Consider the following 55,441-nt stretch of genomic DNA (forward strand, 5'->3'; position numbering starts at 1 on the left):
GAACGGCCACTGGGGCGCGCTGATGCAGCACGTGCCCAACGACCGTCCGGCGGAGGTGCTGAGCTTCGTGCGCCAGGACGCGCAGGCGAAGGTGTTCGCGGTGTTCAACCTGTCGGCGAAGCCGCAGACGGTACGCTTCGAGCAGACGCTGTTCCATGGCGTTTACACCGAGCATTTCAGCGGCGGATCGGCGACACTCGATGCCTCGACCTCGCTGGAGCTGGCGCCATGGGCCTATCGCGTCTACGTGCAACGCACCGCTTCGTCCGCCGCGGCGTCGCACTGATTGCCATTGCGGCGCTGATGACGCTCGCAGGCTGCGCCACGGTGCCCTCGACGACCGACGCAAGCGGCAAATTCGTCGAGCGCAGCGTGCACGTCGACGGTGCGGACCGCCGTTACCAGGTGTTCGTGCCCGCTGCGCGCTTCCGCCACGGCCGCGTGCCGGTGCTGATGTTCCTGCACGGCACCGGCGAGCGCGGCAGCGACGGCGACAAGCCCACGCGCGTGGGCTTGGGCCCGTACCTGCGCGCGCATGCGGACGAGTTTCCCGCGGTGGTGGTGTTCCCGCAGGCGCCCGACGACAACGACTGGAAAGGTATGGCCGCGGACATCGCCTTCGCCGCGCTCGACGCGTCGATGCGTGAATTCCACGGCGATCCGAAGCGCACCTATCTCACCGGCATGTCGATGGGTGGCTACGGCACGTGGGAACTCGCGCTGATGCAGCCGCATCGCTTCGCCGCGCTGGTGCCCGTCTGCGGCGCGCTGACCGCACCGCGCGACGAGCGCGACCTGTACGTCACGCCGCTGCGCGACGAGCCCGATCCCGCCGCCGCGCTCGCACAGCGCCTCAAGCACGTGCCGGCGTGGATCTTCCACGGCGCGAAGGACGACCTGGTCCCGCCGCGCGAGGATCGCCTGATCGAAGCCGCGTTCAAGGCCGTCGGTGGCGACGTGCGCTACACCGAATTCCCCGACGCCAACCACAACAGCTGGGATCCGGCGTATTCGGGCACGCCGGAACTGTGGCCGTGGTTGTTCGCGCAGAAGCGGAAGTAGACGCTCGCGCCGTTCAGGGAAGGCCGCTGCTCAGCCCTTCGGCTTCGCCGCCTTCCTGCCTTCGGACGCCATGCTGCGGGAGATCGCGCCGGATCCGGAGATGATCATCCGCACCATCGTGCTGATCTGATCGACGAGTTCGGGGTCGCGTTCGCGCGGCAGGTCCATCGCGGTCGCGCCCATCGCGAACACCAGCCGGGTGATCGCCTTCGACACCAGCGCCGGTTCGTACAGCACCTTGCCGTCGAGCGCGGCCAGTCGCACGAGGTCGTGGCGCAGTTCTTCCTCGAAGAACGTCAGTTCGCGATCCACCGCCTGCTTGAACGCGTCCGAGCCGACCATGCCCTCGCGCAGCAGCACGTGCAGCAGCTTGTCGTCGGCGCGCAGCTGCTGCATGAAGGTTTCGATCGAGGTGCGCACGATGCCGCGCTGCGTGGTCACGCGATGCCGCGCCGAACCGATGATCGTGCGCAGCGAGCGGCCGGAGAGGTCGATCAGCGCCACCGTCAGTTCGTCCATGTCGCGGAACTGGCGGTAGAAGCTGTTCGGGGCGATGCCGGCCTCGCGGGCGACCTCGCGCAGGCTCAGGCTGGAGACGCTGCGGTGGGGGCCGATCAGGCGCAGGGCCGCCGCGAGGAGGTCATCGCGCGAAATGGAGGCCTTGCGCCCGGACGGCGCGCCGGAATCGATGGGCTCGGCAGAGGACGGAGAGGTCACGGGGGGAAGCCGGGCGGACGGCTTCGCATCATAGCCCCGTTCCTGAATGCACAAATGTATAGACAACTGTATTCGTGTCTGTATATTGGTCGTCCATGGCCGCCGTCCCTTCCTTCGTCGTTCCGTTCCGTCCGCCCCTGCTCAAGCGGCTGGCGGAGGTCCTGCTGGCCCCCGAGGCCTTCGATTTCTGGGCCTCGCGCCTGCATCCGGGCTGGTCGTGGGCGCGCCCGCTGGCGCGGATCGTCGAACGTCGGTCCGAGTCGCGCGACGCCTGCACCCTCGTGCTCCAGCCGAACCGCCACTGGCGCGGGTTCGTGCCGGGACAGCACCTGAACGTCTCGGCCGAGATCGACGGGACCCGCGTCACCCGCAGCTACAGCCTCAGCGACGCGCCGCGTGCCGACGGCCGCATCGCGATCACGGTGAAGGCGATTCCCGACGGCAAGCTCGGCCGGCACCTGTGCGAGACGGCGCGCGTCGGCGACGTGCTCGACCTCGGGCCAGCGTTCGGCGACATGACGCTGCCGGCGAAGCCCGACGGTGCCTGGCTGTTCCTCGCCGCGGGCAGCGGCATCACCCCGTTCATGGCAATGCTGCGCGCACAGGCCGCCGCCGGCATGCCGATGCCGATCACGCTGGCCTACTGGGCCCGCAGCCGCGGCGAGCAGTGTTTCGTCGACGAACTGCGCGCGCTGGCCGCGCGCCATCCGAACTTCACTTTCGCGCCGGTGCTCACCCGCGACGCCGCGACCGACGACGTGCGCCACGCGCGCATCGACACCGCGCTGCTCGACGCGATCTGCCCCGATCTCGCGACGCGCCGGGTGTTCGCCTGCGGTCCCGACGGTTTCGTGGCCGCGGCGCGCGCACTGGCCGGTACGCGGGCGAAGACGTTCCATGCCGAAGCCTTCACGCCGCCGGCGCGCATCGCCGCTGAGGCCGAGGACGTCGGTCAGGTCACGCTGACGCTCGCGCGCAGCGGGCGCACGCTCGACGTGCCGCGTGGCGTGTCGTTGCTGTCCGCGCTGGAAGACGCCGGCCTGAAGCCCGCCTCGGGCTGCCGCATGGGCATCTGCAACACCTGCGCCTGCGGCAAGCAGGCAGGCGTCACCCGTCACCTGCACACCGGCGACGTCGAACACGAACCGGTTTCCGCGCTGCGTCTGTGCACGAACAGCGCGCGCACGGACCTCATCCTCGATCTGTGATCCTCTCATGACCGTCTCCAATCGCTCCCTCGGTGCCGAGGAACTCGAACGCTTCGGCCAGGAACTCGACGCCCTCCGCGCGCGCACCGTCGCGACGCTGGGCCAGCGCGACGCCGACTACATCCGCCGCATCTACGCCGCGGTGCGCTGGACCGGCCTGCTCGGGCGCCTGTCGCTGTGGGGCGGCGCGATCGCCGGCGGCCTGCTCGGCGGTTACACGCTGGCCGGCCCGCTGGCGGCCTGCATCGTCGGCACGCTGCTGCTGGGGCTGTCGAAGATCCTCGAGAACATGGAGCTGGGCCACAACGTCATCCACGGCCAGTACGACTGGATGCGCGATCCCAACCTCGACGGCAAGACCTACGAATGGGACATCGCCGGCACCGGCGACAACTGGCGCAAGACCCACAACTACCGCCATCACGCGTGGACGAATGTCCGCGGCATGGACGACGACATCGGCTACGGCCTGCTGCGCATCTTCCCCGAGCAGCGCTGGAAGCCGTTCCACCTCGCGCAGCCGGTGGTCGCGATCATCTTCGCGCTGCTGTTCGAGTGGGGCGTGGCGATCCAGGACCTGCGCGTCGGCCGCTGGTTCGCCGGCAAGACGTCATGGGCGAAGATGCGTGCGCAGTTCCGTCCGGTCGGCCGCAAGATGGCGCGGCAGATCCTCAAGGATTACGTGTTCTATCCGCTGCTCGCCGGCCCGTGCTTCCTGCCGGTGCTGCTGGGCAACGTCGTCGCCAACATCATCCGCAACGTGTGGACGTACGTGATCATCTTCTGCGGCCACTTCACCGCGGACGTGGAGACGTTCTCGAAGCAGTCGGTGATCAACGAAACGCGCGGCCACTGGTACCTGCGCCAGCTGCGCGGCTCGTCGAACCTCACCGGTGGGCGCTGGATGGACCTGATGTCGGGCAACCTCAGCCATCAGGTCGAGCACCATTTCTATCCCGACGTGCCGGCCAACCGCTACGCGGCGATGGCGGTCGAGGTGCGCGAGATCTGCGCGCGCTACGGCCAGCACTACAACACCGGCTCGCTGCCGAAGCAGTTCGGGCAGGTGATCTGGCGCATCGTGCGCCACTCGTTGCCGAGCCGGCCGGCGGTGCGCGTCGCGCACCGGCTGCAGGGATCGCCGGGCTAGGTTTAAACAGCCAGGGCGATCACGCGGGCGGCATCGAAAGGACGGCGATCAGTCCGCTTCGGGCTTCGGCTTGAACAGCAGCGATTCCAGCACCGCCATGCGCACGGCGACGCCGTTCGCGACCTGCTTCAGGATCAGCGACTGCGGGCCGTCGGCGACGACGTCGTCGATCTCCACGCCGCGGTTGATCGGGCCCGGATGCATCACCACGGCATCGGCGGCGGCGCGGTGCAGGCGGGCCGCGGTCAGGCCGTAGTCGCGGTGGTAGTCCTCGAGCGAGGCGACGAGGCCCTGCTCCATGCGCTCGCGCTGCAGCCGCAGCATCATCAGCACGTCGACGCCCTCGACCGCTTCGTCGAAGTCCTCGGTCACGGTGCAGCCGTGCAGCATGCCGCCGCTGTCGTCCACCGGCGGCAGCAGCGCCGCCGGGCCGCAGATGCGGATCTCGCCCGCGCCCAGCGTGCGCAGCGCGTGCAGGTCAGAGCGCGCGACGCGCGAGTGCAGCACGTCGCCGACGATCGCCACCTTCAGCCGCGAGAAGTCGTTCCCGAAGCGCTGGCGCAGGGTCAGCATGTCGAGCAGGCCCTGGGTGGGATGCGCGCTGCGGCCGTCGCCGGCGTTGATCAGGCGCGTTTCCGGAGCGATGTGACGCGCGAGTTCGTTCAGCACGCCGTCCTCGTGGTGGCGGATCACGAAGCCGCGCACGCCCATCGCCTCGATGTTCTTCAGCGTGTCGCGCGCGGTCTCGCCCTTCGTGGTGGACGAGGTGGCGGCGTCGAAATTCAGCACGTCCGCGCCCAGCTTCTGCGCGGCGCGCTGGAAGCTCAGCCGGGTGCGCGTGGACGGCTCGAAGAACAGCGTGCACACCGCGATGCCGCGCAGCGCGTCGGGTGCGGCCTGGCCGTTGGCGAATTCCTGCGCGCGGTCGAGCAGGCGCAGCATCGTCGCGCGGCTCATGCCGTCGAGCGTGAGCAGGTGGTGCAGCACGCCTTCGGCGTCGGTCTGGAGTTCGGATTTGTAGCCGAGCGTGTTCGGGAACATGTGGCTTGAGGGCGGGCTGTTCGGGGTCATGGGCGTCACTCCTCGATCGGGATGGCGTCGTGCGGCGAGGCCAGCCAGCGTTCGACGATCACCGCCGCGGCCACCGCGTCGAGGAGATCGGCGTCGCGGCGCCTGCGCCTGCCGTCGGCGCGCTCGGCGGCGAAGCGCCGGGCGGCCTCCTGGGAACTGTTGCGTTCGTCCATCATCGCGACCGGCAGCGCGAAGCGCGTGCGCAGTTCGCGGGCGAAGGCGTGGGCGCGCTGGCGGATCGGCTGGTCGCCGCCGTCCAGCGTCATCGGGTCGCCGACGATGAAGCCGCCCGGGCGCCATTCGCGATGCAGCTTCTCGACCGCTTTCCAGTCGATCTGGTCGTCGTGCACGTCGACCACGGCCAGCGCACGTGCGCCGAGGCCGAACCCGCTGCTCACCGCCACGCCGATCCGGCGGGCGCCGACGTCGAAGCCGAGGATGGTGGTGTCGGCGCGCAACGGCTCAGGCATGGCCGCTGTAGTCGGTCATCCGGCGGATGTCGACGCCGATGTGGCCGGCGGCGGCTTCCCAGCGCGCGTCCAGCGGCAGCGAGAACAGCAGCGACGGGTCGTAGTCGGCGGTGATCCAGCTGTTGTCGGCGAGTTCCTGTTCGAGCTGGCCCGCGCCCCAGCCGGCGCAGCCCAGCACCAGCGTGGCGCGCTGCGGGCCTTCGCCGCGGGCGATGGCGGTCAGCACGTCGCGCGAGGTGGTCATGTGCAGGTCGTCGGCGATCTGCAGGCACGAGTCCCAGCGCGGCGCGCCGTCGTGCAGCACGAAGCCCAGTTCGGTGTGGACCGGACCGCCGGCCAGCACGCGCTCGCCGCGCCGCTGCGGGTTGTCGCAGTCGATGCCCATCTGTGACAGCACGTCGCCGAGGACGAGTTCGGAAGGGCGGTTCAGCACCAAGCCCATGGCGCCCTCGGCGTTGTGCCGGCAGACCAGCGTCACGGTGCGCGAAAAGGTCGGATCGGCCAGTGAAGGCACGGCGATCAGCAGCTGATTGGCGAGGAAGGTCGACTCGGGCAGCATGCCGCCATTGTACGGGACGCCGCCGCCCCGCCGCCTTGATCCGACGCCGGGGTCCGACCCCGGAAACGACGGAAGCCGGCGCAGGGCCGGCTTCCGGGGAACACCTGCGGACGGGCCGGTCAGGCCGCGAACGGCACGCCGGTCTTTTCCTTCAGTTCGTCGATGCTGATGCCCGGGGCCGCTTCCAGCAGCTTCAGGCCGTCGGCGGTGACGTCGAACACGGCGAGGTCGGTGATGATCCGGTCGACCACGCCGACGCCGGTCAGCGGCAGCGTGCACTGCGGCAGGATCTTGTGCTCGCCGTTCTTCGCGGTGTGCTCCATCAGCACCACCACGCGGCGCACGCCGGCGACGAGATCCATCGCGCCGCCCATGCCCTTGACCATCTTGCCGGGCACCATCCAGTTGGCGAGGTCGCCCTGGTGGGTGACCTGCATCGCGCCGAGGATGGCGAGGTCGATGTGGCCGCCGCGGATCATCGCGAACGAGTCGTGGCTGCCGAAGTAGCTGGCACCGGGACGGGCGGTGACGGTCTGCTTGCCGGCGTTGATGAGGTCGGCGTCGACCTCGTCCTCGGTCGGGAACGGGCCGATGCCGAGCAGGCCGTTCTCGCTCTGCAGCCACACGTCCATGCCGTCGGGGATGTGGTTCGCCACCAGCGTCGGCAGGCCGATGCCGAGGTTCACGTAGGCGCCGTCGGTGAGTTCCTGCGCGGCGCGCTGCGCCATTTCATCGCGGGTCCAGGCCATCACTTCTCTCCCTGGCGCACGGTGCGCTGTTCGATGCGTTTCTCGGGGGTCGGATTGACCACGATGCGGTCGACGTAGATGCCCGGCAGGTGCACGTGGTCCGGATCGATGTCGCCGATCTCGACCAGTTCCTCGACCTCGGCCACGCAGACCTTGCCGGCCATCGCGCAGGCCGGGTTGAAGTTGCGCGCGGTCTTGCGGAAGACCAGGTTGCCGGCCTTGTCGGCCTTCCACGCCTTCACCAGCGAGACGTCGGCCTTCAGCGCGGTCTCCAGCACGTACCAGTGGCCGTCGGGGAACTGGCGGGTCTCCTTGCCCTCGGCGACCACGGTGCCGTAGCCGGTGCGGGTGAAGAACGCCGGGATGCCGGCACCGCCGGCGCGCAGGCGCTCGGCCAGCGTGCCCTGCGGGTTGAATTCCAGTTCGAGTTCGCCGGACAGGAACTGGCGCTCGAATTCCTTGTTTTCGCCGACGTACGACGAAATCATCCTCTTGATCTGCCGGGTCGTCAGCAGCTGGCCCAGGCCGAAGCCGTCGACGCCGGCGTTGTTGGAGATCGCGGTCAGCCCGGTCACGCCGGAATCGCGCAGGGCGGCGATCAGCGCTTCGGGGATGCCGCAGAGGCCGAAACCGCCGACCGCGAGGGTCTGGCCGTCGGCGACGAGGCCGTCGAGCGCGGCGGCGGCGCTCGGGAAGACTTTCCGGTTGCTCATGCCGGCACCTTGCGGCACGGCGCGTGTTGCGGGCGGGTCATCGTCGCTCCTGGGTGGCGGATCGGGTGGGGGTGATCCGTGGGCCGTGCAGTGTAGCGCCGGGGTCCGGACGGACGACACCGTACTTTTGGGCAGGTGGGCGACCACCCGGAACGCGGCCGGTCCGCCGCGCCCGCTAGAATCGGCCCATGCCCCGGATCGCCCTCGTCACTGCCATCGTCTCCGCCGCCACCGACGACGACATGGCGCCCCTGCTCGACGCCTGCGCCCGCGCCGGGCTCGTGGCCGAAGTCCGCGCCTGGGACGATTTCACCGTCTCCTGGGCCCGCTACGACGCCGTGGTGCTGCGCTCGCCGTGGGACTACCACCTGCATCGCGACGCTTTCCTGCACTGGTGCGCGCAGGTCGCCTGCACGACCCGGCTGTTCAATCCGCTGGAGGTCGTGCGCTGGAACACCGACAAGCGCTACCTCGCCGATCTCGAGGCCGCTGGCGTGCCGGTGGTGCCGACGCGGTTCGTCGCGCCGGAGGCCGAGCCCATGCCGGCGCTGGAGGCGTTCCTGGCCGCGTTTCCCGACGCCGCGGAAGTGGTGGTGAAGCCGACCGTCAGCGCCGGCTCGCGCGACACCCAGCGCTACCGCCGCGACCAGGCGCTGGCCGCCGCCAACCACGTCGGCACGCTGCTCGATGCCGGCCGCGACGCGATGCTGCAGCCGTACCTCGATGCCGTCGACGTGCGCGGCGAAACCGCGCTGCTGTATTTCGACGGCGTCTTCAGCCATGCCATCCGCAAGGCCGCGCTGCTGCGTCCGGACGCGGCGGGGCTCGACCACACCGCCGTGCCCGAGGCGATCGCCGCGCGCACGCCCGACGCCGACGAGCTGCGCACGGGCGAGGCCGTGCTCGCCGCGCTGCATGCGCGCACCGGCGCGCCGCTCCCGTACGCGCGCATCGACCTGATCCGCGACGCCGGTGGCGCGCCGCGGCTGCTGGAACTCGAACTCGTCGAGCCGTCGCTGTTCTTCGCGCAGGCACCGGAGGCGGCCGATCGTTTCGTCGCCGCGCTGCGCGAACGGTTGACGGCACCTGAACCGGCGCCCTGAGCGTGCTGCCGGGACCGGCGATGCGATCGGGTACCATGCCGGCCTCGCTGTCCCGCCCGGGCCACGCTTCGATGTCCCTCCCGCCATGAACGTCGCCATCGAGCGCCACGACCACGCCACGCGCGTCGATTTCGTGGTCGAACTCGCCGGCCGCCTGCACGCCTACGGCACCACCGCGCACCGTCTCGAAGGTGCGGTGATGGCGGTCGCGTCGCGGCTGGGGCTGGAATGCGGCGTGTGGTCGAATCCCACCGGCATGATCCTGTCCTTCGGCGAAGCCGGCCGTGGCCGGCGCGACACCGTGCGCGTGGTGCGCCTGCCGCCGGGCGAGACCGACCTTTACAAGCTGTGCGAGGCCGACCGCATCGCCGAAGCAGTGATGGCGGGCGAACTCGATCTCGAAGCCGGACACGCCGCGCTGCGCGCGCTGGATCGCCCGTCCGGCTGGCGCGGACAGATGATCGCGGTGTCCGCGTTCGGGCTGTCGGCCGCCGCGGTGGCGGGGCTGTGGCGGTTGCCGTGGCTGGACATCGCCGTCGCCGGCCTGACCGGCCTGCTGATCGGCGTGCTGGAGTGGGCCACGCAGGACCGGCCGCGGCTGAAGGAAGCCAGCGACGCCATCGCCGCGATGGTCGCCGGCACGGTGGCGGTGCTGGTGGCCTCGTTCGTCGGCCCGCTCAACCTCAACACCGTCATCATCTCGTCGCTGATCGTGCTGATGCCCGGCATGTCGCTGACCAACGCCGTCAACGAACTGACCAACCAGAACCTCGTCTCCGGCACCGCGCGTTTCGCCGGTGCGATGACCACCATCCTCAAGCTCGCGATCGGCATGATGGTCGCGCTCACCGCTGCCGAGATGGTCGGCCTCGCCCCCGAGGTGCGGGCGCTGCGGCCGCAGCCCGACTGGGTGGAGGGTTTGGCGCTGGTGCTCGGCACGTACGCGTTCGCGGTGCTGTTCCGCACCCGTCGTCGTGATTATCCGGTGGTGATGCTGGCCGCCGCGATCGGTTATCTCCTCTCGCGTTTCGTCGGCGGCGCGTGGGGCACCACGGTCGGCGTGTTCATCGCGGCGCTGGCGATGACCGCCGCCGGCAATGCGTTCTCGCGGCTCACCAACCGGCCCGGTGCGCTGGTGCGTTTGCCCGGCATCATCATGTTGGTGCCCGGCAGCGCCAGCCTGCGCGGCCTGCTGGCGCTGGTGCAGGGCGAAAGCCTGGAAGCGGGGCAGGCTGCGGTGCTGGCCGCGCTCAACATCCTGCTGGCGCTGGTCGCGGGATTGCTGTTCGGCAATATCCTGATTCCGACGCGGCGCAATCTCTGAGTCGCGCGGCGCACGCCCGATTCCGATTCACGATCCCGCCAGCGAAAAACATCCGCCAACGAAAAACGCCGGCATGGCGCCGGCGTTTTCGGAATGCGGTCGCGACGGGGCCGTGACTCACTTCTTGATCAGGAATTCCTCGACCTTCTTGCCCTTCTTGACCTGTTCGGCCAGCCAGCGCGGCTGCTTGCCGCGACCGGTCCAGGTTTCCTTCGGATTCGCCGGATTGCGGTACTTCGGCGCGACCTTCTTGCCCGCGGTCTTCGAAGCCTTCGTCGCCTTGCCGCCCGCGGACGCCTTCGCTCCGCCGAACAGCTCGTCGATGGAATAGCCCTCGGCCTTGGCCAGCGCGACGAGCTTCTTGCGGACGCCGGCGATGGGCTTGCGCTTGGTGAGCGCGGTCTTCTGCTTCTGGGCCTGGTTGATCAGCGAATCCAGATCCTTCTGCGAGAACCCTTTGAGATCGAATGCCATTTTGACTCCGGATGACGGTGGGAATCTCCGGGCGGAGAAACCGCTGGGAGGAACGTCGATCATAATCCATTCGCGACGCCTATCAAAACCGGTCGATCCATGAAAACCGGCGTCGTGTCTCGGAATAATCTTCGCGGTGTTCGCGAATTCTCGCGCCCGGCGCTCCGCGAATCAACCGCGGGCCGGCAGCAATCGTTCGAGCAGTGCCTCGCGGCCGAGCGATTCGGCTTCGCTCGCACGGCGCGCGCGATATTCGAACGTGCCGGCGGCGAGGCCGCGTTCGGACACCACCACGCGGTGCGGAATGCCGATCAGCTCGATGTCCGCGAACATCGGCCCCGGACGCAGGCCGCGATCGTCGAGCAGCGTTTCCACGCCGGCGGCATTCAGCTCGTCGTACAGCGCCTGTGCGGCGGCGGCGACGGCCGGATCGTTCTTCGGATTGATCATGCACACCGCGACCTGCCACGGCGCCATCGGCTCGGGCCAGACGATGCCCGCGGCGTCGTGGCTCTGCTCGATCGCCGCGGCGACGATGCGGCTCACGCCGATGCCGTAGCAGCCCATCGCGGGAATCGCGGCCTTGCCGTTGGCATCGAGCACGGTCATGCCCATCGCTTCGGAATACCGGCGGCCCAGCGCGAACACATGGCCGACCTCGATGCCGCGCGCGATGGCCAGCGTGCCCTTGCCGTCGGGCGAGGGATCGCCGACGACGATGTTGCGGATGTCGGCGACGTGGTCGGGTTCCGGCACGTCGCGGCCCCAGTTCACGCCGGCGATGTGATAACCGGCTTCGTTCGCGCCGACGACGAAATCGTGCATCGCGGCGACCGTGCGGTCGGCGACCACGCGAATCGATTTCTTCGGCGCGATCGGGCCGAGGAAACCGGGTTCGCTGCCGAGGTGTTCGAGGATTTCCGCTTCGGTCGCGAGGCGGTATTCGCCGAGGCCGGGCAGTTTCGCCAGTTTGATTTCGTTGACGACGTGGTCGCCGCGCACCAGCGCGAGCACGAACTGCGGTGCGCCGTCGGCGTCGCTGCCCATGATCGCCACCGATTTCACCGTGCGCTGCAGCGGAATGCCGAGCAGCGCGGCGACGTCCTCGCAGGTTTTCTGCGTCGGGGTGTCGACCTTGCGCAGCGTTTCGGTGGCGGCGCCGCGTTCGCCCGGTGCCACCGCTTCGGCCAGTTCGATGTTGGCGGCGTAATCGGAGCCGTCCGAGAAGGCGATCGCGTCCTCGCCGGATTCGGCCAGCACCTGGAATTCGTGCGACGCGCTGCCGCCGATCGCGCCGGTGTCGGCGAAGACCGCGCGGAACTTCAGTCCCAGCCGCGTGAAGATGCGGCCGTAGGTGTCGTACATGTTGCGGTATTCGGCGTGCAGCGATTCCTCGTCGATGTGGAACGAGTACGCGTCCTTCATCAGGAATTCGCGTGCGCGCATCACGCCGAAACGCGGGCGGATCTCGTCGCGGAACTTGGTCTGGATGTTGTAGAAGTTCACCGGCAGCTGCTTGTAGCTGCTCAGCTCCTGGCGCGCGAAATCGGTGATCACTTCCTCGGCGGTGGGGCCGTAGCAGTATTCGGCCTCCTTGCGGTCCTTGATCTTCAGCAACTGGCCGCCGAATTTCTGCCAGCGCCCGGTTTCCTCCCACAGCTCGCGCGGCTGGATGGTCGGCATCAGCAGCTCGATCGCGCCGGCGCGGTCCATTTCCTCGCGCACCACGGCCTCGACCTTGCGCAGCACGCGCAGGCCCAGCGGGCTCCAGGTGTAGAGGCCGGCGGCCAGCTTGCGCAGCATGCCCGCGCGAAGCATCAGCTGGTGGCTGACGACTTCGGCGTCGGCGGGAGTTTCCTTTTCGGTGCGGAGATGGAACTGCGACAGGCGCATCGGACGGGCTCGCGGGGGGTCGAATTCCCCATTTTGCCCGATGTCGCCGGCCCGCGCTGCCGGCGGGCCCGGTGCCGGGATGCCCGGGGCGCGCCTGCCGGCCGCGGCGTTCCGCGATCCGGCGGGGTGGCCGTCAGCGTTCGCCGGGCGAGCAGTTGGCGCGGGCGACGGTCTGGGCGATGTCGAGCTGCTTCTGGCGCTCGTCGTCGCTGAGGTCGTGGTCGGCCTGACCGTCGCCGTTGCTGTCCATCTGCAGCCGGCTGCCGCCCTGCAGCAGTTCGATGTTGCGGCGGGCGGTGACGCACTGCGGGGATTCCTGCGTCGCGGCGGGCGCGGCCTGCGTCGCGCCGGTGCCCTCGCGATGGCTGATCGTCCGCATCTGGTACTTGCCCTGCGTCGGCGGGGTCTGCGAGTAGTGGGTCACGCCGTTCGCGTCCTTCCACTGGTAGACATCGCCGGCGAAGGCGGCCGGGGCGGCCAGGGCGGAGGCGGCGAGGAGGATGGAGCCGAGCGCGCGGATCATGACGTTACCTGTGGCGGTGGTGGGCGGAATCCCCCTGCAACGGCGCGATTGCAACACCCCGGCGCGACCGGCGCAAGCGCGGGCGGCGCGGGTGCCGGTTCGTGATTCGGCCCCGGTTCGGGCGCCGTGCGCTCCGGTTACACTGCGCCCATGAGCTCCGTCGACGCCCCCCCGCCCCGCCGCAGCCGCGGGATCTATCTGCTGCCGAACCTGTTCACCACCGGCGCGCTGTTCTCGGGGTTCTTCGCGATCATCGCCGCCTCGCAGGGCCGCTTCGGGGCCGCCTGCGTGGCGATCTTCGTCTCCGCCGTGCTGGACGGCCTGGACGGCCGCGTGGCGCGGATGACCAACACCCAGACCGAGTTCGGGGTGCAGTACGACTCGCTGGCCGACCTGATCAGCTTCGGCATGGCGCCGTCGCTGGTGATGTACCACTGGGCACTGGAGTCGATGAAGCTCGACGGCGCCACCGCCGGCAAGATCGGCTGGCTGGGTGCGTTCCTCTACGCCGCCTGCGCCGCGCTGCGGCTGGCGCGCTTCAACAGCCAGGTCGGCACGGTCGACAAGCGCTGGTTCATCGGTCTGCCGTCGCCGTCGGCCGCGGGACTGATGGCCAGCTTCGTCTGGACCCTGCACGACCTCGGCTGGACCGGCGAACAATTGCGCTACCCGGCGCTGGCGGTGACGGTGTTCGCCGGCCTGCTGATGGTCAGCCGCTTCCGCTATCCCAGCTTCAAGGGCGGCAAGGGCCCGCAGGCCGACCGCGTGCCGTTCATCGTGCCGCTGCTGGTGATCCTGGCGATCATCGGCCTGGTGATCGACGCACCGAAGGTGCTGCTGGCAGTGTTCACCACCTTTGCCCTGTTCGGGCCGCTGATCGCGCGGCGCATGGCGCGACGTGGTGCGGGTGCGGAGGCGGCGTGAACGCGGCGCTCTGGGACCCGTTGCAGTGCGAGATGCTGGCGGCGATGGGGCTGCCGGTGCAGCGCATGGCCGCGGCCGCGCCGGTCGCGACGCCCGCCGTCGTTGCATCGACCACGTCCGTGTCCGCTGCAGACACGCCTTCCACGCCTGCGACGTCGTTCGACGATCCGCTGCTGCTCGCCCTGCTGCGCGCGGCCGGGCGTGCCCGTCATGCGGTGGACGCTGCGGTACTCGCAAGCGGTTGGCCATCGCCGCAGGCGCTGCGGCGCGATCCCGCGGCCAAGCGCGCGCTGTGGCCGCAACTGCGCGCGTTGAGGCGCACGACGACGTGAGCGCCGAGCCGTCGCCCGGGAAGGCGGAAGGCCCGCCCTCGACCACGCTCCGCGCCATGCGCGAGAGCGACCTCGACATGGTCATGGCGATCGAGACCCGCGCCTACGCCTTTCCGTGGACCGTCGGCATCTTCCGCGACTGTCTCAATGCCTGCTATCCGGCATGGTTGCTGGTCGACGGCGAGGTGGTCATCGGCTACGGCATCCTCAGCGTCGCCGCCGGCGAGGCGCACATCCTCAACATCTGCATCGCGCCCGAGGCGCAGGGCCACGGCCATGGCCGCCGCCTGCTGCGCGCGCTGATCCGCCTGTCGCGCCAGCAGCGCGCGGCGCGGATCTTCCTTGAAGTGCGGCCGTCGAACCCGAAGGCCATCGCGCTGTACCACGACGAAGGCTTCAACGAGATCGGCCGCCGTCCGCGCTATTACCCGGCGAACATGGGCCGCGAGGACGCGATCGTGATGGCGATGGAGTTGCTGGAGGGGTAGGGGGAGTTCCAGCGCGCCGAGGCGATGCTGTTGCTCGCATGGTTCCGATCGAGGTTGGTAGAGCGGCCTTCAGGCCGCTGCTTTTCCGTGAAGCTCTATTTGACGAAGACAAAGCAGCGGCCTGAAGGCCGCTCTACCGGGCTCGTGGTTCAGTGCGCCGGCCGATACGGCGCGTACGTGTCTTCGACGGGGTCGTAGCGCAGCACCGGCGCCTTGCCGGTGGGGACGCGGAAGCGGTCCACCACCGGCGCGGTGGCGGGATCGCCGGCGCAACCGTCGCCATGGCGTTCCATCACGGCGATGTCGCGGCCCGCGGTTGTCGTGGCTTCGACCATGAAATCGAGGCAGCGCAGCTTCGGCCAGGTCGCGGTGTAGTGCGCGTCCTGCGCCATCGCCTGGCGCAGGCGCGTGATCGCGGTGTCGTCCGCGCGCGGTGCGCCCGCGAGCGCGCACGTCGCCGTGCACGCCAGCGCGAACACGATCGTGTGCGCGAAGTGGCGCATCACGCGGTTCACCCCAGTCGCCCGCGCTGTTCCTGCAGTGCCGCGAGCTTGGTCGTCCAGTCGGCGAGGCGCTGGCATTCCTGCTCGACCACCGCCGGGGGCACGTTGCCACCGAACTTCGCGAGCTTGGCCTCGCTCTTGTCCTTCTCGCCGGCCACCTTCGCGATTTCCTTGTCGAGGCGCGTGCGTTCGGCGTCGAGATCGACCAGGCCTTCCAGCGGCACGAACAACTGCAGGTCGCCGACCACGGCCGGCGCGGCCGCCGGCGGTTCGCCGGCGATCGTGTCGACGGCATCGAGCTTGAGCAGGAACTTCAGCGAGGCCGAGAATTTCGCGATGCGGGCCGCGTCGACGGCATCGCCGCCGCGGAACAGCAGAGACACCTGCTTCGACGGCGAGATGCCCAGCGTGCTGCGGATGCTGCGCACCGCCGAGACCACGGCCTTGAACCACTCGATGTCGGCTTCGGCTGAGGCGTAGCCTGCGGCGTCGAAATCCGCGGCCTGCGGATAGGCGCGGGCGCAGATGCTCGCGTCCTCGATGCCGAGCTTCGGCGCGACGTGACGCCACAGTTCCTCGGTCACGAACGGGATCAGCGGATGCAGCAGGCGCAGCAGCGCTTCTAGCACGTGCAGCAGCGTGTGACGCGTGCTGGCGGCCGCTTCCGCATCGTCGCCGTTGAGCGCCGGCTTCGCCAGTTCCACGAACCAGTCGCAGAACTCGTTCCAGGTGAAGTCGTAGAGCGCCTGCGACAGCAGGTCGAAGCGGTAGTCGGCGAAATGGGTCGCGGCCTCGACCGACACCTTCGCCAGGCGCGAGAGGATCCAGCGCTCGGCGTCGGTCCTGGGCTGCGGCGCGCCGGACGCGCTGAAGCCCTCGGTGTTCATCAGCGTGAAGCGCGTGGCGTTCCACAGCTTGTTGCAGAAATTCTTGTAGCCCTCGCAGCGGGCCATGTCGAACTTGATGTCGCGGCCGGGGCCGGCGAGGGCGGCCATGGTGAAGCGCAGCGCGTCGGCGCCGTGCGGGGCGATGCCGCCCTTGAAATCCTTGCGGGTGGTGGTCTCGATCTTCTCGGCCATCTTCGGGTTCATCAGGCCTGTGGTGCGCTTCGCCACCAACTCCGCCTCGGTGATGCCGTCGATGATGTCCAGCGGGTCGAGGATGTTGCCCTTCGACTTCGACATCTTCTGTCCGTCCTTGTCGCGGACGAGGCCGGTGATGTAGACGTCGCGGAACGGTACGCGCTCGGCGTCCGAGGCGGCTTCCGGCATGAAGTGGTCGGTCATCATCACCATGCGCGCCACCCAGAAGAACAGGATGTCGAAGCCGGTGACCAGCACGCTGCTCGGCACGAACGCATCGAAGCCGCGCTCACGCATCGCCTCGGGATTCGGCCAGCCCATGGTGCTGATCGGCCACAGCGCGGAGGAGAACCACGTCTCCAGCACGTCGCTGTCCTGGCGCAGCGCGATGTCGCCGACCTTCGCGCGCACTTCGGCCTCGTTGCGGCCCACGTGCACGTTGCCGGCGTCGTCGTACCACGCCGGGATGCGGTGGCCCCACCACAGCTGGCGGCTGATGCACCAGTCCTGGATGTTCTCCAGCCAGTGGCGATAGGTGTTGATCCAGTTCGGCGGCACGAACTTCACCGACCCGTTCTCGACCAGTTCCAGACCGCGGCGCGCGAATTCGTCCATGTTCACGAACCACTGATCGGTGAGGTATGGCTCGATCACCTGGCCGGTGCGGTCGCCGCGCGGCACCTGCAGTTTGTGCGGCTTGGTTTCGACCAGCAGGCCCGCTTCTTCGAGTTGCGACACGATCACCTTGCGCGCGGCAAAGCGATCGAGACCGCGATATTGCTCGGGCGCGTTGTCGTTGATCGTCGCCACGTCGGTGAAGATGTTGATCATCTCCAGCCCGTGCCGATGCCCGACCGCGTTGTCGTTGAAATCGTGCGCGGGCGTCACCTTCACCACGCCGGTGCCGAAGGCGCGGTCGACGTAGTCGTCGGCGATGATCGGGATGCGGCGGTCGCACAGCGGCAGGATGACGGCCTTGCCGATGAGGTGCGCGTAGCGCGGGTCTTCCGGATGCACCATCACCGCGACGTCGCCGAGCATCGTCTCGGGACGCGTGGTGGCCACGATCAGGCGGTCGCGGGTCTCGCGCAGCGTCTCGTTGCCGTCGGCGTCATGCTCGACGTGCTCGTAGGTTTCACCGTCGGCCAGCGGATAGGCGATCGACCACAGGAAGCCATTCTCTTCCTCGCTCACCACTTCGAGGTCGGAGATCGCGGTCTTCAGCACCGGATCCCAGTTCACCAGCTTCTGGCCGCGGTAGATCAGACCTTCAGCGTGCAGCTTCACGAACGCTTCGATCACCGCGTCGGAGGCGATCGGGTCCATCGTGAACACGCTGCGCGACCAGTCCCCGGACGCGCCGAGGCGGCGCATCTGGCGTTCGATGGTGCCGCCGGACTGCTGCTTCCATTCCCACACGCGGTCGATGAAGGCGTCGCGGCCCAGCGAATCGCGGGTCTCGCCCTTGCCTTCCAGCGCGAGGTTGCGCGAGACGACCATTTCGGTCGCGATGCCGGCGTGGTCGGTGCCCATCTGCCACAGCGTGCGATACCCGCGCATGCGGTGGTAGCGGATGAGCGCGTCCTGCAGCGTGTGCTGGAACGCGTGGCCCATGTGCAGCGTGCCGGTGACGTTCGGCGGCGGCAGCAGGATGGTGTAGGCCGGGCCATCGCCCTGCGGCGCGAAGACGCCGCTCGCCTCCCATTCGGCATAGAGGCGCGATTCGAAATCCCTGGGTTCGTAGCCGGAGGCGAGCGTGGTCATCGGTATCAACTCTGAGTCGTGTTCTTTTTCTTTGTCATCCCGAGCATCGCGAGGGACCTGCTTTCCAATCGTGGAAAAAGAAAAAAAGCAGGTCCCTCGCTGCGCTCGGGATGACAGGAGTGTGGGCTTACATGTCGTATTTCTTCACTTCCAGCCCGCGCGCCTGGTACTGCTTCCAGCGCTCGCGCAGCGGGCCGCGCGCGGATTCGTCGGCGGGCACGACTTCCAGCACGCGCTCGAAGGTGCCGTCCACCGGCGCGTCGCGCAGGTTGATCACCAGCGCGCGCAGCGGCACGTCGTCGTCGGGCGCGGCGATCAGCACCGGCGTGAGGTCGTCCTCGTCGTCGGTGCCGGCGATCTGGTGCGGGATGTAGGCGTCCTCGTCGAACGCCCACAGCAACTCGTCCAGCGCCTCCGCCTGCGTGGCGTCGCGCGCCAGCACCAGCGTCCACAGGTTCGCGTCGTACGCCTTGCGCGCCAGCTCGCACACGAGCCGCAACGGTTCCTCGCGGAAACGCGGCTTCTGGATCAGGTAGAAGTCGGCGCGGGGCACCGTCAGCCCTGCACCCGGTCCAGCAGCCACTGCGCCAGCAGGCCCACCGGGCGGCCGGTGGCCATGCCGAGCTTGCCGTCGTCGTTGGCGACGCCGGCGATGTCCAGGTGCGCCCAGCGCTGGCCTTCGGTGAAGCGCGAGAGGAAGCAGCCGGCGGTGATGGCGCCGGCGTTGCGGCCGCCGATGTTGTAGACGTCGGCGAAGGCCGAGGTGAGCTGGCTCTGGTATTCGTCCCACAGCGGGAGGCGCCAGGCGCGGTCGAACACGTGCTCGCCGGCGGCCAGCAGTTCGTTCGCGAGGTCGTCGTGCTTGCTCATCAGGCCGGCGGCGTACTTGCCGAGCGCGGTCACGCAGGCGCCGGTGAGGGTGGCGACGTCCAGCAGCGCCTGCGGCTCGAAGCGCTGGGCGTAGGTCAGGGCGTCGCAGAGGATCAGGCGGCCTTCGGCGTCGGTGTTGCCGACCTCGATCGTCCGGCCGGACATGCTGGTGAGCACGTCGGACGGGCGATAGCTCATGCCGTCGGGCATGTTCTCCACCGCGGGGACGATGCTGATCAGGTTGACCGGGAGGTTCATCTTCGCGGCGGCGACGAACGTGCCCAGCACCGTGGCGGCGCCGCACATGTCGTACTTCATCTCCTCGATGCCGCCGAGGGTCTTCAGGTTGATGCCGCCGGTGTCGAAGGTGATGCCCTTGCCGACCAGCACGAAAGGCCTGGCGTCGCCGCCGTTGTTCCACTTCAGCACGATCAGCTTCGGCGGATTGGCCGAGCCGCGGGACACCGCCAGCAGCGAGCCCATGCCCAGGGCTTCCATCTGCGCGCGGTCCAGCACCTCGCATTCGGCCTTCGCGTGCTGCGCGGCGAACGCCTGCGCCTGCTCGGCGAGGTAGGCCGGGTTGCAGACGTTCGGCGGCAGGTTGCCCAGTTCGCGGGTGAAGGCCACACCATCGGCGATGGCGATGCCCTGCGACAGCGCCTGGGCGTCGGTGCCGGCGATGGCGACGGCGGCCAGCTTGCTGGCGCCCTTGTCGCGGTTCTTCTCGCCGAGGGTGGCGCTGTAGCGGTAGCTGGCGTGGTTGAAGGCGACGACGGCCTGGCGCACGGCCCAGGCGGTGTCGCGGCCGGCCACCGGCACTTCGCTCAGGGTGAACAGGGCGTTGGCGGCGGCGCCGTCCTTCAGCGCGCGGGCGGCGTCGGCGGCGGCCTTGAGGTACTGCGGCACGCCGAATTTGGCGGCGTCGCCCAGTCCGATCGCCAGCACCCGCGGCGCGGCCACGCCGGGCAGGTCCAGCAGCAGCGCGGTGCGGCCGGTCTTGCCGGACACGTCGCCGCGGGCGACCAGCGCGGCCAGGCGCCCGCCGGTGGCGGCGTCGACCGCCTGCCCGGACGGGGTCAGCGACTGGTCGGCGAAGACGCCGATCACCAGGCAGTCGACGGCGTGGCGGGGGGCATCGGCGGCGGGCGCGCCGTGGAGGGTGAAGACGAGGGCCATGGATCGGTTCCGTGCGGACGGTGAAGGGGCTGCACGACGGGCGCGGGCGGGGCTGCCTGAACCGCCGAGGCCGGCATCGTTCAGGTGGCGTGCCTTTCCGAGGGGGGCCTCCGTACAATCGCCCGGCGCCCTGCGGGCCCGGAGACGTGCCGGCGGCGCCCGGCGCCGGCCTCAACAACCGGCCGCGGCGCGCGCAGAATCCCGGAAGTTTAATCGAAAGCCCCCGCCGGATGCCCGGCGACCGGAGCCCCCGTCCCGATGTCGAAGCTGGATCGCTACCTGAGCCGCGAATTCGCGCAGAGCACCTTCGCGGTGCTGACGATCCTGCTGATCGTGCTGCTGGGCGGCGCCTTCGCGGACGTGCTGGGCGACGTGGCCCGCGGCAAGGTGCCGCCGGGGATGCTGCTGATCCAGCTGGGGCTGGTGTTCCTGAAGTGGCTGCCGCTGATCCTGCCGCTGGCGGTGATGCTGGGGCTGATGCTGGCCATGGGCCGGCTGTACCGCGATGCCGAGATGCCGGTGCTGGTGTCGATCGGCGTGGGCCCCCGGCGCATGCTGCGCCCGCTGGCGCTGATGGCCGTGCCGGTGGTGACGATCGTGGCGCTGTGCTCGCTGTGGCTGGGCCCGTGGGCCGACCGCCAGTCGGCGCGGATGATCGAGGAGGCTGGCCGCAACCTGCTGATCGCGGGCATGGAGCCGGGCCGCTTCAACGAGCTGCCTGGTGGTGGCGGCGTGATCTACGTCGGCGGCATGTCCCCCGACAATCGCGAACTGCAGCGGGTCTTCATCTACCGCCAGAAGCAGGATCGCTTCGACGTGACCACCTCGCGCACCGGGCGGCTGTCGTTGCAGGCCATCTCCGGCGACCAGCGCGACCGCTACCTGCGGCTGGAGCAGGGGTTCGAGGTCGAAGGCCCGCTGTCCGGCCCGGGCCGCGACTACCGGCTGGTGCGCTACGGCGCCAATGAAGTGCTGCTGCCCGACGACACCAACCCGCACCGTCGCACCGACGACGTGGCGCTGAAATCCACGCTCGCGCTGCTGGGCACGCCCGGCGCCGCCGCCGCCGCGCAGGTGCATTCCCGGCTGGCGCCGCCGCTGCTGACCCTCGGCTTCGCGCTGCTGGCGATCCCGCTCTCGCGCAGCAGTCCCCGGCAGGCGCGCTACGGCAACCTGGCGGTCGGCTTCCTGATCTACCTGTTCGGCGTGTTCCTGATGATGCTCGGCACCCAGTGGCTGCAGGACGGCAAGCTGCCGACCACCGCCGGCCTGTGGTGGCTGGTGCTGCCGGTGCTGGCGGCCGGCGTCTGGCTGTACGCCCGCGACGGCGCGATCCGGCGGCCGAAGGCGGTCCGCGCATGAGGCCGTTCCCGAAGATCCACGACCTGTACCTCGGTCGCGTGGTGTTGTCGACGGTGCTGCTGACCTGGGGCGTGCTGGTCGGGCTGGACGCGCTGATCAGCGGCCTGCTGGTCGAGATGAACGACGTCGGCACCGGCCGCTACGACTTCCTCGCCGCCGCGACCAACGTCGCCTACAGCCTGCCGCGGCGCATGTACATGCTGTTCCCGTATTCGGCGGTGATCGGTGCCACCATCGGCCTCGGCCAGTTGTCGTCCAGTTCCGAACTCACCGTGCTGCGCGCGCTGGGCCTGTCGCGGCGGCGCATCAGCCTGTCGGTGATCCTCACCCTCGGCGTGCTCACCGCGCTGATGGTGGTGAACGGCGACACCCTCGGCCCGTGGGCGCAGCGCCGTGCCGACACGCTCAAGGCCGCGGCCAAGTCCAACGACGTGATCGTGGCCCAGTACTCCGGCCTGTGGGCGCGCGAGGGCGACGTCTTCCTCAACGCCCAGACCGGCGAGGAGCGCAGCGAGGGTGGCCGCCAGTGGCTGCAACTCAACGACGTGCGCCTGTTCGAACTCGGCCCGGACGGTCGCCTTGCTTCGATCGTCCACGCCGAAAGCGCCGAACACGAGAAGGGCCAGTGGATCCTGCGCAAGGTCGAACGCACCCGCTTCGAGGCCCGTGCTGCCACCCGCACCAGCGCCGCCGAGGAACGCTGGACCTCGCGGCTCGACGCCTCGGCGCTGGCCGCCACCACCCGAGACATCTGGCGCCCGCGCTACATGACCAGCGACCAGCTGAAGGCCGGCATCGAATACCGCGAGCGCAACGGCCTGGATTCGAGCGAATACCAGGAGTTCTACTGGGGCATGTGGTTCTACCCGGTGAACGTGCTGGTGCTGTGCCTGCTGGCGATCCCGTTCGCGTTCGGCTCGCTGCGCAGCGGTGGTCTCGGCAAGCGCCTGTTCACCGGCATCATCTTCTCGCTGGGCTTCTGGCTGGTGCAGACCCAGTTCGTCCGCCTCGCCGGTGTGTTCAAGTTCGACTACCGCATTGCCTACGCCATCCCCGCGCTGGTGATGGTCGGCCTGTCGGTGTGGATGTTCCAGCGCAGGACGGAGTAGGTGTCGTCACCGGCCTCGTGGCGGTGACAGGACGAACGCATCGCGGAACAACTGTGTCACGTCGTCCGAGATGCGCGGCATGCGTGCGGACAGCGCTTCGGAAATTCTTGCGCAGAAACCGTGCAAGTCTCGCTCGATGGGCGCGAGCGCCATGGTGAGCGCCGAAGTGTCGAAACGCAACGCAGCTAGCGGGCGGTGCCCGTCGGGAACGTCAGCCCAGAGCACGAAATGATCGCCGTGGCGCTCGATCGTCGGGGTCGGGTCGTGGCCGAGCCACAGGCTTTCGCCGCCATTGAGCAGATTTTCCCAATCGCGCCATTGCTCCAGACCGCAGCAGCACGAGGGCGCGATGGTCTCGTCGCCGATGGTGGCGGCCAGTCCACCCGGAAGCAGCAAGGCATCGCGCGCGCGGAGTCGTGCGATCGACGCTTCAGGGGTGGTGGCGTCGGCGCCGTTGCATGCGACCAGGACGCCCAGCACGCGCACGACGTCGTCGTCGGAGGCCGCGTGATCGAGGCGGATCCACGGCGCGTCCGCATCGGCGTCGGGTGCCCACCAGAGGCGCAACCACGGTTCCGGCCTTTCGGCTACCGCGGCGAGCGAGAGGGGCGCGAACGCCATGCGGTCAGCCCTTCGCCACCCGCACCATCCGCGTGCCGCTGGCACGGTCGTGCCAGGTCAGGCGGTCGCGGTCCAGCCAGGCCCACCAGAAGCCGAGTCCGCCCAGCAGCAGCGACGGGGTGGCGACGGCGAAGCGCAGCCACAGCGCACGCCACGACGGCGCGGTGCCGTCGGCGGCGGTCACGCGCAGGCGCCACGGGCGCATGCCGAGGGTCTGGCCGCCATTCCGCCAGCTGAGCACGGCGTAGAGGCCGGTGATCGCCCACAGCGCGAGCAGTTCGAGCCAGCCGGCGACGGTGTCCGCGCGGATGGTCTCGCCGCCGTGCAGCGCGACGGCGATCAGGCCGACGAGGAACCACAGGCCCAGCATCGGGAACAGGTCGTACAGCAGCGCGAGCAGGCGCCAGCCGACGAGCGGTTTCGGGCGGGCGGGGGCGTCGGAAGGGGCCGGAGCGGGCGTATCGGAGGTGGTCGCGGTCATCGCGACAGGATACGGGATCGTGCCCGCGCTACCCTTGCGCGCATGCCCAGCCGCACGCCCGCCGACCGTCGCATGCTCGTCCACGCGCTGCCGCCGCTGCGCGACGCCGACGCAGCCGCCATCCATGCCTTCATCGAGGCGATGTGGGCCGAACACGGGCTGGCGAAGCAGACGCAGGCCAGCTACCGGCGCGATCTGGAAGGCTTCGCGCGCTGGCGTGACGGCGCCGGCGGCGGGCTGTGCGGCGCGGACCGCGCGGCGCTGTTCGACTACCTCGCCTGGCGCACCCGCGAGCAGTATTCGCCGCGCAGCAACGCGCGCCTGCTGTCGACGCTGCGGGCGTTCTTCGCACTGCAATTGCGCCGCGGCGCCCGTGCCGAAGACCCGACCGCGCTGCTCGATCCGCCGAAGCTGCCGCGCTCCCTGCCCAAGGCGCTGGCCGAGCGCGAGATCGAGGCGCTGCTGGCGGCGCCGGACGTGTCCACGCCCGAAGGCCTGCGCGACCGCGCGATGCTGGAACTGATGTACGCCGCCGGCCTGCGCGTGAGCGAACTGGTCGGGTTGCCGGCGACGGCGGTGAACCTGCGCCAGGGCGCGCTGCGGGTGACCGGCAAGGGCGGGCGCGACCGGCTGGTGCCGCTGGGCGAGGAGGCGCAGCACTGGCTGCAGCGCTATCTCGCCGAGGCCCGGCCGGCACTGGCCGGCAAGCGCGCGCCCGCCGCGTTGTTCCTCACCCCTGCGGCCGAGCCGCCGACCCGGCAGGCGTTCTGGACGCTGGTGAAGCGGCTGGCGGCGGTGGCGGGGATCGATCCGCAGCGGATCAGCCCGCACGGCCTGCGCCACAGCTTCGCCACCCACCTGCTCAACCACGGCGCCGACCTGCGCGCGCTGCAGATGCTGCTCGGCCACGCCAGCCTGTCGACCACCCAGATCTACACGCTGGTCGCCCGCGAGCAGCTCAAGCGCCTGCATGCGCAGCACCACCCGCGGGCCTGAGCGGCAGCCCCGCGAGCCCATGCCGGGGGCGGCCGTTCCGCGTCGCCGAAACCGTGAAGAAGGGGGCGCTTCCGGCACGGCCGCAGGCGCACGTCGCGTGCGACAATCGGCCGGAACCTCTGAACCCGGCCGCGTTTCCGCGGTCCGACGTCCACGCCCTTCCGCCCTTCGATGGAACCGCCCTGCATGAAATTCCCGGTGTTCGCCCTGTTGTGCGCCCTCAGCCTGTCTGCCTGCGCGCAGTCCAAACCCGCTGCCGCCGACCAGGCCGCCGATCCGGCGAAGGGCACCCCGGACGAGATGGTGCGCGCCGAGCTGAAGAAGCTGGATCCGCGGCTGGTGCCGGATCGCGTGGCCCCGGCGGCCATCGCCGGCTTCCAGGAAGCGATCGTCAACGGCCAGACCCTGTATTTCAGCAACGATGGCCGCTACATGCTGCAGGGCTCGCTGTTCGACCTGAAGGCCAAGCGCGAGGTCGGCCGTGAGGGTCTGGCCGCGGTCCGTCGCGAGGCGCTGGCGAAGATCCCGGTCACCGACCGCATCGTCTTTGCGCCGGTCGGCCCGCGCAAGCACACCGTCGCGGTGTTCACCGACATCGAATGCGGCTACTGCCGCAAGCTGCACTCGCAGATCGCCGAGTACAACAAGCTGGGCATCGCGGTCGAATACCTGGCCTTCCCGCGCGCCGGCCTCGGCAGCCCGGACGCGCTGGTGATGGAGTCGGTCTGGTGCTCGGCCGATCGTCGTCAGGCGCTCACCGACGCCAAGAACGGCCGCCCGGTGCCGCCCAAGCGCTGCGAGAACCCGGTGGCCGCCGAATACCAGCTCGGCCAGCGCCTCGGCCTGCAGGGCACCCCGATGATCGTCGACGTCGAAGGCGAGGTGCTGCCGGGCTACATGGACCCGACCACCATGCTGGACGCGCTGGACAAGCTGGCCGTCGAGCGCAAGAAGGGCTCGGGCACCCCGGCCGGCGGTCGCTGAGGCTCGCCACCCCCGTCCTGCCGGCCTTCCGGGGCCCGGCGGGACGGCTTCCGGTACAATTGCCGCCCCGCGCTGACGTGTACCGGACATGATCGTCCTCGAGGGCCTCCCGGCCCTGTCGCCGTTCCGCCGCGAACGGCTCGAAACCCGCCTCCGGGCGATTGTCCCCGACATCCGCGTCTCCGGCGCCTGGTGGGTCTACTGGGTCCGGCCCGAACCGGGCCGCACGCCCGACGCCGATGCCCTCGACCGCATCCTCGAAGCCCGCGCCGCGGTCACGCCGCCGGCCGATGGCGCCGTGTCGCGCTTCATCGCGCCGCGCCTGGGCACGATCTCGCCCTGGGCCAGCAAGGCCACCGAACTGCTGCGCGGCGCCGGCCAGCCGGTGCTGCGCGTCGAGCGAGGCACCCGCATCGACCTCGTCGGCTTCCCGGGCGATGCCGCCACCCGCGCGGCGCTGGCGAAGGCGCTGCACGACCCGATGACCCAGTCGCTGCTTGCCGATCCCGGCGAGGCCGCGGCGCTGTTCTCGGTGCCGGCGCGCGGCGCGCTCGAAATCGTGCCGCTGGCCGACCTCGAAGCCGCCAACGCCCGCCTCGGCCTGGCGCTGGCCGACGACGAGATCGCCTACCTGCGCGAGCGCTATGCCGCGCTGGGCCGCGACCCGCACGACGTCGAGCTGATGATGTTCGCGCAGGCGAACTCCGAGCACTGCCGGCACAAGATCTTCAACGCGTCCTGGACCGTCGACGGCCGCGAGGCGCTGCACAACGGCGGCCCGCAGTCGCTGTTCCGGATGATCAAGCACACCCACGCGCAGACGCCCGAGTACACGCTGTCGGCGTACAGCGACAACGCGGCGGTGGTCGAGGGTTACCCGGCGAAGCGCTTCCGGCCCGATCCGGCCACGCTGGAATACCGCGCCGAGGCCGAAGCGCCCAGCGCGTTCTGCATCAAGGTGGAGACCCACAACCATCCGACCGCGATCTCGCCGTTCCCCGGCGCCTCCACCGGCGCCGGCGGCGAGATCCGCGACGAGGGCGCGACCGGTCGCGGCGGCAAGCCGAAGGCCGGCCTCGCCGGCTTCAGCGTCTCGCACCTGCGCATCCCCACGCTGCCGCAGCCGTGGGAAGGCGAGCGCGCGCTCAACCCGCGCATGGCGCCGGCGCTGGAGATCATGCTCGACGGCCCGCTCGGCGCCGCGGCGTTCAACAACGAATTCGGCCGGCCCAACCTGACCGGCTATTTCCGCACGTTCGAAGCGCGCGAGCCCGACACCGGCCTCGTCCGCGCCTACGACAAGCCGATCATGCTGGCCGGCGGCCTCGGTGCCGTCGACCGGCCGATGGTGGCGAAGCAGCCGCTGTCGCCCGGCGATGTGGTGATCGTGCTCGGCGGCCCGGCGATGCTGATCGGCCTCGGCGGCGGCGCCGCCAGTTCGGTGGCCTCCGGCGAAAGCGCCGAGGACCTCGACTTCGCCAGCGTGCAGCGCGACAACCCCGAGATGGAGCGCCGCTGCCAGGAAGTGATCGACCGCTGCGTCGCGCTGGGTGCGGACAACCCGATCCTGTGCATCCACGACGTGGGCGCCGGCGGCCTGTCGAACGCGATCCCCGAGCTGCTGCACGACTCGTCCGTCGGTGGCGTGATCGACCTCGCCAAGGTGCCCAGCGACGATCCGTCGCTGTCGCCGATGCAGCTGTGGTGCAACGAATCGCAGGAACGTTACGTGCTGGGCGTCGCCCCGCACCGCCTCGCCGACTTCGCCGCGATCTGCGAACGCGAACGCTGCCCGTTCGCCGCGGTCGGTACGGCGACGGCGGAGGAGCGGCTGGTGGTGGGGCATTTCACCTCTCCCCCCGGGAGAGGTCGACGCGAAGCGTCGGGTGAGGGTGCGGAGCACGACGGAGGTCACCCTTCCGCCGGCCCTCTCCCCAACCCCTCTCCCTCGGGGAGAGGGGCTGAAAGCCCCGCCATCGACCTGCCGATGGACGTGCTGTTCGGCAAGGCGCCGAAGATGCATCGCGATGCGCGCCGCCCCGTGGCCACGCCGTGGCCGTCGCTGGACGGTGCCGGCATTGACTTGCACGACGCCGGCCTGCGCGTGCTTGCGCATCCGGCCGTCGCCGCGAAGTCGTTCCTGATCACCATCGGCGACCGCAGCGTCGGTGGCCTGACCGCGCGCGACCAGATGGTCGGCCCGTGGCAGATGCCGGTGGCCGACTGCGCGATCACGCTGTCGGGCTTCGACACCTTCGCCGGCGAGGCGATGGCGATCGGCGAGCGCACGCCGCTGGCGCTGATCGACGCCGCCGCCGCCGCGCGCATGGCGGTGGGCGAGGCGATCACCAACCTGCTGGCCGCGCCGGTCGCGTCGCTCGACCGCGTCAAGCTGTCGGCGAACTGGATGGCCGCCGCCGGCCACGCCGGCGAGGACGCCCGCCTGTTCGACGCGGTGAAGGCGGTCGGCATGGCGCTGTGCCCGGCGCTCGACCTCAGCATCCCGGTGGGCAAGGACTCGCTGTCGATGCAGGCGCAGTGGTCGCAGGCCGGCGAGGCGCACAAGTCGGTGTCGCCGGTGTCGCTGATCGTCAGCGCGTTCGCGCCGGTCGAGGACGTGCGCGGCCAGTCGACGCCGCTGCTGTCGCGCGAGCCGGGCACCGAACTGTGGCTGATCGGCCTCGGCGCCGGTCGCAAGCGCCTGGGCGGCTCGATCCTCGCCCAGGTGTTCGACGGCTTCGGCGGCCGCCACGGCGAGGACGGCGTGCCCGACCTCGACGACCCCGAACGCCTGCGCGGCCTGTTCGACCTCATGCGCGACGCCCGCGAACGCGGCCTCGTCCGCGCCTACCACGACCGGTCCGACGGCGGCGCGTTCGCCGCGCTGTGCGAAATGGCGTTCGCCTCGCACGTCGGCCTCGACATCAGCCTCGACGAGTGGGGCGGCGACGTCCTGCGCACGCTGTTCTGCGAGGAACTGGGCGCAATCGTGCAGATCGCCGAGGAAGACCGCGCCGAGTTCGCGGACCTCGTCGCCGAGCACGGCCTGATCGAATGCGCGCAGCGCATCGCGCGGCCGACCACCGCCGCCGCGGTGCGCGTGCTGGAAGACGGCGCGGTGCTGGCCGAATGGCGCTGGGAGGCGCTGTTCGACGCGTGGTGGGCGACCACCCACGCGATGCAGCGGCTGCGCGACAACCCCGAATCCGCCGACGAGGAGCGCGCCGCGGTGCGCCGCTTCGACGCGCCGGGCCTGCAGCCGAAGCTGACCTTCGACGCGGCCGACGACGTCGCCGCGCCGTACATCGCCACCGGCGCAAAGCCGCGCGTGGCGATCCTGCGCGAGCAGGGCGTCAACGGCCAGATCGAGATGGCGTCGGCGTTCGACCGCGCCGGCTTCGTCGCGGTCGATGTGCACATGAGCGACCTCATCGCCGGCCGCGTCGCGCTGGACGGCTTCGCCGGCCTCGCCGCCTGCGGCGGCTTCAGCTACGGCGACGTGCTGGGCGCGGGCCGCGGCTGGGCGACGTCGATCCTGGAGCGTCCGGCGCTGCGCGACGCCTTCGCCGCGTTCTTCGCCCGCCCCGACAGCTTCGCGCTGGGCGTGTGCAACGGCTGCCAGATGCTGTCGCAGCTCAAGGACATCATCCCCGGCGCCGAGCACTGGCCGCGCTTCCTGCGCAATCGCAGCGAACAGTTCGAGGCGCGCTTCGGCTTGCTGGAGATCGCCGACTCGCCGTCGCTGTTCTTCCTCGGCATGACCGGTGCGCGCCTGCCGGTGGCGATCGCGCACGGCGAAGGCCGGGCGACGTTCGACGTGCCGGCCGATCGCATGGCCGCGACCGTGGCCCTGCGCTACGTCGCCGGCGACGGCAGCCCCGCGGCGAGCTACCCCGCCAACCCGAACGGTTCGGAAGACGCCATCGCCGGCGTCACCAGCCGCGACGGCCGCGCGACGATCCTGATGCCGCATCCCGAACGCACCCCGCGCAGCGCCAACCTCAGCTGGCACCCGGCCGACTGGCCGGAGGACTCGCCGTGGCTGCGCATGTTCCGCAACGCGCGGGTGGCGGTGGGCTGATCGCCGCCGCGCCAGACGGGCGCGCCGCGGATCAGGTGTCCAGTCCGACCTGCGCGTGGCCGAATTCGCGGGTCTTGCGCACCGCGATCTGGCGGTCGGCGCCGACCACCTCGTAATGGCCTTCGAGCGTGGCCAGCAGGCCATCGACGCCGCGTTTCGGGCATTCGGTGGCGCAGGCGGCGATGTGCTGCTCCATCGCGTCCTTCACCACGTCGCGGCCGCGCAGCGACGCCCAGAGGCGTGCCAGCGCGCCGGGCACCGGCGGTTCGCCGTACTTCGGCGGCACCCACAGGTAGTCGTCGAACACCATCACGCCGCCGACCTTGAGCATCGGCCAGCTCATCACCCCGTCGGCGAGCGCGCCGAACGCCGAGTGCCAGCCGTCGACGTAGACGATGTCGTACGGGCCTTCGACCTGCCTCAGCCCCTCGAAGCTCGGGCCGTGCACTTCGCGCACCTTCCACGTGTGTTCGGAGGTGTTGTGGCGGAAGCGCGAGAGGTAGTCGCCGTGGACCGGGTCGGTCGCGAACAGGTCGAGGCAGTCGATGCGCGCGTCCTCGGCGGTGAGGATGTTCTCGCACAGCCACAGCGTGGAGCGGCCTTCGAAGCTGCCGATCTCCAGTGCGCGCAGGCCGGGCCGGCCGCTGAACTCGCCCAGCCAGCGCTGCAGGCTGGGGATGTTGCCGTCGAACCAGTTCTGGGTGAACTGCGGCATGCGGATCGGGGCTTCGGTCATGGCGGGCGTCTGCGGAAGGGCGTGCGCGAGTCTAGAGCGTGTCATGCCTTGGCCACCAGCCAAGGCAGCGCCACGGACCTTGCCTCGGCGACCCGGGGATGCGACGCGGCGCATGAAAAAGGGCATGACACGCTGCCGATCTGCACGCCACGTGCGCGGCGGCAGGCTCAGCCGAACACGATCTGGAAGATGCCGTAGAACGCGGTGCCGATGCCGACGATCAGCAGCGCCATCAGGCGGCGGCTTCCCGCATGCACGTCGGTCGCGGCTTCGATCGTCATGATGATCACGCTCGCGGCGATCATGCCCAGTCCGGTCAGCAGGATGCCCACGCCCTTCCGCCGCAGCTGCGACGTCGCGGGGGCCTGGCTGCGCGCGACGATCTCCTGCGCGAGGTCCTTGGGGCAGCCGATGTGGCGCAGCGCGTCGATCACGCTGTCCGGCGCGGTGCGCACCGCGAGCAGGCGCACTGCGTGTTCCTCCCAGCGCGCGATGCGTTCGGGTGTCGGCGGCGGCCGGCCGTCGATCACGTCGACACCCGCGCCAGCCAGCGCTCGATGCCGGCGCGGTCGCGGGCGCGCAGCAGCACGGCGGCGCGGGCGCGCAGGGCGGAGAGGTCCAGGTCTCGGATCGCGCGGCGCACTTCCAGCAGCGTGCCGGGGTGCAGGCTGAATTCCTCCAGCCCCAGCGCCAGCAGCACCGGCGCGAACAGCGGGTCGCCGGCGATCTCGCCGCACACCGCCACCGGCTTCCTGTGGGTCTTCGCGGCGCGGATGATCTCGAACAGCAGCCGCAGCACCGCCGGATGCAGCGGCGAATACAGGTCGCCCAGCGCCTCGTTGGTGCGGTCGGCGGCGAGCAGGTACTGCACCAGATCGTTGGTGCCGATCGACAGGAAATCGGTGTCGGCGATGAAGGTCTGCAGCGCGATCGCGGCCGAGGGCACTTCGATCATCGCGCCCACCGGCACCTGGTCGGCGATCGCCTGGCCCTCGGCGCGCAGTTCGCGCTGCACGTCGCGCACCAGCGCGCGCACGGCCAGCATCTCCTCGCGGCCGCTGACCATCGGCACGAGGATCCGCACCGGCCCGTAGCCGGTGGCGCGGAGAATGGCGCGCAACTGGGTGCGGAACAGGTCGATGCGCGACAGCGACAGGCGCACGCCGCGCAGGCCCAGCGCGGGATTCGGCTCGCCGGTCAGCGCCAGCCCGCTTTCGTCGGCCTTGTCCGCGCCGATGTCGAGCGTGCGGATGGTGACGGTGCGGCCGGTCATCCCCAGCACGAGGTCGCGATAGGCGCGGAACTGCTCCTCCTCGTCGGGCAGCGTGCGGCGCAGCGCGGCGGGGCGGTGCATGAACAGGAATTCGGTGCGGTACAGGCCCACGCCGGCGGCGCCGAGCGCGTGCGCCTCGGCCACGTCCTCGCGCGACTCGGCGTTGGCCCAGAGCCTGACGTCGACGCCGTCGAGCGTGCGCGTGGGCTCGCGCCGCAGGCGGTGCAATTGCTTGCGCTCGCGCGCGTACTCGCGCACCCGCGCCTGGTGCGCGCGCAGGTCGTCGGCGTTCGGCTCCAGGATCACCAGGCCGCTGCCGCCGTCGACCGCCAGCACGTCGCCGTCGTTGATCTTCTGCAGCGCCTGCGCCGCGCCGATCACCAGCGGCACGTGCAGGCTGCGCGCGAGGATGGCGGTGTGCGACAGCGGGCTGCCGCCGGCGGTGACCACCGCCAGCACGCCCTGCGCGTGCAGTTGCGCCAGTTCGGTGGGCGCGACCGTGTCGGTGACCAGGATGTCGCCGGCGATGCCCTGCAGGTCGGCCTCGCGCTTGTGCAGCGCGGCGTGCAGGCGGCCGACGACCTGGTCGATGTCGTCGATGCGGCTGCGCAGGTAGGCGTCGTCCATGGCCGAGAACACCGCGGCGATGCGGTCGCGCTGCAGGCGCAGGGCGTAGTCGGCGGTGTAGCGGCCGGTGCGGATCATGTCGTCCAGGCCGGCGAGCAGTTCGGGGTCGTCCAGCAGCAGCGCGTGCAGGTCGAGGAACTCGCCGACCTCGTGCGCCAGCGCGCCGTGCAGGCGCTCGCGCAGGACGTGCATGTCCGCGCGCACCGCGTCGACCGCGGCGTGCATGCGCGCGACCTCGGCCTCGACCAGTTCGGGTTCGATCCGGTCCTCGATGACCTCCAGCGCATGCGGCAGGCGCACGCGCGCCCGTCCGAGTGCGCCGCCGCGCGATGCGCCGTGGCCGGAGAGGACCCGTCTCATGCGCCTCAGCTGTCCTCGTCGAAGCGGCGTTCGAAAAGCGCCGCGATGGCGTCCATCGCCGCGGCCTCGTCGTCGCCGTCGGTGCGCACGATCACCGTGCTGCCCTGGCCGGCGGCCAGCAGCATCACGCCCATGATGCTCTTGGCGTTGACCTCGCGGCCCTTGGCCGAGATGGTGGCGCCGCAGCGGAACGGCGAGACCGTCTGCACCAGCTTGGCAGTGGCGCGGGCATGCAACCCGAGGCGGTTGAGCACCGGCAGTTCGCGTTCGATCATGGCGTGGCCTCCCCGGGGCCCGTGGTGTCAGGCGTCATCGAAGATCGCCCCGTTGCGCGCGCCGGCGGCCGCGACCGCCGGCAGTTCGTCGAGCGGCAGCTCGGCATAGTTCATCACCCGCAGCAGCATCGGCAGGTTGAGCGAGGCCACCCGCCGCACCGGCGTGCCCAGCCGCGAGACCTTCGCCGCCAGGTTGCTGGGGGAGGCGCCGTACAGGTCGGTCAGCACCAGCACTCCGTCGCCCCCGTCCACCCGGCGCAGCGCGGCGCTGGCCTGCGGCAGGGCGACGTCGAGGTCGAGGTCGAACGGGACCTCGAACGCCTCGGTCTTCAGCGGCAACTGGCGCAGCAGCCGGGTCGCGACCGCGACCAGCGCGGTCCCGATGCCGGGATGGGTGATGAGCAGGATGCCGACGGCCATGCCCCCAACTTAGCAGACGGATGCGAGGGGCCGGAAGCGGGAGGCGGGCTCAGTCGCCGTTTTCGTCCAGCACGCGATGGAAGAGCGCGTTCAAGGCGGGCAGGGTCGTGCTGCGTCCTTCCGCGTCGGGCTGCAGGCCGTCCAGCCGCGCCAGTTCCCGTTCGATGAAAGCGTTGAGCGACGGCACCGCGTCCCCGACCCAGGTTTCCGGCGCGACGCGCTTGCGCGCCTGCAGATCGCGGATGTCGGCCAATAGCGCGGGTCGATCGTCGACCAGGTGCAGCAGCGCGTCGAACTCGATCGGCGCCGGCGTCGCGTAACGTTCCAGCCACAGTGTCGCCAGCAGCGGACGCAGCGCGTAGAAGTACTTCTTCAGCCGCACCGGCTCCTCGCGCAGATAGCCGCGGTAATTGGTCTTGGCCATGCTGCGGTAGTGGTACAGGCCGTTCGTCACCGAATAGACCTCCGGCAGCAGGCGGCGCGCCTCGGCGGCGAAGGTGCCGCGTTCGAGATAGCGGATCGGCGACTGGATCCATTCGACGAACGCCGGGTTGGACTTGCGCAGCAGTCGCAGCGCCTTGCGCACGTCCCAGCCGTTGAGGTCGATGTCGTCGACGATCGGATATTCGATGACGTCGCGTTTCTCCTCCAGGTCGACCGCCTGGTACCAGCGCGGCGGGTGCGCGTAGATGAAGCGCACGTCGTAGTCGGAGTCGGGCGAGGCGAAACCCCAGGCGCGGCTGCCGGATTCGACCGCCAGCAGGATGCGGACCCCGTGCTCGGCTTCCGCGCGCTGCAGGCGGCGCAGGATCTCGGCATGCACGTCGGCGGGGATGGCGGAGTGGGGCGGGAACTCGGTCGTCATGTCGGTTTGGATGATGTCGTCAATCTTCGGGCAATCGTCCGCGCTCGAGGAAGACCTGCAAAGCCGCTCCTGCCGCGACAGCCAAACGCTGCCATTCGGGTGCGGCGATGACCGTTTCCAGCGCGCCGTCGGGCAGCCAATCGGCCACCTCGTTCCAGACGGTATGGAAGCCGGCAACGGCCTCGATTTCCGCATGGGTGAAGATATCGCCGACGGAATAGTGCCTGCGCCAATCGTCGCCGACGACGTCTTCCCACTGGTGGACCACCTCGCGAGGCACATGCACGACGAGCGCCTGGCGCTGGTACTCGCGCTGTTGATCCGCGGATGCCGCCAGTTCGAGCGATTCGATGATCCGGTTGCGGAGTCGTTGCTGGATCAGGTGCGGGGGAGGGGGCGCGGTCACGGCGAGGTCGATCGCGCCGGCGTCGCGAACACGGTGATTTCCTCGCGATCGTGGTAGAGCTGCTTCGCGCGGATCGTCAGCGGGCGGCCGGCCTGGGAGGCGAAGCGGTCGAGGCAGAGGCGGGTCTCGTGCCAACGCTTCTTCATCGGCAGCTTGAGGTTGAACACGGCGTGCCGGCACCAGCCTTCTCGGAACCATTCGGCCATGCGCGCGGCGACGCGCGACGGTTGCTCGACCATGTCGCAGACCATCCAGTCCAGCGGCTTCGCCGGATGCCACGCGAAACCATCCGCGCGCAGGTGCTGGACGAGGCCGGTCTCCATGACGTGCGGGCGCAACGGGCCGTTGTCGATGGCGGTGACGTGCAGCTTGTGGCGCGTCAGTACCCAGGTCCAGCCGCCGGGCGCGGCGCCGAGGTCGGCCGCGCGCATGCCTTCGCGCAGCAGGCGCGTGCGCTCGTCGGTGGTCAGCAGCGTCAGCAGCGCTTCCTCGAGCTTGAGCGCCGAGCGCGACGGCGCGTCGGCATGCATCTTCAGCCGCGGCACGCCCATCGGCCACGGCGCGCTGTCGCGCGGGTCGCCGGCGGCGAGGAAGGCGTGGTCGCCGGCGACGAAGCACACGTGCAGGCGCGGCAGGCGGTCGTCGTCCTGTGCCGTCAGCAGGCCCGCCTTGCGCAGCGCCGGCCGCAGCGCGTTGCCGAAGCTGCGGGCGAGGCCGGCGAGCGGCTTGGCGTCGTCGGAGTCGGGGTGTTCGACGACGAGCGTGCCGAACCGCTGTTTCTGTGGGAGCGGCGTAAGCCGCGACGCATCTCCGACGGTGCCGGAGTCGCGGCTCACGCCGCTCCCACAACGGGTTAGCAGCGCCTCCAGCATCGGCGCGATGCGGTCCTTCGGGTCGAGGTCGCGCAGCTCGGCGATCAGCACCAGCTTCTGCCGCGCGAAGATCAGCTCGTCGAAGGGCAGCGCCTGCGACAGCGCTTGACCGCTTTCGCCGAGATCATCGCCGGTCAGGAACAGCGCGTAACCGGCGTTGCGCTCGGTGCGCGCGTAGCCCGCGAGCCCCGCCTCCGCGGCGTGATCGGTGAGTTCGCCGGCGAGTTCGGGCTCGAAACCGGCGCGGCAGTAGCAGAGGAGGCCTGAGGTCATGCCGGCATTGTAGGGCGGGCCCAGGCCCGCCGTTGCCACCCCTCAGGACAATGCGCGAATGATCGAGACGGTTCCGATCGTTGTCCGACGCAATCGGAGTGGTCGCAATGGCGGGCCAAGGCCCGCCCTACGCATCAATATCTCCCGCCGCCACCGCTGCCGTACGCGCGCAGCACGTCGCAGGCCGCATCGCGCTCGATGTCGCGCGTCACCGCGATCCCGCGTTTCTCCAGTTCGCCGATCCAGTCCGCGGGCAGCGGGCCTTCGTCGAAGGGCGTCAGCGCCATCACGTCCTCGGCGCGGGCGCCGATCAGCAGGCGGTCGATGCCGGCCCAGATCGTGGCGCCGTAGCACTGGCAGCAGGGCTGCGAGGACGTGGCGAGGGTGATCGGGCCGACGGCGCGGCCGTCGTCGTCGCGATTGAGCCGCGCGCGCTGGGTGCGCTGCTGCGCGAGCATGTACGCCATCATCTCGGCGTGCGCGACCGAGCAGGTCTGCGGCAGCACGCGGTTCACGCCGACCGCGATGATGCGGTCGTCCGCGCCGAAGACGACGGCGCCGAACGGGCCGCCGCTGCCGTGTTCGACGTTGCCGCGCGAGAGCGCGATCGCCAGCGCGACCTTGTCGGCGTCGCTCGCGTACGCGCGCGAGACGTCGACGGCGTCGTGGACCCAGACCGGCAGGGTGAGGTGGATCTGGGCGAGCAGCATCACATCACCTGCGCGCCGCCGGCGACGTTCTCGCAGCGGCCTTTCGTGCACGTGCAGCCGCTGACCGGCTGAAAGCCGCAGACCGAGGCCATGCCGTCCTTCGCGCACTGCGCGCGCACGGCGGCGGGATCGACCTTCGCGTCCTTGTTCACGCACAACGGGAAGGTGCCGCAGCAGCTGCCGACGTCCTTCACCGAGCAGTCGGCGTCGGTGCGGCATGTGCGGTCGGGCGACATCGGGTTGGCGCTGCCGGCGTGTTCGACCGGTGCCGGCGCAGCGGGCACTGCCTTCGGCGGCTGCGGTGCAGCGGGTGCCGCCGGTGCGGGTGTCGTCGATGCGGCCGGTGCAGGCGCCGATGTCGCGGCCTGCGGCGTTTCCGGCGCGGGCGCGGGGGCGCTGCACGCGGTCAGCGACAGCGCGACGAGCAGGGCGGCGAACGAACGGGGCAGGCGCATGGCGGTCTCCTTCGATCGTGGTAGCGGGGGCGCGATTCGAACCTGCGGTCGCGTCGTCAGCCGCCCGCCGCCCACGTGTCGCGCAGCGTGACGCTGCGGTTGAACACCGGCGCCGCGGGCGTGTGGTCGAAGCGGTCGGCGACGAAGTATCCGGTGCGCTCGAACTGGAAGCCCTGCTCGGGCGCGGCGCTGGCGGCGGCGGGTTCGACATAGCCGCGGATGCTGCGGCGCGAGTCCGGGTTGAGATAGTCGCGGTAGCTCTTGCCGTCCTCGTCGGTGTCCGGATTCGCCACGGTGAACAGGCGGTCGTACAGCCGCACTTCGGCTTCGACGGCATGCGCAGCGCTGACCCAGTGGATCGTGCCCTTGATCTTGCGGTCGGCGCCGGCCATGCCGGGGCGCGATTCGGGATCGAGCGTGCCGCGCAGTTCGACGATCTCGCCGGCGTCGTTCTTCACCACCTCGTCGCACTTCACGATGCCGGCGCCGCGCAGGCGCACTTCGCCGCCGGGGATCAGGCGTTTCCAGCCCTTCGGCGGCACTTCGGCGAAGTCGTCGCGGTCGATCCACAATTCGCGCGAGAACGGCACGCTGCGGGTGCCGAAGGATTCGTCCTTCGGGTGGTTGGAGAACGTCAGCGTTTCCTCGTGGCCTTCGGGCAGGTTGGTCAGCACGAACTTCAGCGGATCGAGCACCGCCATGCGCCGCGGCGTGCGCGCGTCGAGGTCCTCGCGCAGCGTGTTCTCCAGCACCGAGTAGTCGATCAGCGAGTTCTGCTTCGACAGGCCCAGGCGCGAGACGAACAGCTTCAGCGCGTCGGGCGTGTAGCCGCGGCGGCGGATGCCCTGCAGTGTCGGCATGCGCGGGTCGCCCCAGCCGTCGACCAGGCCTTCCTCGACCAGCGTCATCAGCTTGCGCTTGCTCATCACCGTGTAGTTGAGGTTGAGCCGCGAGAACTCGATCTGGCGCGGGATCGCGGCTTCGATCGGCAGGCCCTTCGCGGCCAGCGGCGCCAGCAGCTCGGGATGCTTCGGCAGGTCGACCTTCTGCACGCACCAGTCGTACAGCGGGCGATGGTCCTCGAATTCCAGCGTGCACAGCGAGTGGGTGATGCCTTCCACCGAGTCGCTGAGCGAATGCGCGTAGTCGTACATCGGGTAGATCGGCCACGCATTGCCGGTGTTCTGGTGCTCGACGTGCTTGATCCGGTACAGCGCCGGGTCGCGCAGGTTGATGTTGCCGCTGGCCATGTCGATCTTGGCGCGCAGCGTGCGCGCGCCGTCCGGGAACTCGCCCGCGCGCATGCGCCGGAACAGGTCGAGGTTCTCCTCGACGCTGCGGTCGCGGTACGGCGAGGGGCGGCCGGGCTCGGTCAGCGAGCCGCGGTAGGCGCGCACTTCGTCGGCGCTGAGGTCGCAGACGAAGGCGTCGCCCTGGCGGATCAGCTGCTCGCCGGCGAGGTAGAACACCTCGAAGTAATCCGATGCGTGGCGCAGCGATGCCCACTCGTAGCCCAGCCAGCGCACGTCGTCCTGGATGGCGCGGACGTACTCGGGGTCTTCCTTCGCCGGGTTGGTGTCGTCCAGGCGCAGGTTGCAGCGGCCGCCGAACTCGCGGGCGATGCCGAAGTCGGTCCAGATCGCGCGGGTATGCCCCAGGTGCAGGTAGCCGTTGGGCTCCGGCGGGAAGCGGGTGTGGATCTGCGCGTGCTTGCCGCTGGCGAGGTCGTCGCGGACGATCTGGCGGATGAAGTCCTGGCGGCTGGAATCCGCGCGGAGTTCGGTGTCGGCGGGCAGGGCGTCGGCGGTGGGGTCCGGGGTCATCGAGGGGTCTGGCGCGGCGAAAACCGCCAGTCTAGAGCGTGTCATGGCCTTTTTCATGCGTCGTGAACGCCCGCCGGGGCGCCGGCCGTGCCCGGCCGGCGATCCGCGTGGGGCCGCCTTTCGGCCGCTCGGCGGGAACCCGGGTGTCGCGGCCCGTCCCGGATGGTAGTGTGGGCATGGAAAACAGGGACGCCCACGGGGACGAACGGGTGCAGATGGCGATGATGGAAAACGGGACGACCTCGGGCGCGCGCCGCCCGGTCGTGGCGGGCGGGGTGCGGGTTCGCGCCACGGCTGCCCGTGGCCCGCTTCCGGCCAGGATCAGGGAGATCCGAGTGACCCTGATGCGCGGCTGAGCATGGCATTCTCGCGTCTCGACGACCCACAGGCGTGGCTCCGTGCCCTGGGCATGGTGGTCGTGCTGTTGCTGGGGTTGTATGCGCTCTCGCCCGGGCGCGCCGCCGGACCGCCGCCGGGCCGTCCGCTGCCGATGCAGCTGGTGCCGTTGGAAGACGTCGACGGGGTCGTGCCACGGCTGGGCGCGGACAATCGTTCCCTGCCGGTACGGGCCTCGGCGGCGCACGAGACCCGCGCCGAACTGCGTTTCGAACTGCCGCCGCGCACGCCCGAATCGCCGCAGTGGGTGATCTGGATCCCGCGGGTGCCGGTGGAATCGGTGCGGCTGCGGGTGGGCGACGTCTGGGACAGCGGGCCGCGCCGTTTCCTCGACCCGCGGTCCGACGAGGGCCCGATGCCCGTCGGCTATCTCTTCCGCCTGCCGTCGACCTGGGAAGGCGGGATCCGGGTCGAACTGGCCGCCACCGCGCTGCGCGACACCGCCCTGCGGCCGATGCTGCTGCCCGACGCGCTGGCCGAGCAGCAGGCCCAGCGCGCGACGATCCTCGTGACCCTGGCCTACGCCAGCCTGCTGACCGTCGCCGGACTGATGCTGGCGCTGTTCTTCGCCTCGCGCGACCTGAGCTTCCTGTCGCTGTTCCTGTTCTGCCTGGCGGCCACGCTGTTGCTGCTGGCGTCCAACGGCCACCTGTCCGCGATCGACCCCTTCGGCCTGTTCCGCCGGCTCGGCGGCGCCGGGCTGCACATGGTGTCGCTGGTGTTCGAGACTTCGGCGCTGGTCATCCTGCTGCGCTATGCGGACACCGCCCAGAGCCGGCCGAAGCTGGCGCAGGGCATTCACCGGGCGGCGGCGCTGGGCCTGTTGCCGCTGGCGGCGGCGATCGCGGCTTGGGGGCGGCACGGCGACGCCATCACCGCGTGGCTGGTGCCCGCGATCTGGCTGGCCGGCTGCGCCGCCGCGCTGTTCCTGATGAAGGACGCCTGGAGCCGGCGGGTGACGTTCGCGCCGCTGGTGACGCTGTCGGTGGTCGGCATCGCGGTGGCGCTGGTCGCATGGGAACTGGTGGCGCACGGCGTGCTGCCGGACAGCCTGTGGGCGCGCTTCGGCTACCAGGCGGCGATCATGATCGCCACGGCCGCGATCAGCGTGGGCCTGATCAGCCGCATCAGCAAATACCGCGAACAGCGCGACCGCGAACAGCGCGCGCGCGCCGACTCCGAACGTCGCATGTACCGCGAGGCGGTGCGTACCGAACTGCTGACCGCATTGCAGATGGCGCTGCGCGGCGTGGGCGAGGAGGAGATCCAGCCGCTGGCGATGCGCCTGTTGCTGGACCACCTGCGCCGGATCGTCCCCGCGGACAACGTGCTGGCGGTGCTGCGCGGCTACCACGGCCGCGACACCCTGGCGGCGCATCCCGGTCCCTCGCTCGATGCATTGGTGGAGCGCATCAATCCGCGGCTGCCGGCATTGCGCCAGCAACTGGCGATCAACATCGACGTGCAGCAGCCGGTCTCGCGCAGCGGCGAGGAAGTGCCGGTGGCGGTCGAGGCCGCGGTCTCGCTGCCGGTGCGCGCGCCGTCGTGGGGCGCGCTGGTGCTGGAGCGCACCGGGGCCACCGTGTTCCATCCGGACGAACTGTCGATCGCGCGCGAACTGGCGCGGATCGCGGTGATGCAGATCGACGAGGCCTTCACCGCGCTGCACCTGCGGCACACCGCCGAGGTCGACGGGCTGACCGGCGCGCTCAACCGCCGCAGCGTCGACCAGGCGCTGGCGCGGACGTTCCAGCACGCGCACCGCAAGGGCCTGCCGCTGTCGGTGCTGTTCGTCGACATCGACCACTTCAAGGCCGTCAACGACCGCCTCGGCCACGCCGCCGGCGACCAGTGCCTGCGCGAGATCGCCCGCCTGATCGGCGCCCAGCTGGTCGAGGAAGACCAGTTCGGTCGCTACGGCGGCGAGGAATTCCTGGTGATCCTGCCCGGGCGCCAGACCGAGATGGCGCGGGCCATCGCCGAGCAGATCCGGGTGGCGATCGAGGCCGCCGAGCTGCATTACCAGGACCGCAGCCTGCGCCTGACCGTCAGCATCGGCGTCGCCACGCAGTTGGCGCAGGAATCCATGCCGCAGCCGGCGGTGGAGCGCGCCGACAAGGCGCTGTACGCGGCCAAGCGCGCCGGCCGCAACCGCGTGAGCGTGGCGCCGGCGGTGTTCGCGGCGCGGCCGGCCACGGCCTGATGCCGGCGGCGTGACGTCCGCCTGAACGGCGGCTTGAAGGTTTTGCCGCTGCGCCGCATATCCTGCGCTGGCGCGCACCGCCGGAAGCCCCGCGCGCCTCTGTCCTGGAGTCGTCACGTCCGCCATGGAGTCCGTCATGTTCGAATCCCTGCTCGGCATCGGGGCCTGGAAGCAGCGCCTGCCCACCCCCGAACGTGCGCTGCCCGGTCGCACCGAGCCGCTGCCGCTGCACAACGTCCACCACGTCCACGGCCGCCCGCTGCGCGACGCGTTCCCGGGGCTGGAAATCGTGCGCTTCGGCATGGGTTGTTTCTGGGGCGCAGAGCGCCGGTTCTGGTCGATCCCGGGCGTGTCCACCACCGCGGTCGGCTACGCCGGCGGCTACACGCCGAACCCGACCTACCGCGAGGTGTGCAGCGGCGAGACCGGCCACGCCGAAGTGGTGCAGGTCGTCTACGACCCGGCGCAGGTGAGCTTCGAGCAATTGCTGGCCGTGTTCTGGGAAAGCCATGACCCCACGCAGGGCATGCGCCAGGGCAACGACGTCGGCACCCAGTACCGCTCGGCGATCCACTGCACCACGCCGGCGCAGCTGGCGATCGCGCGGGCCAGCCGAGACGCCTACCAGGCGCGGCTGACGGCCGCCGGACTGGGGACGATCACCACCGACATCCCATCCTCCGCGCCGGACTTCTACTTCGCCGAGAACGAGCACCAGCAGTACCTGTCGAAGCACCCCGACGGCTACTGCGGCCTTGCCGGCACCGGCGTGAGCTGCCCGGTCGGATTGGGCGTGGGCGGCTGAACACAGGCCGCCGCACTCCGCTGGTAGCTCGGTAGAGCGGCCTTCAGGCCGCTGCTTTTGTCGGGATCGATGGCACAGCGTCCAAGAGCAGCGGCCTGAAGGCCGCCCTACCAACAGCCGCGCCACCGACCAACGCGGGCGGGTTGGTCAGAACTTCCGCACGGCGCAGACGTAGATCACTTCGCAGGCGCCGCCGCCGGTGTCGTCGCGGCTGAGCGAGCTGCGCCAGTGCCAGCCTTCGGGCGTGTTCACTTCCACCAGCCAGCCGTCGATGCGCACGCGGTCGCCGGCGTCGATCTTGTCCAGCGCCGCCGCCACCGACGCGCCCGACGGGATCATGTGCATGTTCGCGCTGTTGCGCGCGATCTGGTCCGGCGGCAGTGGTGGATCGCCGCTCCACGCGTAGTGGTACCACCGCCCGGACTGCGAGATGTCCAGCCGCGACAGCACGGCGTCGTCGCGCATCGGCCCCCAGCCCAGGGCGAGGTCGACCGGCGAGAAATCGGCCTCGCGGCCCATGCGGTAGTCCTCGCGCGACAGCACGCGCGCGGCGACGCTGAAGCCGGCCAGCGGCTGCGCCTGCGCGCCCTCCAGCGGGAACGGGGACATGCCCGACGGCGTGCCGGTCTGCACCGTGCCGTCATCGCCGGCCAGCTGCGTCGGCGGTGTGCAGTTGCTGGCGATGACCGTCGGCGTGGACGGCCCGGTGTAGGCGCCTGCCGGCGGCCGCGACGGCGTCGCCAGCCACCAGGCGGCGGCCGCGATGACGATGAAGATCAGCAACCAGCGCAGCATGCGACGAGCCCCCGGCGAACCGGGGCCAGTGTACCCGGGCGGGTTCAGCGATGCGGGCCGAGGTGCATGCCGATGCCGGTGAGCGCCTGATCGACGTAGCTCAGCGGCCGGAAGGCCAGGTAGCTCGCGCGTGAGCCGAACAAGACGTACGTCCGCCCGTCCTGCGACCAGCGTTCGGCATGCGTCTGCCGATAGCCGGCGTATGCGACGACCCAGGCCACTGCCGCCGCGGCCGCCAGCCAGGCGAGGCGTCGCCGGCTCACGCGAAGTCCGCCAACAGCGCCGCGTGCGTCTCCGGCGCGGCGTCGACGCGTGCCGGCATCCGCGCGTCGTCGATGCCGAAGACCAGCGCCGCGCCCGCCCGCAGCGCGGCGATCTGCGCCGGCGAAAAGACGAAACGCAGGAAGTGCACCGCCGACGTCCGCGTGTCGTCGCCGCGCGGGCGGTCCTCGTCGGCATGGGCGATCGCGCGGCCGTGGCCGTCGACCTCGGCGTACACCGCGCGTTCGATGCCGCCCAGCGACGACAGCGCGGCCCGGCGCTGCGCGGGATCGGGGAATTCCAGCAGCAGCGTGGCGCGCAGGTCGTGGCCGCCCGGGATCAGCGGCGTGTACGCATCCAGCTCCGCCTGGATCGCCGCCGGCTCGAAGATCCGCTCGATCCGCAGCATCTCCTGCACCTGGTACTGCACGGTCAGGCGATCCTCGAACAGCAGCGTCGCGTGCGCGCCCAGCGCGACCCGGCGCGCGAGCTTGTGCGCGAGCACGCGGGCGCGGAATGCCGGCCGTTCGACGGCGTAGGCTTCGAGCGTGAGCAGATCGGCGCGGGTCAGGGACGTCACGGTGCCGGCGGCGTGGCGTCGAGTTCGTCCAGCGCCTTCCGGAAGCGGTTGGCGTGCGAACGCTCGGCCTTGGCGAGGGTCTCGAACCAGTCGGCGATCTCGTCGAAGCCTTCCTCGCGCGCGGTCTTCGCCATGCCCGGATACAGGTCGGCGTACTCGAAGGTCTCGCCGGCGATGGCGGACTTCAGGTTGTCCACCGTGGCGCCGAACGGCAGGCCGGTGACCGGATCGCCGCACTGCTCCAGGTATTCGAGGTGCCCGTGCGCGTGGCCGGTCTCGCCCTCGGCGGTGGAACGGAACACCGCGGCGACGTCGCTGCGGCCTTCGACGTCGGCCTTCAGCGCGAAGTAGAGGTAGCGGCGATTGGCCTGCGATTCGCCGGCGAACGCCGTGCGCAGGTGTTCTTCGGTCTTCGACCCCTTCAGGTCCATGCGGTGCGCTCCGGTGCGCGACGATGCCCGGCGCGAGCATACGCCGATGCGCGCCGGACGTTCACGCGGACTGCTCAGGCGCCGGGCAGACGCTCGGTGGACAGCAGCTCGGGCGGCAGCTCGCGGAAGACCTCGGCGAAGCGGGTCAGGAATTCCGACATCGCCGAACTGCGGCGCCACACCAGCGCGATGCGGCGGCTGGGCGCGGGCGCGCGGAACGGCATCAGCTTCACTTCGCGCGACGGCGCCACCGGCGGCTTCACCGCCAGCACCGGCAGCAGGGTGATGCCGACGTTGGCCGCCACCATTTGCCGCAGCGTTTCCAGCGACGTGGCGCGGAAGCCGGATTTCTCGCTGGCGCCGGCCAGTTGGCAGACATCCAGTGCCTGGTCACGCAGGCAGTGGCCGTCTTCCAGCAGCAGCAGGCTCTGGTCGGCGAGATCGGCCATCAACAGCGATTGCCCGGCGCCCAGCGGATGCCCGTGCGGCACCGCCAGCACGAACGGTTCCTCGAACAGGAATTCCAGGTGCAACTGGTCGTCGTGCAGCGGCAGCGCGAGCACGCCGGCGTCGAGTCGGCCCTCGCGCAGCTGGCGCAGGATGGTCTCGGTTTTCTCCTCGACCAGCAGCAGCTCAAGATCCGGGAAGCGTTCGCGCACCCGCGGCACGACGTGCGGCAGCAGGTACGGCCCGAGCGTGGGGAAGATGCCCAGGCGCACGGTGCCCGCTTCGGGATTGCGGCTGCGCCGCGCGGCTTCGCGCATCTCCTCCACGTCCGCGACGATGCGGCGCGCGCGTTCGGCGGCATCGCGACCGGCCGGCGTCAGCATCACCCGCCGCGGCGCACGCTCCACCAGTGCGACCCCGAGTTCCTCTTCGAGCTTGCGGATCTGGGTCGACAGCGTCGGCTGGCTGACGAAGCAGGCGGCTGCCGCGCGACCGAAATGCCTGTGGTCGGCGAGGGCGACGAGGTACTTCAGATCGCGCAGGTTCATGGCGTGGGTCCCGTTCCGTCAGATGGCGTTGCAGCGTCGAGCCACCGTGGCGTCGTGATGTATCACCTATCACGACGACGATGGCGACATGTCGCAACGATTGCGGGGAGAACTTAGCGCGAATTGCAGCGAATGGGACGGATCACGCTGCCTGTCTCATCTGACAGGTTTCGCTTTGCAGCGGGCTTTCTCCTGGAAAAAAGCCAGTCGCGTTCATGCAGCGACCGACGTTCACGTTCGGCCGCCGCCCTGTTCATGCTTGCCGTGCGATGCGGTCACGCGGCCTGCGTGGCCGCATCGACCGCGGGCGCGGAGGTGCGGATCAGGTGGTCGAAGGCGCCGAGCGCGGCCTTCGCGCCTTCGCTCATCGCGATCACGATCTGCTTGTACGGCACCGTGGTCGCGTCGCCGGCGGCGAACACGCCCGGCAGCGAGGTCTGCCCGCGCTCGTCGATCACGATCTCGCCGCGCGGCGACAGTTCGACCGTGCCCTTCAGCCACTCGGTGTTGGGCAGCAGGCCGATCTGCACGAACACGCCGTCCAGCGTCAGCAGGTGCTTCTCCTTCGTCGCGCGGTCCTCGTAGGCCAGGCCCGTGACCTTGCGGCCGTCGCCCTGCACCTCGGTGGTCTGCGCCGAGACGATCACGTCGACGTTCGGCAGGCTGCGCAGCTTGCGCTGCAGCACTTCGTCGGCGCGCAGCTTGCCGTCGAACTCGATCAGGGTGACGTGGGCGACGATGCCGGCGAGATCGATCGCCGCCTCCACGCCCGAATTGCCGCCGCCGATCACCGCCACGCGCTTGCCCTTGAACAGCGGGCCGTCGCAGTGCGGGCAGTAGGCGACGCCCTTGTTGCGGTACTCCTGCTCGCCGGGCACGTTCATCTGCCGCCAGCGCGCGCCGGTGGAGAGGATCACCGTCTTCGACTTCAGCGTCGCGCCGCTGGCCAGCTGCACTTCGATCAGGCCGTCGGCGCCCGCGGGCCGCAGCTGCTCGGCGCGCTGCAGGTGCATCACGTCGACGTCGTACTCGCGCACGTGGCGCTCCATCGCGGCCGCGAGCTTCGGACCTTCGGTCTCGGGCACCGAGATGAAGTTCTCGATCGCCATCGTGTCCAGCACCTGGCCGCCGAAGCGTTCGGCCGCGAGGCCGGTGCGGATGCCCTTGCGCGCGGCGTAGATCGCCGCCGCCGCTCCGGCCGGGCCGCCGCCGACGATCAGCATGTCGAACGGTGCCTTCGCGGCGAGCTTCTCCGCCTCGCGCGCCTGCGCGCCGGTGTCGAGCTTCGCGAGGATTTCTTCCACGCCCATGCGCCCGGCACCGAACGATTCGCCGTTGAGGAACACCGCCGGCACCGACATGATCTCGCGCGCCTCGACTTCGGCCTGGAACAGCGCGCCGTCGATCGCGACGTGCTCGATGCGCGGGTTCAGCACCGCCATCAGGTTCAGCGCCTGCACCACGTCGGGGCAGTTCTGGCAGCTCAGCGAGAAGTAGGTCTCGAAGCGCAGCGCACTGTCGGGGCCGGTGCCTTCGAGCTCGCGGATGCGGTCGATGACGTCCTGCGCCAGCTTCGACGGATGGCCGCCGACCTGCAGCAGCGCCAGCACCAGCGAGGTGAATTCGTGGCCCATCGGGATGCCGGCGAAGCGCAGCGCGATCGACTGGCCGGGGCTCGCGATGGCGAACGACGGCACGCGGTCGCCGGGCTCGCGCGCTTCACGCAGCGTGACCTGGTTCGACAGCTGCGTCAGTTCGACCAGCAGTTCGCGCAGCTCGCGCGACTTTTCGCCGTCATCGAGCGCGGCGACCAGTTCGACCGGGCGCACGAGCTTCTGGAGATAGGCCTGCAACTGGGTTTTCAGGTCGGCATCGAGCATGGCCGTGTCCTCGCGGGAAAGGGGAAGGAGGGGAGGAAGAGACGAAGTCGCGTCGTTCGCCGCAGCGGCCAGGCGTTGGACAGCGTGCCGGTCGTGCATCGGGGGTGAGGGCGATCCGCGATGCGCGGCGCATGCGGTCGAAGCGTGGCCGCTGCGGCGAACGGAGCGTCGGTCGCGAACGGCGACCGGAGACGAGGCCGGCGGCGCATCCCGCGACGCCGGCGTTCGGTGGAGCATTGCGCGAGGGGACGCGCAGGAGGGTCTTGCGGTGCGGAGGTCCGCCGCGACTGTCGGAGGGCTTGCACGCGCGCTCCGGGGTCCTGTTCGTGTTGCGGTCTGCCGTCCCGCACGATCGGCGCGGGAGAGCAGGCTGATCAGATCAGGTCGATCAGATCTTGCCGACGAGGTCGAGCGACGGCTTCAGCGTCTCGGCGCCTTCCTTCCACTTCGCCGGGCAGACTTCGCCCGGGTGGCTGGCGACGAACTGCGCGGCCTTCAGCTTGCGCAGGGTCTCGCTGACGTCGCGGGCGATCGCGTTGTCGTGGATCTCGAGGGTCTTGATCACGCCTTCCGGGTTGATGATGAAGGTGCCGCGCAGCGCCAGGCCTTCCTCGTCGATGTGCACGCCGAACGCGCGGGTCAGCTGGTGGGTCGGGTCGCCGACCAGCGGGAACTGCGCCTTGCCGACTGCCGGCGAGGTGTCGTGCCAGATCTTGTGCGCGAAGTGCGTGTCGGTGGTGACGATGTAGACCTCGGCATTCGCCTTCTGGAACTCGGCGTAGTTGTTCGCCGCGTCCTCGACTTCGGTCGGGCAGTTGAAGGTGAAGGCGGCCGGCATGAAGATCAGGACCGACCACTTGCCCTTGAGGGTTTCGTCGGTGACCTGGATGAATTCGCCGTTGCGGTAGGCATTGGCCTTGAAGGGTTGGACCTGGGTGTTGATCAGGGACATCGGAAAGCTCCTTGGGGGTGGTGGTCGGTGGGCGATGCCGGGCGGACCCGGCCTTCGCGACAGGGCACAGTCTACGGACAGGGTTTGAATCGATCCAATGAATCCATTAGATCGTTTCGATAGTCATTGACTATCGAAATGAGGTAACCGGGCTTTGCTTCTATTCTGTCCCGCCCGGCCGCCTCCCGTCCCATGCCGATCCGTCCGCACGGTACCGCCTCCCGATGACCGACGCCCCCACCGTGCAGGCGCTGCTGCGGGATGCCGCGGCCCGGATCGACGCCGTCGACGCCGAATGGCTGCTCGTCCACGCCCTGGGCCGGCCGCGCAGCTGGCTGTACGCCCACCGCGACGATGCCGTCGCCCCCGCCGATGCCGAACGCTTCCGCGCGCTGCTCGCCCGCCGCGTCGCCGGCGAGCCCGTGGCCTACCTCACCGGCCGCCGCGGGTTCTGGTCCTTCGACCTGGCAGTCACCCCGGCGACGCTGATCCCGCGGCCGGAGACCGAATTGCTGGTCGAACTCGCCCTCGACCGCCTGCCCGCCGGCGCGCCGCTGGTGATCGCCGACCTCGGCACCGGCAGCGGCGCGATCGCCCTCGCGCTGGCGCACGAGCGCCCGCGGGCGCGGGTGGTCGCGACCGACGCCAGCACCGACGCGCTGACGGTCGCGCGCGGCAACGCGCAGGCGCTGGGCCTCGCGAACGTCGAATTCCGCGCCGGCGACTGGTGTGCGCCGCTGGCCGGCGAACGCTTCGACCTGATCGCCAGCAACCCGCCGTACCTCGCCGACGACGACCCGCACCTCGACGAAGGCGACCTGCGCTTCGAGCCGCCGACCGCGCTGTCCTGCGGCGTCGACGGGCTGGAGGCGATCCGCCGCATCGTCGCCGACGCGCCGCGGCATCTCGTGCCCGGCGGCTGGCTGCTGTTCGAGCACGGCTGGACCCAGGGCGATGCAGTGCGCACGCTGCTGCGCGATGCCGGGTTCGTCGACGTCGCCACGCATCGCGATCTGGAGGACCGCGACCGGGTGACGCTGGGCCGCCGGCCAGGCTGAGGCGCTGCGCTACACTCCGGTGCCTCGCCCACGGCTTCCGAGACGCCCATGCGCACGCTGTATCCCGAGATCGCCCCCTTCGACACCGGCACGCTGCGGGTCGACGATCGCCACGTGCTGTACTACGAACAGTGCGGCAACCCGCACGGCAAGCCGGTGGTGATGCTGCACGGCGGCCCCGGCGCCGGCTGCGGCGAGAAGATGCGGCGTTTCCACGATCCCGCGAAGTACCGCATCGTGCTGTTCGACCAGCGCGGCGCCGGACGCTCCACGCCGCACGCCGATCTCGTCGGCAACACCACCTGGAACCTCGTCGCCGACATCGAGAAGCTGCGCGAGACGCTGGGCATCGAACGCTGGCAGGTGTTCGGCGGCTCGTGGGGCTCCACGCTCGCGCTCGCCTACGCCGAGACGCATCCCGAGCGCGTGACCGAACTGCTGTTGCGCGGCATCTTCATGCTGCGGCGCTGGGAGCTGGAATGGTTCTACCAGGAAGGCGCGTCGCGCCTGTTCCCGGATGCGTGGGAGCACTACCTCGCCGCGATCCCGGCGGTCGAACGCCACGACCTGATCTCCGCGTTCCACCGCCGCCTCACCAGCGACGACGAAGCCACCCGCCTCGCCGCCGCGCGCGCCTGGAGCGTGTGGGAAGGCGCGACCAGCTTCCTGCACGTCGACGACGATTTCGTCGCCGGCCACGAGGACGCGCACTTCGCGCTGGCCTTCGCGCGCATCGAGAACCACTACTTCGTCAACGGCGGCTTCTTCGAGGTCGACGACCAGTTGCTGCGCGACGCGCACCGCATCGCCGACATCCCCGGCGTGATCGTGCACGGCCGCTACGACGTGGTCTGCCCGATCCAGAACGCCTGGGACCTGCACAAGGCGTGGCCGAAGGCCGACCTGCACATCAGCCCTGCGTCCGGCCACTCCGCCTTCGAGGCCGAGAACACCGACGCGCTGGTGCGCGCGACGGATCGGTTCGCGTCGTAAATCCACGACCAACGCGATTGCCGGGCCGGTCGACGGTCGGTCCGGCGCGTCACCGCCCCGCGTACCACGCCAGCACGACGACGTTCGCGAGCACCGTGAACCAGAACGTCCACAGGAACTCCGTCTTCTTCGACTTGTGCCGGAACCAGCGCTGCGCGAGCAGCGCGCCGGGCCAGCCACCGCAGAGCGCGAACAGGTGCAGCGAGCTTTCCGGCGTGCGCCAGCGGTTTTCGGCGGCGGCGCGCTTGTCGCTGCGGTAGGCCCACAGCGCGGCGAGGCTCATCACGACGTACAGCGTGCCCGCGTGCACGGGCAGGCGTCCGGTGGCGATCAGGCCCGCGAGCGCCAGCGCGAACACGCCCACGAGCACGTAGGCGAACGTGCCGCGCGAGGGCGCTTCGGATGTCGCCCCGCGTCGCATCGCGGTGGATCGTGGGGGCGTCGCTCTCGCCGTTGTCGGGCGTGTCGGCGGCGGTCGCATGGAGCGGGATAGCGCGGGTTCCAATTGCATCGGTTCGTCCGCGAACCGGATCGCCGTCGCCTGCAACCGGCCCCGCGCGTCGCGCGCAGCGGCGTAGGTCAGCACGTCGCCATCGACCGGCCGCCGCCCCGCGCGCTCGAACGCCTTGATGTGCACGAACGCGCGATCCCCGCCACCGTTCGGCGTGACGAACCCGAAGCCCTTGTCGTCGTTCCAGTGCGAGAGTCGTCCTTGAAGGCGCATGGCGGTCGTGATGCGTGGCGTTGACGGAATTGTGCCGGCATGACAAGCCAATTCTGTGAGCTATCCTGCGCCGTGGGCTACGATATCTGCGCGTTGGGGCTGACGCAGTTTGTTGTAGCCCGCTTACCGTTTTCAGTGAACTTTCGCGCAGCTCATTCGTCCAACAGGCTGAGCAGGCAAATTGCGCGGTTAGCTCTTAATTAGCTGAACAAGACTGCTCGAAATGTGGTGTAAGCCCATGTTTTTAACGAAAATTTATCCATTCGCTTGAGCGTCTCTTGACAAGCCTGCAGGATGGGACTTGTACTCTCTGGAGCCGTTAGTGCTTTGAGTGAAAGCTGAAGGCTTGGCGGCGATAGGCATGTGCAATGGATGCATAGAAATTTTCAATATAGGGATCGCGCCCCTATCCTCTGGCGCGTACTAAAGTACATAGGGGTGTTGTATGGCAACAGGTATGGGTGAAGGCTAACGTGTATTGGCCGTGTGTAAGGTAAAAAATGCCGCTAAAAGCCCCCTCTTGCAGGGGGCTTTTTATTTAAAGGGGAGACTCATGAAAAAGGAAAACATAGCAAGTTTGGCGTGGCGTCATGTCGCTTGCCCATTGGCGCGAGCCGCTGACCCGCTTAGTTGGATTATATTTTTAGTATTTATCGCAATGGTGGCGATCTCTGCGGGATTTCATTTCAGGGGTGACGAGTTTTACATGAAGTACTACCCTATTTTTTGGTATGGGGCATGGGTGGTTTTGGTTTTTTCAACGGTTGGCCCTTTGTTTAATTTGTCTAAAGATAGAAATGAGGTCCCGCTTGGAATATTGATAGGTGTTGGAATATCTCACCTAGTCGTTTTTATTGTTATCGGAATAGTCGTGCTTTCCAAGAGCGCAAATACTGCTGCTGTCACAGCTCTCTTATCTGCGGCTGCTGCTGCAATGATGGTGGGCATTGGGTGGGTCGTTCAGCACCAGAGTGGCGCTAAAGCTTCTCGTAGAGCCCATACTTTTGGCGTTCTTATGCAATCTCGGTTGAGCAAGGAATTTCAAGACCATGTAAGGATGAGAATGAGTTACTACTCGGCTGGTAAGTTGATAGAGGCCGTGGACGCGCCTCTTTTTAGGGCTGATGGCTTTGAAAAAAAGAAGAACGAAATTGATGCCGACTACATTAGAGAGATTGGTGCGGCAAAGGACGGCGCAAAGGATCTAATAAAGGAAATTTACGATAAAAAGAAAGATGATCTTGAAAAGAAATATTTATCTATTCAAAGCGTCAAGTACATATTGAATTTTTATGAGTTCGTTTGTGCTGGAATAAAATTGAAGGAATTGGATGAGGCGATGTTGAGGCAAACGTTGAGCGACATTGCGGTTGATCTTTACAAGGACACTCGACATGTCCGAATTTTCGCTCAGGATATTAAGAAGGGAGCTTACGAGAACTTCGAGAATGTGGTAAGGGAATACTGGCTTCACAGTGATTCGCAAGATTAATTTTCATGGGTGCGAGCGGGTGTTGTTGCTGCACTCAAACCCCGCCACCTCCTCCTCCACCAGCAGCGCGCGCAGCTGCGCCGCGGACGCGCGTCGCATCGGCTTCTCGTCGATGGTCGACAGCGGGGCCTGGCGCAGGGCGGCGTGGGGCAGGACGGTGAGGTCGAAGCTCAGGTCTTCGGCGGAGAACAGCCACACGGGCGCGTCGATCTGACGTTCGCGGTCGAGCCGGATGCGGCGGCTGCGCGGTTCGGCGGGGATGCGGTGGTCGTCGAGGAAGCGCGGCACGCTTTCGGCGTCGTCGGTGTACAGATGCAGGTGCACCGGCGAGTTGGCGTCGGCGGTGCCGTCCAGCACCGGGCCGACGAGGCGCGGGTCGAAGCCGGCAAAGAAGTCCATCGCGCGCAGCGCGGCCTCGCGGCGGCGGCGCAGTTCTGATGTCTGCGCATCGCCCTGGAACAGGCGCTGGTATTCGCGCAGGGCGTCCTCGATCTCGCGGTTGCGCGGCAGCGAGGCGTCGTCGTGGATGCCGAGGCGGGCGGCGGCCTTGAGCTTGGCCTGGTGGAAATCGCGGATGCCGGATTCGGCGATCAGCCGGGCGGCCTCGCGTGCGAGCCGGTAGCGGCGCTCGCGGACCTTCGTTTCGGCGTGCTGGCGGGCGTGGTGCATGGGCAGCGTCCCGGCGTGGCCAGGTTCGACTGTAACGGATGCCCGTGAAATGGCAAACCGGTGGCGCAGGCCGGGCGCGCTGCCCGGCCTGCTTGCCCGATCAGAGCGGGCCCGATCAGAAGATGTCGAACGATTCCTCGCTGGGCACGGCGTCTTCGGCGCCGTAGTCCTCGACGTAGGTTTCCATCTTCTCGAGGTCTTCGACCTTCACGTATTCGATGATGCCGCCGGTGCCGTTGGTGGGCAGCAGCTGGCCGCCGGCGGTGACCGTGACCTTGACCATGCCCGGCGGCGGGTCGTTGGGCGCGATCGGCACGTCCTTCAGCGCCTTCTGCATGTAGTCGATCCAGATCGGCAGCGCGGCCTTGCCGCCGTATTCGCGGTAGCCCAGCGACGAGTTGTCGCTCTTGCCCACCCACACGGTGGTGATGAGGTTGCCGCCGGTGCCCGAGAACCACGCGTCGCGGTGGTCGTTGGTGGAGCCGGTCTTGCCGCCGATGTCGTCGCGGCCGATGCGGCGGGCGTCGGTGGCGGTGCCGTGCAGCACGACGTCGCGCATCATCGAGACCAGTTGGTAGGCGATGCGTTCGTCGATGGCGCGCGGTGCCAGCACGGCGTCGGCCGGCAGCGTGGCGGGGGTTTCGGCGGGCTTGGCGGTGGTGACCTTCGGGCCCTTCTTGTCCTTGGGATCGGACTTGTCGGCGGCGCCGCCGGCCGGGCCCAGGTCGAAGCCGTCGACCACGGTGGAGGTCGGCGCCAGCGGCTGGCCGGCCGCGCCCTGGCCGCAGGTGCGGCAGGCGATGGCGGGCTTCATCGTGAAGATGACCTTGCCTTCGCGGTCCTTCACTTCGCGGATGAACCACGGGTCGATGCGGAAGCCTCCGTTGGCGAAGGCGGCGTAGCCGCGGGCGATCGACAGCGGCGTCAGCGACGGCGTGCCCAGCGCGATCGACAGGTTCGGCGGCAGTTCCTCTTCCTTGAAGCCGAACTGGGTGATGTATTTGCGGGCGTAGTCCACGCCGATGGCGTCGAGCATGCGCACCGACACCAGGTTGCGCGACTGCACCAGCGCCTGGCGCACCCGCACCGGGCCGGCGAAGCCGCCGCCGTCGTTCTGCGGGCGCCAGACCTTGCCGCCGCGCATGCGGAATACCACCGGCGCGTCCAGCACGATCGAGGCCGGGTTGTAGCCGCGCTCGAACGCCGCGGCGTACACGAACGGCTTGAACGACGAGCCCGGCTGGCGGCGCGCCTGGGTGGCGTTGTTGAACTTGCTGCCGGCGAAGCTGTAGCCGCCGACGATGGCGCGCAGCGCGCCGGTGTCGGCGTCCAGCGAAACCAGCGCGGATTCGGCGCGCGGGATCTGGTCGAGGCGCCAGGTCACCGGGCCGGCCGGCTCGGTGGCGGGCGCGCCCGGCTTGGCATCGGCATCGGCGGTCTTCGCCTCGGGCACGAGCTTGCGCACCCGGGTCACGTCGCCGCGCTTGAGCAGGGCGCCCGGCGGCTTGCCGGTCCAGCGCGAGGCGTCCGGGCCGAGGTCCAGCACGGTGCCGTCGGCCAGCACGACCTGGGCGTTGGTGCCGCTGGTGCCCAGCACCAGCGCGGCATGCAGCTCGCCCTGGGTCGGGAAGGCGCGCAGCCGGGTGGCCGCGGCGGTGGCGTCCTCGCCGGCGGCGAGGTCCAGGTGCGGCATCGACTTGGGATTCCAGCCGTGGCGGTGGTCGTAGGTGCCAAGTCCGTCGCGCACTGCGGCGTCGGCGGCGGCCTGCAGCACGGGGTCGATGGTGGTGGTGACGTGGTAGCCCTTGGTCAGCGCTTCCTTGCCGTAGCGCTCGACCATCTCCTGGCGGACCATCTCGGCGACGTAGGGCGCGTAGACCTCGACCGGGCGCTCGTGCGGGGTGGCGTGCATCGGCGCGGCCTGCGCGGACTGTTCCTCGGCCGGCGAGATCATCTTCAGCTCGCGCATGCGCTGCAGCACGTAGTCGCGGCGGATCTTCGCGCGTTCCGGGTTGTTGAGCGGGTTGCCGGTGGACGGGAACTTGGGGATCGCCGCCAGCGAAGCCATCTCGTCGAGGCTCAGCTGGTCCAGTCGCTTGCCGTAGTAGAACTCGGCCGCGGCACCCACGCCGTAGGCGCGATTGCCGAAGAAGCTCTTGTTGAGGTACAGCTCGAAGATCTGGTCCTTGGTCAGCTCCTGCTCCATCTTCCGGGCCAGCAGCATCTCCGCGAACTTGCGGCTGTAGCTGTACTCGGAGCTGAGGAAGAACTGGCGCGCGACCTGCTGGGTGATGGTCGAACCGCCGGCCACGCGGTCGCGGTC

The 55,441-nt window shown here is 69.6% G+C and carries 54 protein-coding genes and 1 pseudogene (2 of these 55 running past the window's edge); 19 read left to right on the forward strand and 36 right to left on the reverse strand.

From position 1 onward, the window contains the following. Window positions 1-286, forward strand: the 3' portion of a protein-coding gene (locus tag ACT53R_RS11790; protein ID WP_476172073.1) for an alpha-amylase family glycosyl hydrolase. The gene continues 1,160 nt to the left of window position 1, outside the view; 286 of the gene's 1,446 nt are visible here — the last part of the coding sequence; its start codon lies off the left edge, out of view; its stop codon occupies window positions 284-286. A gap of 17 nt (window positions 287-303) precedes the next feature. Then, entirely contained in the window at window positions 304-1,062 is a 759-nt protein-coding gene (locus ACT53R_RS11795) for a carboxylesterase family protein (RefSeq protein ID WP_476172074.1), read from the forward strand. 30 nt (window positions 1,063-1,092) lie between these two features. On the opposite strand, the gene fabR is transcribed toward ACT53R_RS11795, so the two are convergent. Continuing rightward, window positions 1,093-1,752: an HTH-type transcriptional repressor FabR gene (fabR, locus tag ACT53R_RS11800; protein WP_476172184.1), complete on the reverse strand. Its 660-nt coding sequence runs from the start codon at window positions 1,750-1,752 to the stop codon at window positions 1,093-1,095. Window positions 1,753-1,874: 122 nt separating this feature from the next. Here fabR and ACT53R_RS11805 point away from each other — a divergent pair, with 122 nt between their 5' ends. Together ACT53R_RS11805 and ACT53R_RS11810 are read left to right on the forward strand one after the other, a co-directional pair. Further along, window positions 1,875-2,987: a ferredoxin reductase gene (locus ACT53R_RS11805; RefSeq protein WP_476172075.1), complete on the forward strand. Its 1,113-nt coding sequence runs from the start codon at window positions 1,875-1,877 to the stop codon at window positions 2,985-2,987. 7 nt (window positions 2,988-2,994) lie between these two features. Then, window positions 2,995-4,137 (forward strand): fatty acid desaturase family protein, encoded by a 1,143-nt coding sequence (locus ACT53R_RS11810; protein ID WP_476172076.1) that lies wholly within the window; start codon window positions 2,995-2,997, stop codon window positions 4,135-4,137. A 48-nt stretch (window positions 4,138-4,185) separates the two neighbouring features. Here the strand turns inward: ACT53R_RS11810 and ACT53R_RS11815 are convergent, their stop codons facing one another. The 5 genes from ACT53R_RS11815 to ACT53R_RS11835 all read right to left on the reverse strand — a co-directional run bounded on the left by ACT53R_RS11815 (window position 4,186) and on the right by ACT53R_RS11835 (window position 7,699). Continuing rightward, on the reverse strand, window positions 4,186-5,178 hold the full coding sequence (locus tag ACT53R_RS11815) for an aspartate carbamoyltransferase catalytic subunit (RefSeq protein WP_476172185.1): 993 nt from the start codon (window positions 5,176-5,178) through the stop codon (window positions 4,186-4,188). A gap of 35 nt (window positions 5,179-5,213) precedes the next feature. Further along, window positions 5,214-5,678 (reverse strand): Holliday junction resolvase RuvX, encoded by a 465-nt coding sequence (gene ruvX / locus ACT53R_RS11820; RefSeq protein WP_476172077.1) that lies wholly within the window; start codon window positions 5,676-5,678, stop codon window positions 5,214-5,216. Beyond that, window positions 5,671-6,237 (reverse strand): YqgE/AlgH family protein, encoded by a 567-nt coding sequence (locus tag ACT53R_RS11825; protein ID WP_476172078.1) that lies wholly within the window; start codon window positions 6,235-6,237, stop codon window positions 5,671-5,673. The genes ruvX and ACT53R_RS11825 overlap by 8 nt, the downstream gene beginning before the upstream one ends. A gap of 119 nt (window positions 6,238-6,356) precedes the next feature. Continuing rightward, a complete protein-coding gene (locus ACT53R_RS11830; RefSeq protein ID WP_476172079.1) occupies window positions 6,357-6,986 on the reverse strand; it encodes a CoA transferase subunit B in 630 nt (209 codons plus the stop codon). Then, window positions 6,986-7,699: a CoA transferase subunit A gene (locus ACT53R_RS11835; RefSeq protein ID WP_476172080.1), complete on the reverse strand. Its 714-nt coding sequence runs from the start codon at window positions 7,697-7,699 to the stop codon at window positions 6,986-6,988. The genes ACT53R_RS11830 and ACT53R_RS11835 overlap by 1 nt, the downstream gene beginning before the upstream one ends. 188 nt (window positions 7,700-7,887) lie before the next feature. Here ACT53R_RS11835 and ACT53R_RS11840 point away from each other — a divergent pair, with 188 nt between their 5' ends. Then, complete coding sequence (locus ACT53R_RS11840; RefSeq protein WP_476172081.1) at window positions 7,888-8,802, forward strand: ATP-grasp domain-containing protein; 915 nt, start codon at window positions 7,888-7,890, stop codon at window positions 8,800-8,802. 85 nt (window positions 8,803-8,887) lie between these two features. Continuing rightward, a complete protein-coding gene (locus tag ACT53R_RS11845; RefSeq protein ID WP_476172082.1) occupies window positions 8,888-10,126 on the forward strand; it encodes a threonine/serine exporter family protein in 1,239 nt (412 codons plus the stop codon). Between the two features lie 120 nt (window positions 10,127-10,246). Here ACT53R_RS11845 and ACT53R_RS11850 read toward each other — a convergent pair. The 3 genes and pseudogenes from ACT53R_RS11850 to ACT53R_RS11860 all read right to left on the reverse strand — a co-directional run. Next, window positions 10,247-10,600: pseudogene (locus tag ACT53R_RS11850) on the reverse strand (H-NS histone family protein); the annotation flags it as partial. Between the two features lie 171 nt (window positions 10,601-10,771). After that, entirely contained in the window at window positions 10,772-12,493 is a 1,722-nt protein-coding gene (locus ACT53R_RS11855; protein ID WP_476172083.1) for a proline--tRNA ligase, read from the reverse strand. 133 nt (window positions 12,494-12,626) lie between these two features. Continuing rightward, window positions 12,627-13,016: a DUF4124 domain-containing protein gene (locus ACT53R_RS11860; protein ID WP_476172084.1), complete on the reverse strand. Its 390-nt coding sequence runs from the start codon at window positions 13,014-13,016 to the stop codon at window positions 12,627-12,629. A gap of 150 nt (window positions 13,017-13,166) precedes the next feature. Here ACT53R_RS11860 and pssA point away from each other — a divergent pair, with 150 nt between their 5' ends. Genes pssA through rimI form a run of 3 tightly spaced genes read left to right on the forward strand, consistent with a single transcriptional unit; the run spans window position 13,167 to window position 14,760 of the window. Then, a complete protein-coding gene (gene pssA / locus ACT53R_RS11865) occupies window positions 13,167-13,940 on the forward strand; it encodes a CDP-diacylglycerol--serine O-phosphatidyltransferase (RefSeq protein WP_476172085.1) in 774 nt (257 codons plus the stop codon). Continuing rightward, window positions 13,937-14,272, forward strand: a complete 336-nt coding sequence (locus tag ACT53R_RS11870) for a hypothetical protein (protein WP_476172086.1) — start codon at window positions 13,937-13,939, stop codon at window positions 14,270-14,272. The genes pssA and ACT53R_RS11870 overlap by 4 nt, the downstream gene beginning before the upstream one ends. 56 nt (window positions 14,273-14,328) lie before the next feature. After that, the gene (gene rimI / locus ACT53R_RS11875) at window positions 14,329-14,760 is read left to right on the forward strand and encodes a ribosomal protein S18-alanine N-acetyltransferase (protein ID WP_476172186.1); all 432 of its coding nucleotides are present in this window, start codon (window positions 14,329-14,331) and stop codon (window positions 14,758-14,760) included. Window positions 14,761-14,909: 149 nt separating this feature from the next. Here rimI and ACT53R_RS11880 read toward each other — a convergent pair whose 3' ends face one another. From ACT53R_RS11880 to ACT53R_RS11895, 4 genes are all read right to left on the reverse strand, one after another. Next, window positions 14,910-15,263 (reverse strand): hypothetical protein, encoded by a 354-nt coding sequence (locus tag ACT53R_RS11880; protein WP_476172087.1) that lies wholly within the window; start codon window positions 15,261-15,263, stop codon window positions 14,910-14,912. 8 nt (window positions 15,264-15,271) lie between these two features. Beyond that, window positions 15,272-18,109 carry a valine--tRNA ligase gene (locus ACT53R_RS11885; protein ID WP_476172088.1) on the reverse strand — a complete coding sequence of 946 codons (2,838 nt, stop codon included), beginning with the start codon at window positions 18,107-18,109 and terminating at the stop codon, window positions 15,272-15,274. A gap of 127 nt (window positions 18,110-18,236) precedes the next feature. Continuing rightward, window positions 18,237-18,662, reverse strand: a complete 426-nt coding sequence (locus tag ACT53R_RS11890) for a DNA polymerase III subunit chi (protein ID WP_476172089.1) — start codon at window positions 18,660-18,662, stop codon at window positions 18,237-18,239. Window positions 18,663-18,664: 2 nt separating this feature from the next. Continuing rightward, entirely contained in the window at window positions 18,665-20,155 is a 1,491-nt protein-coding gene (locus ACT53R_RS11895; protein ID WP_476172090.1) for a leucyl aminopeptidase, read from the reverse strand. A gap of 258 nt (window positions 20,156-20,413) precedes the next feature. On the opposite strand from ACT53R_RS11895, the gene lptF reads away from it, so the two are divergent. Next, entirely contained in the window at window positions 20,414-21,517 is a 1,104-nt protein-coding gene (lptF, locus tag ACT53R_RS11900; RefSeq protein WP_476172091.1) for an LPS export ABC transporter permease LptF, read from the forward strand. After that, window positions 21,514-22,626: an LPS export ABC transporter permease LptG gene (lptG, locus tag ACT53R_RS11905; protein ID WP_476172092.1), complete on the forward strand. Its 1,113-nt coding sequence runs from the start codon at window positions 21,514-21,516 to the stop codon at window positions 22,624-22,626. The genes lptF and lptG overlap by 4 nt, the downstream gene beginning before the upstream one ends. 6 nt (window positions 22,627-22,632) lie before the next feature. Here lptG and ACT53R_RS11910 read toward each other — a convergent pair whose 3' ends face one another. Both ACT53R_RS11910 and ACT53R_RS11915 read right to left on the reverse strand, forming a co-directional pair. Next, complete coding sequence (locus ACT53R_RS11910; RefSeq protein WP_476172093.1) at window positions 22,633-23,247, reverse strand: hypothetical protein; 615 nt, start codon at window positions 23,245-23,247, stop codon at window positions 22,633-22,635. A gap of 4 nt (window positions 23,248-23,251) precedes the next feature. Next, window positions 23,252-23,728: an RDD family protein gene (locus ACT53R_RS11915; RefSeq protein WP_476172094.1), complete on the reverse strand. Its 477-nt coding sequence runs from the start codon at window positions 23,726-23,728 to the stop codon at window positions 23,252-23,254. A gap of 42 nt (window positions 23,729-23,770) precedes the next feature. Here ACT53R_RS11915 and xerD point away from each other — a divergent pair, with 42 nt between their 5' ends. The 3 genes from xerD to purL all read left to right on the forward strand — a co-directional run bounded on the left by xerD (window position 23,771) and on the right by purL (window position 29,789). Next, a complete protein-coding gene (gene xerD / locus ACT53R_RS11920) occupies window positions 23,771-24,724 on the forward strand; it encodes a site-specific tyrosine recombinase XerD (protein ID WP_476172095.1) in 954 nt (317 codons plus the stop codon). A gap of 186 nt (window positions 24,725-24,910) precedes the next feature. Then, complete coding sequence (locus ACT53R_RS11925; RefSeq protein ID WP_476172096.1) at window positions 24,911-25,708, forward strand: thioredoxin fold domain-containing protein; 798 nt, start codon at window positions 24,911-24,913, stop codon at window positions 25,706-25,708. Window positions 25,709-25,796: 88 nt separating this feature from the next. Next, a complete protein-coding gene (gene purL, locus ACT53R_RS11930) occupies window positions 25,797-29,789 on the forward strand; it encodes a phosphoribosylformylglycinamidine synthase (RefSeq protein ID WP_476172097.1) in 3,993 nt (1,330 codons plus the stop codon). Window positions 29,790-29,820: 31 nt separating this feature from the next. On the opposite strand, the gene ACT53R_RS11935 is transcribed toward purL, so the two are convergent. From ACT53R_RS11935 to ACT53R_RS11985, 11 genes are all read right to left on the reverse strand, one after another. After that, on the reverse strand, window positions 29,821-30,525 hold the full coding sequence (locus ACT53R_RS11935; protein ID WP_476172098.1) for a class I SAM-dependent methyltransferase: 705 nt from the start codon (window positions 30,523-30,525) through the stop codon (window positions 29,821-29,823). A 167-nt stretch (window positions 30,526-30,692) separates the two neighbouring features. Then, window positions 30,693-31,055 carry a hypothetical protein gene (locus ACT53R_RS11940; RefSeq protein ID WP_476172099.1) on the reverse strand — a complete coding sequence of 121 codons (363 nt, stop codon included), beginning with the start codon at window positions 31,053-31,055 and terminating at the stop codon, window positions 30,693-30,695. Beyond that, window positions 31,052-32,785, reverse strand: coding sequence for a phosphoenolpyruvate--protein phosphotransferase (gene ptsP, locus ACT53R_RS11945; RefSeq protein ID WP_476172100.1), 1,734 nt, complete (start codon window positions 32,783-32,785; stop codon window positions 31,052-31,054). Before ptsP ends, ACT53R_RS11940 begins: the two co-directional genes overlap by 4 nt. Before the next feature lie 5 nt (window positions 32,786-32,790). Next, on the reverse strand, window positions 32,791-33,060 hold the full coding sequence (locus ACT53R_RS11950; RefSeq protein WP_476172101.1) for an HPr family phosphocarrier protein: 270 nt from the start codon (window positions 33,058-33,060) through the stop codon (window positions 32,791-32,793). Window positions 33,061-33,087: 27 nt separating this feature from the next. Continuing rightward, the gene (locus tag ACT53R_RS11955) at window positions 33,088-33,480 is read right to left on the reverse strand and encodes a PTS sugar transporter subunit IIA (protein WP_476172102.1); all 393 of its coding nucleotides are present in this window, start codon (window positions 33,478-33,480) and stop codon (window positions 33,088-33,090) included. Between the two features lie 49 nt (window positions 33,481-33,529). Further along, entirely contained in the window at window positions 33,530-34,345 is an 816-nt protein-coding gene (locus tag ACT53R_RS11960; protein WP_476172103.1) for a nucleotidyltransferase domain-containing protein, read from the reverse strand. 19 nt (window positions 34,346-34,364) lie between these two features. Next, window positions 34,365-34,751, reverse strand: coding sequence for a hypothetical protein (locus tag ACT53R_RS11965; RefSeq protein ID WP_476172104.1), 387 nt, complete (start codon window positions 34,749-34,751; stop codon window positions 34,365-34,367). Beyond that, window positions 34,748-35,896 (reverse strand): 23S rRNA (cytidine(2498)-2'-O)-methyltransferase RlmM, encoded by a 1,149-nt coding sequence (gene rlmM, locus ACT53R_RS11970; protein WP_476172105.1) that lies wholly within the window; start codon window positions 35,894-35,896, stop codon window positions 34,748-34,750. Before rlmM ends, ACT53R_RS11965 begins: the two co-directional genes overlap by 4 nt. A 134-nt stretch (window positions 35,897-36,030) precedes the next feature. Further along, window positions 36,031-36,606: a nucleoside deaminase gene (locus tag ACT53R_RS11975; RefSeq protein WP_476172106.1), complete on the reverse strand. Its 576-nt coding sequence runs from the start codon at window positions 36,604-36,606 to the stop codon at window positions 36,031-36,033. Then, window positions 36,606-37,061 carry a hypothetical protein gene (locus ACT53R_RS11980; protein WP_476172107.1) on the reverse strand — a complete coding sequence of 152 codons (456 nt, stop codon included), beginning with the start codon at window positions 37,059-37,061 and terminating at the stop codon, window positions 36,606-36,608. The genes ACT53R_RS11975 and ACT53R_RS11980 overlap by 1 nt, the downstream gene beginning before the upstream one ends. 56 nt (window positions 37,062-37,117) lie before the next feature. Next, the gene (locus tag ACT53R_RS11985; protein WP_476172108.1) at window positions 37,118-38,884 is read right to left on the reverse strand and encodes a glutamine--tRNA ligase/YqeY domain fusion protein; all 1,767 of its coding nucleotides are present in this window, start codon (window positions 38,882-38,884) and stop codon (window positions 37,118-37,120) included. A 358-nt stretch (window positions 38,885-39,242) separates the two neighbouring features. Between ACT53R_RS11985 and ACT53R_RS11990 the strand changes: the two genes are divergently transcribed. Next, on the forward strand, window positions 39,243-41,483 hold the full coding sequence (locus ACT53R_RS11990) for a diguanylate cyclase (protein ID WP_476172109.1): 2,241 nt from the start codon (window positions 39,243-39,245) through the stop codon (window positions 41,481-41,483). Window positions 41,484-41,631: 148 nt separating this feature from the next. Next, complete coding sequence (gene msrA / locus ACT53R_RS11995) at window positions 41,632-42,288, forward strand: peptide-methionine (S)-S-oxide reductase MsrA (protein WP_476172187.1); 657 nt, start codon at window positions 41,632-41,634, stop codon at window positions 42,286-42,288. 147 nt (window positions 42,289-42,435) lie between these two features. Here msrA and ACT53R_RS12000 read toward each other — a convergent pair whose 3' ends face one another. The 7 genes from ACT53R_RS12000 to ahpC form a co-directional block, all read right to left on the reverse strand. Continuing rightward, on the reverse strand, window positions 42,436-43,083 hold the full coding sequence (locus tag ACT53R_RS12000) for a hypothetical protein (protein ID WP_476172110.1): 648 nt from the start codon (window positions 43,081-43,083) through the stop codon (window positions 42,436-42,438). A 44-nt stretch (window positions 43,084-43,127) separates the two neighbouring features. Continuing rightward, a complete protein-coding gene (locus ACT53R_RS12005) occupies window positions 43,128-43,346 on the reverse strand; it encodes a hypothetical protein (protein ID WP_476172111.1) in 219 nt (72 codons plus the stop codon). Continuing rightward, the gene (locus ACT53R_RS12010; RefSeq protein ID WP_476172112.1) at window positions 43,343-43,924 is read right to left on the reverse strand and encodes a DUF3501 family protein; all 582 of its coding nucleotides are present in this window, start codon (window positions 43,922-43,924) and stop codon (window positions 43,343-43,345) included. Before ACT53R_RS12010 ends, ACT53R_RS12005 begins: the two co-directional genes overlap by 4 nt. Beyond that, window positions 43,921-44,355, reverse strand: coding sequence for a rubrerythrin family protein (locus tag ACT53R_RS12015; RefSeq protein ID WP_476172113.1), 435 nt, complete (start codon window positions 44,353-44,355; stop codon window positions 43,921-43,923). The genes ACT53R_RS12010 and ACT53R_RS12015 overlap by 4 nt, the downstream gene beginning before the upstream one ends. A gap of 74 nt (window positions 44,356-44,429) precedes the next feature. After that, window positions 44,430-45,350, reverse strand: coding sequence for a DNA-binding transcriptional regulator OxyR (oxyR, locus tag ACT53R_RS12020; RefSeq protein ID WP_476172114.1), 921 nt, complete (start codon window positions 45,348-45,350; stop codon window positions 44,430-44,432). Window positions 45,351-45,625: 275 nt separating this feature from the next. Continuing rightward, window positions 45,626-47,230 carry an alkyl hydroperoxide reductase subunit F gene (gene ahpF, locus ACT53R_RS12025; RefSeq protein ID WP_476172115.1) on the reverse strand — a complete coding sequence of 535 codons (1,605 nt, stop codon included), beginning with the start codon at window positions 47,228-47,230 and terminating at the stop codon, window positions 45,626-45,628. A 388-nt stretch (window positions 47,231-47,618) separates the two neighbouring features. Beyond that, window positions 47,619-48,182 (reverse strand): alkyl hydroperoxide reductase subunit C, encoded by a 564-nt coding sequence (gene ahpC / locus ACT53R_RS12030; protein WP_476172116.1) that lies wholly within the window; start codon window positions 48,180-48,182, stop codon window positions 47,619-47,621. Between the two features lie 224 nt (window positions 48,183-48,406). On the opposite strand from ahpC, the gene prmC reads away from it, so the two are divergent. Further along, window positions 48,407-49,240, forward strand: coding sequence for a peptide chain release factor N(5)-glutamine methyltransferase (gene prmC / locus ACT53R_RS12035; protein ID WP_476172117.1), 834 nt, complete (start codon window positions 48,407-48,409; stop codon window positions 49,238-49,240). Between the two features lie 48 nt (window positions 49,241-49,288). Next, window positions 49,289-50,233 carry a prolyl aminopeptidase gene (pip, locus tag ACT53R_RS12040; protein WP_476172118.1) on the forward strand — a complete coding sequence of 315 codons (945 nt, stop codon included), beginning with the start codon at window positions 49,289-49,291 and terminating at the stop codon, window positions 50,231-50,233. A gap of 49 nt (window positions 50,234-50,282) precedes the next feature. Here the strand turns inward: pip and ACT53R_RS12045 are convergent, their stop codons facing one another. Further along, window positions 50,283-50,957: a DUF1294 domain-containing protein gene (locus ACT53R_RS12045; protein WP_476172119.1), complete on the reverse strand. Its 675-nt coding sequence runs from the start codon at window positions 50,955-50,957 to the stop codon at window positions 50,283-50,285. 553 nt (window positions 50,958-51,510) lie between these two features. Between ACT53R_RS12045 and ACT53R_RS12050 the strand changes: the two genes are divergently transcribed. Next, window positions 51,511-52,449 (forward strand): DUF4760 domain-containing protein, encoded by a 939-nt coding sequence (locus ACT53R_RS12050; RefSeq protein ID WP_476172120.1) that lies wholly within the window; start codon window positions 51,511-51,513, stop codon window positions 52,447-52,449. A gap of 3 nt (window positions 52,450-52,452) precedes the next feature. On the opposite strand, the gene ACT53R_RS12055 is transcribed toward ACT53R_RS12050, so the two are convergent. Together ACT53R_RS12055 and ACT53R_RS12060 are read right to left on the reverse strand one after the other, a co-directional pair. Then, the gene (locus ACT53R_RS12055) at window positions 52,453-53,118 is read right to left on the reverse strand and encodes a hypothetical protein (protein ID WP_476172121.1); all 666 of its coding nucleotides are present in this window, start codon (window positions 53,116-53,118) and stop codon (window positions 52,453-52,455) included. A 115-nt stretch (window positions 53,119-53,233) separates the two neighbouring features. Beyond that, window positions 53,234-55,441: the 3' portion of a penicillin-binding protein 1A gene (locus tag ACT53R_RS12060; protein ID WP_476172122.1), read on the reverse strand. Its footprint extends 345 nt past the window's final position; the window shows 2,208 of its 2,553 coding nt (coding positions 346-2,553); the start codon falls outside the window, past its right edge; it ends in the stop codon at window positions 53,234-53,236.

It is taken from the genome of Lysobacter sp. DMC104 (assembly GCF_056313665.1).

Bases quoted from the DNA above. Each gene is read 5' to 3' on its own strand.
- ACT53R_RS11960 (WP_476172103.1), bottom strand. From the start codon at position 34,345: ATGACGACCGAGTTCCCGCCCCACTCCGCCATCCCCGCCGACGTGCAT.
- pssA (WP_476172085.1), top strand. From the start codon at position 13,167: ATGAGCTCCGTCGACGCCCCCCCGCCCCGCCGCAGCCGCGGGATCTAT.
- xerD (WP_476172095.1), top strand. From the start codon at position 23,771: ATGCCCAGCCGCACGCCCGCCGACCGTCGCATGCTCGTCCACGCGCTG.
- ACT53R_RS11975 (WP_476172106.1), bottom strand. From the start codon at position 36,606: ATGCTGCTCGCCCAGATCCACCTCACCCTGCCGGTCTGGGTCCACGAC.
- ACT53R_RS11810 (WP_476172076.1), top strand. From the start codon at position 2,995: ATGACCGTCTCCAATCGCTCCCTCGGTGCCGAGGAACTCGAACGCTTC.
- ACT53R_RS11815 (WP_476172185.1), bottom strand. From the start codon at position 5,178: ATGTTCCCGAACACGCTCGGCTACAAATCCGAACTCCAGACCGACGCC.
- ACT53R_RS11955 (WP_476172102.1), bottom strand. From the start codon at position 33,480: ATGGCCGTCGGCATCCTGCTCATCACCCATCCCGGCATCGGGACCGCG.
- oxyR (WP_476172114.1), bottom strand. From the start codon at position 45,350: ATGAACCTGCGCGATCTGAAGTACCTCGTCGCCCTCGCCGACCACAGG.
- ruvX (WP_476172077.1), bottom strand. From the start codon at position 5,678: ATGCCTGAGCCGTTGCGCGCCGACACCACCATCCTCGGCTTCGACGTC.
- ACT53R_RS11835 (WP_476172080.1), bottom strand. From the start codon at position 7,699: ATGAGCAACCGGAAAGTCTTCCCGAGCGCCGCCGCCGCGCTCGACGGC.
- ACT53R_RS11985 (WP_476172108.1), bottom strand. From the start codon at position 38,884: ATGACCCCGGACCCCACCGCCGACGCCCTGCCCGCCGACACCGAACTC.
- pip (WP_476172118.1), top strand. From the start codon at position 49,289: ATGCGCACGCTGTATCCCGAGATCGCCCCCTTCGACACCGGCACGCTG.
- ACT53R_RS11840 (WP_476172081.1), top strand. From the start codon at position 7,888: ATGCCCCGGATCGCCCTCGTCACTGCCATCGTCTCCGCCGCCACCGAC.
- ACT53R_RS11795 (WP_476172074.1), top strand. From the start codon at position 304: ATGACGCTCGCAGGCTGCGCCACGGTGCCCTCGACGACCGACGCAAGC.
- rlmM (WP_476172105.1), bottom strand. From the start codon at position 35,896: ATGACCTCAGGCCTCCTCTGCTACTGCCGCGCCGGTTTCGAGCCCGAA.
- ACT53R_RS11925 (WP_476172096.1), top strand. From the start codon at position 24,911: ATGAAATTCCCGGTGTTCGCCCTGTTGTGCGCCCTCAGCCTGTCTGCC.
- ACT53R_RS12000 (WP_476172110.1), bottom strand. From the start codon at position 43,083: ATGCTGCGCTGGTTGCTGATCTTCATCGTCATCGCGGCCGCCGCCTGG.
- ACT53R_RS11880 (WP_476172087.1), bottom strand. From the start codon at position 15,263: ATGCGCCACTTCGCGCACACGATCGTGTTCGCGCTGGCGTGCACGGCG.
- ACT53R_RS11895 (WP_476172090.1), bottom strand. From the start codon at position 20,155: ATGGCCCTCGTCTTCACCCTCCACGGCGCGCCCGCCGCCGATGCCCCC.
- ACT53R_RS11830 (WP_476172079.1), bottom strand. From the start codon at position 6,986: ATGGCCTGGACCCGCGATGAAATGGCGCAGCGCGCCGCGCAGGAACTC.
- ACT53R_RS11915 (WP_476172094.1), bottom strand. From the start codon at position 23,728: ATGACCGCGACCACCTCCGATACGCCCGCTCCGGCCCCTTCCGACGCC.
- ACT53R_RS12055 (WP_476172121.1), bottom strand. From the start codon at position 53,118: ATGCACCACGCCCGCCAGCACGCCGAAACGAAGGTCCGCGAGCGCCGC.
- ahpC (WP_476172116.1), bottom strand. From the start codon at position 48,182: ATGTCCCTGATCAACACCCAGGTCCAACCCTTCAAGGCCAATGCCTAC.
- ACT53R_RS12015 (WP_476172113.1), bottom strand. From the start codon at position 44,355: ATGGACCTGAAGGGGTCGAAGACCGAAGAACACCTGCGCACGGCGTTC.
- ptsP (WP_476172100.1), bottom strand. From the start codon at position 32,785: ATGAGACGGGTCCTCTCCGGCCACGGCGCATCGCGCGGCGGCGCACTC.
- purL (WP_476172097.1), top strand. From the start codon at position 25,797: ATGATCGTCCTCGAGGGCCTCCCGGCCCTGTCGCCGTTCCGCCGCGAA.
- ACT53R_RS11845 (WP_476172082.1), top strand. From the start codon at position 8,888: ATGAACGTCGCCATCGAGCGCCACGACCACGCCACGCGCGTCGATTTC.
- rimI (WP_476172186.1), top strand. From the start codon at position 14,329: ATGCGCGAGAGCGACCTCGACATGGTCATGGCGATCGAGACCCGCGCC.
- ACT53R_RS11855 (WP_476172083.1), bottom strand. From the start codon at position 12,493: ATGCGCCTGTCGCAGTTCCATCTCCGCACCGAAAAGGAAACTCCCGCC.
- ACT53R_RS11825 (WP_476172078.1), bottom strand. From the start codon at position 6,237: ATGCTGCCCGAGTCGACCTTCCTCGCCAATCAGCTGCTGATCGCCGTG.
- ACT53R_RS11950 (WP_476172101.1), bottom strand. From the start codon at position 33,060: ATGATCGAACGCGAACTGCCGGTGCTCAACCGCCTCGGGTTGCATGCC.
- ACT53R_RS11885 (WP_476172088.1), bottom strand. From the start codon at position 18,109: ATGACCACGCTCGCCTCCGGCTACGAACCCAGGGATTTCGAATCGCGC.
- ahpF (WP_476172115.1), bottom strand. From the start codon at position 47,230: ATGCTCGATGCCGACCTGAAAACCCAGTTGCAGGCCTATCTCCAGAAG.
- ACT53R_RS12045 (WP_476172119.1), bottom strand. From the start codon at position 50,957: ATGCGCCTTCAAGGACGACTCTCGCACTGGAACGACGACAAGGGCTTC.
- ACT53R_RS11910 (WP_476172093.1), bottom strand. From the start codon at position 23,247: ATGGCGTTCGCGCCCCTCTCGCTCGCCGCGGTAGCCGAAAGGCCGGAA.
- ACT53R_RS12050 (WP_476172120.1), top strand. From the start codon at position 51,511: ATGAAAAAGGAAAACATAGCAAGTTTGGCGTGGCGTCATGTCGCTTGC.
- ACT53R_RS11935 (WP_476172098.1), bottom strand. From the start codon at position 30,525: ATGACCGAAGCCCCGATCCGCATGCCGCAGTTCACCCAGAACTGGTTC.
- ACT53R_RS11980 (WP_476172107.1), bottom strand. From the start codon at position 37,061: ATGCGCCTGCCCCGTTCGTTCGCCGCCCTGCTCGTCGCGCTGTCGCTG.
- lptF (WP_476172091.1), top strand. From the start codon at position 20,414: ATGTCGAAGCTGGATCGCTACCTGAGCCGCGAATTCGCGCAGAGCACC.
- ACT53R_RS11805 (WP_476172075.1), top strand. From the start codon at position 1,875: ATGGCCGCCGTCCCTTCCTTCGTCGTTCCGTTCCGTCCGCCCCTGCTC.
- prmC (WP_476172117.1), top strand. From the start codon at position 48,407: ATGACCGACGCCCCCACCGTGCAGGCGCTGCTGCGGGATGCCGCGGCC.
- ACT53R_RS11990 (WP_476172109.1), top strand. From the start codon at position 39,243: ATGGCATTCTCGCGTCTCGACGACCCACAGGCGTGGCTCCGTGCCCTG.
- lptG (WP_476172092.1), top strand. From the start codon at position 21,514: ATGAGGCCGTTCCCGAAGATCCACGACCTGTACCTCGGTCGCGTGGTG.
- ACT53R_RS11860 (WP_476172084.1), bottom strand. From the start codon at position 13,016: ATGATCCGCGCGCTCGGCTCCATCCTCCTCGCCGCCTCCGCCCTGGCC.